The organism is Mucilaginibacter sp. SG564 (genome assembly GCF_013149275.1).
In the GTDB taxonomy this organism is placed as follows: Bacteria; Bacteroidota; Bacteroidia; order Sphingobacteriales; family Sphingobacteriaceae; genus Mucilaginibacter.
This window is the reverse complement of the sequence record NZ_JABGNA010000010.1, coordinates 173,015-224,837: the sequence shown is the minus strand read 5'-3', so window position 1 is coordinate 224,837 and position 51,823 is coordinate 173,015. Positions and strand designations below refer to the sequence as shown.

Annotated in this window: 52 protein-coding genes, 1 tRNA gene and 2 pseudogenes (1 of these 55 only partly in view); 27 read left to right on the top strand and 28 right to left on the bottom strand. The window is 43.1% G+C overall.

The window, feature by feature from the left end:
- The first annotated feature begins 338 nt into the window (after window positions 1-338).
- Complete coding sequence (locus FHW89_RS22455) at window positions 339-2,867, top strand: outer membrane beta-barrel family protein (RefSeq protein ID WP_172337290.1); 2,529 nt, start codon at window positions 339-341, stop codon at window positions 2,865-2,867.
- 228 nt (window positions 2,868-3,095) lie between these two features.
- Here FHW89_RS22455 and FHW89_RS29210 read toward each other — a convergent pair whose 3' ends face one another.
- Entirely contained in the window at window positions 3,096-3,656 is a 561-nt protein-coding gene (locus FHW89_RS29210; protein ID WP_371742479.1) for a hypothetical protein, read from the bottom strand.
- 1,320 nt (window positions 3,657-4,976) lie between these two features.
- On the opposite strand from FHW89_RS29210, the gene rlmH reads away from it, so the two are divergent.
- The 3 genes from rlmH (at window position 4,977) to FHW89_RS22435 (ending at window position 7,401) form a co-directional block, all read left to right on the top strand.
- Window positions 4,977-5,450: a 23S rRNA (pseudouridine(1915)-N(3))-methyltransferase RlmH gene (gene rlmH, locus FHW89_RS22445; protein ID WP_172337288.1), complete on the top strand. Its 474-nt coding sequence runs from the start codon at window positions 4,977-4,979 to the stop codon at window positions 5,448-5,450.
- A gap of 195 nt (window positions 5,451-5,645) precedes the next feature.
- Entirely contained in the window at window positions 5,646-6,575 is a 930-nt protein-coding gene (locus FHW89_RS22440; RefSeq protein WP_172337287.1) for a cation diffusion facilitator family transporter, read from the top strand.
- A gap of 412 nt (window positions 6,576-6,987) precedes the next feature.
- Window positions 6,988-7,401, top strand: a complete 414-nt coding sequence (locus tag FHW89_RS22435) for a Dabb family protein (RefSeq protein WP_172337286.1) — start codon at window positions 6,988-6,990, stop codon at window positions 7,399-7,401.
- Between the two features lie 163 nt (window positions 7,402-7,564).
- On the opposite strand, the gene FHW89_RS22430 is transcribed toward FHW89_RS22435, so the two are convergent.
- Window positions 7,565-8,080 (bottom strand): DUF5606 domain-containing protein, encoded by a 516-nt coding sequence (locus FHW89_RS22430; RefSeq protein ID WP_172337285.1) that lies wholly within the window; start codon window positions 8,078-8,080, stop codon window positions 7,565-7,567.
- Window positions 8,081-8,164: 84 nt separating this feature from the next.
- Window positions 8,165-8,602, bottom strand: a complete 438-nt coding sequence (locus FHW89_RS22425) for a peptidylprolyl isomerase (RefSeq protein WP_172337284.1) — start codon at window positions 8,600-8,602, stop codon at window positions 8,165-8,167.
- Between the two features lie 243 nt (window positions 8,603-8,845).
- Here FHW89_RS22425 and FHW89_RS22420 point away from each other — a divergent pair, with 243 nt between their 5' ends.
- Window positions 8,846-10,027, top strand: a complete 1,182-nt coding sequence (locus FHW89_RS22420; RefSeq protein ID WP_216650661.1) for an asparagine synthetase B — start codon at window positions 8,846-8,848, stop codon at window positions 10,025-10,027.
- 129 nt (window positions 10,028-10,156) lie between these two features.
- On the opposite strand, the gene FHW89_RS22415 is transcribed toward FHW89_RS22420, so the two are convergent.
- Genes FHW89_RS22415 through FHW89_RS22390 form a run of 6 tightly spaced genes read right to left on the bottom strand, consistent with a single transcriptional unit; the run spans window position 10,157 to window position 15,088 of the window.
- The gene (locus FHW89_RS22415) at window positions 10,157-12,349 is read right to left on the bottom strand and encodes a putative porin (protein ID WP_371742475.1); all 2,193 of its coding nucleotides are present in this window, start codon (window positions 12,347-12,349) and stop codon (window positions 10,157-10,159) included.
- Between the two features lie 57 nt (window positions 12,350-12,406).
- Window positions 12,407-13,222, bottom strand: a complete 816-nt coding sequence (locus FHW89_RS22410) for a purine-nucleoside phosphorylase (protein ID WP_172337282.1) — start codon at window positions 13,220-13,222, stop codon at window positions 12,407-12,409.
- Complete coding sequence (gene lpxK / locus FHW89_RS22405; protein ID WP_172337281.1) at window positions 13,185-14,249, bottom strand: tetraacyldisaccharide 4'-kinase; 1,065 nt, start codon at window positions 14,247-14,249, stop codon at window positions 13,185-13,187. The genes FHW89_RS22410 and lpxK overlap by 38 nt, the downstream gene beginning before the upstream one ends.
- Before the next feature lie 34 nt (window positions 14,250-14,283).
- A complete protein-coding gene (locus FHW89_RS22400) occupies window positions 14,284-14,604 on the bottom strand; it encodes a DUF5615 family PIN-like protein (RefSeq protein WP_172337280.1) in 321 nt (106 codons plus the stop codon).
- Entirely contained in the window at window positions 14,588-14,827 is a 240-nt protein-coding gene (locus FHW89_RS22395; RefSeq protein ID WP_172337279.1) for a DUF433 domain-containing protein, read from the bottom strand. The genes FHW89_RS22400 and FHW89_RS22395 overlap by 17 nt, the downstream gene beginning before the upstream one ends.
- A 33-nt stretch (window positions 14,828-14,860) precedes the next feature.
- On the bottom strand, window positions 14,861-15,088 hold the full coding sequence (locus tag FHW89_RS22390; RefSeq protein WP_172337278.1) for a hypothetical protein: 228 nt from the start codon (window positions 15,086-15,088) through the stop codon (window positions 14,861-14,863).
- A 50-nt stretch (window positions 15,089-15,138) separates the two neighbouring features.
- On the opposite strand from FHW89_RS22390, the gene FHW89_RS22385 reads away from it, so the two are divergent.
- Window positions 15,139-16,047: a serine hydrolase gene (locus FHW89_RS22385; protein ID WP_172337277.1), complete on the top strand. Its 909-nt coding sequence runs from the start codon at window positions 15,139-15,141 to the stop codon at window positions 16,045-16,047.
- Window positions 16,048-16,210: 163 nt separating this feature from the next.
- Here the strand turns inward: FHW89_RS22385 and FHW89_RS22380 are convergent, their stop codons facing one another.
- Window positions 16,211-16,711, bottom strand: a complete 501-nt coding sequence (locus FHW89_RS22380; RefSeq protein WP_172337276.1) for a hypothetical protein — start codon at window positions 16,709-16,711, stop codon at window positions 16,211-16,213.
- 74 nt (window positions 16,712-16,785) lie between these two features.
- On the opposite strand from FHW89_RS22380, the gene FHW89_RS22375 reads away from it, so the two are divergent.
- The gene (locus FHW89_RS22375) at window positions 16,786-17,073 is read left to right on the top strand and encodes a hypothetical protein (protein ID WP_172337275.1); all 288 of its coding nucleotides are present in this window, start codon (window positions 16,786-16,788) and stop codon (window positions 17,071-17,073) included.
- A 238-nt stretch (window positions 17,074-17,311) separates the two neighbouring features.
- Window positions 17,312-19,672: a TonB-dependent receptor gene (locus FHW89_RS22370; protein ID WP_172337274.1), complete on the top strand. Its 2,361-nt coding sequence runs from the start codon at window positions 17,312-17,314 to the stop codon at window positions 19,670-19,672.
- 134 nt (window positions 19,673-19,806) lie between these two features.
- On the opposite strand, the gene purN is transcribed toward FHW89_RS22370, so the two are convergent.
- Both purN and FHW89_RS22360 read right to left on the bottom strand, forming a co-directional pair.
- A complete protein-coding gene (gene purN / locus FHW89_RS22365) occupies window positions 19,807-20,385 on the bottom strand; it encodes a phosphoribosylglycinamide formyltransferase (protein ID WP_172337273.1) in 579 nt (192 codons plus the stop codon).
- A 128-nt stretch (window positions 20,386-20,513) separates the two neighbouring features.
- The gene (locus FHW89_RS22360; RefSeq protein ID WP_172337272.1) at window positions 20,514-21,035 is read right to left on the bottom strand and encodes a hypothetical protein; all 522 of its coding nucleotides are present in this window, start codon (window positions 21,033-21,035) and stop codon (window positions 20,514-20,516) included.
- A gap of 226 nt (window positions 21,036-21,261) precedes the next feature.
- Here FHW89_RS22360 and yiaK point away from each other — a divergent pair, with 226 nt between their 5' ends.
- Window positions 21,262-22,251, top strand: a complete 990-nt coding sequence (gene yiaK / locus FHW89_RS22355) for a 3-dehydro-L-gulonate 2-dehydrogenase (protein WP_172337271.1) — start codon at window positions 21,262-21,264, stop codon at window positions 22,249-22,251.
- A 377-nt stretch (window positions 22,252-22,628) separates the two neighbouring features.
- Here the strand turns inward: yiaK and FHW89_RS22350 are convergent, their stop codons facing one another.
- Complete coding sequence (locus FHW89_RS22350; protein WP_172337270.1) at window positions 22,629-23,354, bottom strand: RluA family pseudouridine synthase; 726 nt, start codon at window positions 23,352-23,354, stop codon at window positions 22,629-22,631.
- An 86-nt stretch (window positions 23,355-23,440) separates the two neighbouring features.
- Window positions 23,441-24,256: a 3-methyl-2-oxobutanoate hydroxymethyltransferase gene (gene panB, locus FHW89_RS22345; RefSeq protein WP_172337269.1), complete on the bottom strand. Its 816-nt coding sequence runs from the start codon at window positions 24,254-24,256 to the stop codon at window positions 23,441-23,443.
- Window positions 24,257-24,704: 448 nt separating this feature from the next.
- Here panB and carA point away from each other — a divergent pair, with 448 nt between their 5' ends.
- From carA to FHW89_RS22325, 4 genes are all read left to right on the top strand, one after another.
- On the top strand, window positions 24,705-25,805 hold the full coding sequence (carA, locus tag FHW89_RS22340) for a glutamine-hydrolyzing carbamoyl-phosphate synthase small subunit (protein WP_172337268.1): 1,101 nt from the start codon (window positions 24,705-24,707) through the stop codon (window positions 25,803-25,805).
- A 680-nt stretch (window positions 25,806-26,485) separates the two neighbouring features.
- Complete coding sequence (locus tag FHW89_RS22335; protein WP_172337267.1) at window positions 26,486-26,893, top strand: hypothetical protein; 408 nt, start codon at window positions 26,486-26,488, stop codon at window positions 26,891-26,893.
- Between the two features lie 25 nt (window positions 26,894-26,918).
- Entirely contained in the window at window positions 26,919-27,467 is a 549-nt protein-coding gene (locus FHW89_RS22330; RefSeq protein ID WP_172337266.1) for a hypothetical protein, read from the top strand.
- A gap of 181 nt (window positions 27,468-27,648) precedes the next feature.
- Complete coding sequence (locus FHW89_RS22325; RefSeq protein ID WP_172337265.1) at window positions 27,649-27,972, top strand: DUF6686 family protein; 324 nt, start codon at window positions 27,649-27,651, stop codon at window positions 27,970-27,972.
- Window positions 27,973-28,091: 119 nt separating this feature from the next.
- Here the strand turns inward: FHW89_RS22325 and FHW89_RS22320 are convergent, their stop codons facing one another.
- A complete protein-coding gene (locus FHW89_RS22320; protein ID WP_172337264.1) occupies window positions 28,092-29,573 on the bottom strand; it encodes an NAD(P)/FAD-dependent oxidoreductase in 1,482 nt (493 codons plus the stop codon).
- Between the two features lie 97 nt (window positions 29,574-29,670).
- Here FHW89_RS22320 and FHW89_RS22315 point away from each other — a divergent pair, with 97 nt between their 5' ends.
- The 4 genes from FHW89_RS22315 to FHW89_RS22300 are packed head-to-tail and all read left to right on the top strand — an operon-like array spanning window position 29,671 to window position 31,979.
- Window positions 29,671-30,507 carry a phytoene/squalene synthase family protein gene (locus FHW89_RS22315; RefSeq protein WP_216650660.1) on the top strand — a complete coding sequence of 279 codons (837 nt, stop codon included), beginning with the start codon at window positions 29,671-29,673 and terminating at the stop codon, window positions 30,505-30,507.
- A gap of 4 nt (window positions 30,508-30,511) precedes the next feature.
- Complete coding sequence (locus FHW89_RS22310) at window positions 30,512-31,057, top strand: hypothetical protein (RefSeq protein ID WP_172337263.1); 546 nt, start codon at window positions 30,512-30,514, stop codon at window positions 31,055-31,057.
- Window positions 31,054-31,734 carry a lycopene cyclase domain-containing protein gene (locus FHW89_RS22305; protein WP_172337262.1) on the top strand — a complete coding sequence of 227 codons (681 nt, stop codon included), beginning with the start codon at window positions 31,054-31,056 and terminating at the stop codon, window positions 31,732-31,734. Before FHW89_RS22310 ends, FHW89_RS22305 begins: the two co-directional genes overlap by 4 nt.
- A complete protein-coding gene (locus tag FHW89_RS22300) occupies window positions 31,731-31,979 on the top strand; it encodes a cytochrome b5 domain-containing protein (protein WP_172337261.1) in 249 nt (82 codons plus the stop codon). The genes FHW89_RS22305 and FHW89_RS22300 overlap by 4 nt, the downstream gene beginning before the upstream one ends.
- Before the next feature lie 115 nt (window positions 31,980-32,094).
- Here the strand turns inward: FHW89_RS22300 and FHW89_RS22295 are convergent, their stop codons facing one another.
- The gene (locus FHW89_RS22295) at window positions 32,095-33,009 is read right to left on the bottom strand and encodes a PfkB family carbohydrate kinase (protein WP_172337260.1); all 915 of its coding nucleotides are present in this window, start codon (window positions 33,007-33,009) and stop codon (window positions 32,095-32,097) included.
- Window positions 33,010-33,095: 86 nt separating this feature from the next.
- Between FHW89_RS22295 and FHW89_RS22290 the strand changes: the two genes are divergently transcribed.
- A tRNA-Asn gene (locus FHW89_RS22290) sits at window positions 33,096-33,169 on the top strand.
- Window positions 33,170-33,477: 308 nt separating this feature from the next.
- Window positions 33,478-33,858 carry a hypothetical protein gene (locus FHW89_RS22285; RefSeq protein ID WP_172337259.1) on the top strand — a complete coding sequence of 127 codons (381 nt, stop codon included), beginning with the start codon at window positions 33,478-33,480 and terminating at the stop codon, window positions 33,856-33,858.
- 660 nt (window positions 33,859-34,518) lie between these two features.
- On the opposite strand, the pseudogene FHW89_RS22280 reads toward FHW89_RS22285, so the two are convergent.
- From FHW89_RS22280 to FHW89_RS22265, 4 genes and pseudogenes are all read right to left on the bottom strand, one after another.
- Window positions 34,519-34,854 (bottom strand): annotated as a pseudogene (locus FHW89_RS22280) (Hsp20/alpha crystallin family protein).
- Between the two features lie 230 nt (window positions 34,855-35,084).
- Window positions 35,085-35,894 carry an AraC family transcriptional regulator gene (locus FHW89_RS22275; protein WP_253952295.1) on the bottom strand — a complete coding sequence of 270 codons (810 nt, stop codon included), beginning with the start codon at window positions 35,892-35,894 and terminating at the stop codon, window positions 35,085-35,087.
- A complete protein-coding gene (locus tag FHW89_RS22270; protein ID WP_172337258.1) occupies window positions 35,891-36,937 on the bottom strand; it encodes an aldehyde reductase in 1,047 nt (348 codons plus the stop codon). Before FHW89_RS22270 ends, FHW89_RS22275 begins: the two co-directional genes overlap by 4 nt.
- Before the next feature lie 80 nt (window positions 36,938-37,017).
- Entirely contained in the window at window positions 37,018-37,356 is a 339-nt protein-coding gene (locus FHW89_RS22265; RefSeq protein ID WP_172337257.1) for a zinc ribbon domain-containing protein YjdM, read from the bottom strand.
- Between the two features lie 99 nt (window positions 37,357-37,455).
- Here FHW89_RS22265 and FHW89_RS22260 point away from each other — a divergent pair, with 99 nt between their 5' ends.
- Both FHW89_RS22260 and FHW89_RS22255 read left to right on the top strand, forming a co-directional pair.
- Window positions 37,456-37,650: a hypothetical protein gene (locus tag FHW89_RS22260; protein WP_172337256.1), complete on the top strand. Its 195-nt coding sequence runs from the start codon at window positions 37,456-37,458 to the stop codon at window positions 37,648-37,650.
- Window positions 37,651-37,661: 11 nt separating this feature from the next.
- On the top strand, window positions 37,662-37,859 hold the full coding sequence (locus FHW89_RS22255; RefSeq protein WP_172337255.1) for a hypothetical protein: 198 nt from the start codon (window positions 37,662-37,664) through the stop codon (window positions 37,857-37,859).
- A gap of 547 nt (window positions 37,860-38,406) precedes the next feature.
- Here the strand turns inward: FHW89_RS22255 and FHW89_RS22250 are convergent.
- From FHW89_RS22250 to FHW89_RS22220, 7 genes are all read right to left on the bottom strand, one after another.
- Window positions 38,407-42,048, bottom strand: coding sequence for an ABC transporter permease (locus FHW89_RS22250; RefSeq protein ID WP_172337254.1), 3,642 nt, complete (start codon window positions 42,046-42,048; stop codon window positions 38,407-38,409).
- Between the two features lie 21 nt (window positions 42,049-42,069).
- Window positions 42,070-42,960: an ABC transporter ATP-binding protein gene (locus FHW89_RS22245; protein WP_172337253.1), complete on the bottom strand. Its 891-nt coding sequence runs from the start codon at window positions 42,958-42,960 to the stop codon at window positions 42,070-42,072.
- Window positions 42,957-43,700 (bottom strand): hypothetical protein, encoded by a 744-nt coding sequence (locus FHW89_RS22240; protein WP_172337252.1) that lies wholly within the window; start codon window positions 43,698-43,700, stop codon window positions 42,957-42,959. The genes FHW89_RS22245 and FHW89_RS22240 overlap by 4 nt, the downstream gene beginning before the upstream one ends.
- Window positions 43,697-44,092 (bottom strand): GntR family transcriptional regulator, encoded by a 396-nt coding sequence (locus FHW89_RS22235; protein ID WP_172337251.1) that lies wholly within the window; start codon window positions 44,090-44,092, stop codon window positions 43,697-43,699. Before FHW89_RS22235 ends, FHW89_RS22240 begins: the two co-directional genes overlap by 4 nt.
- 1 nt (window position 44,093) lies before the next feature.
- Window positions 44,094-44,867: a hypothetical protein gene (locus tag FHW89_RS22230; RefSeq protein ID WP_172337250.1), complete on the bottom strand. Its 774-nt coding sequence runs from the start codon at window positions 44,865-44,867 to the stop codon at window positions 44,094-44,096.
- Window positions 44,860-45,708 (bottom strand): ATP-binding cassette domain-containing protein, encoded by an 849-nt coding sequence (locus FHW89_RS22225; RefSeq protein ID WP_172337249.1) that lies wholly within the window; start codon window positions 45,706-45,708, stop codon window positions 44,860-44,862. The genes FHW89_RS22230 and FHW89_RS22225 overlap by 8 nt, the downstream gene beginning before the upstream one ends.
- Window positions 45,709-46,264: 556 nt before the next feature.
- Complete coding sequence (locus FHW89_RS22220) at window positions 46,265-46,645, bottom strand: hypothetical protein (protein ID WP_172337248.1); 381 nt, start codon at window positions 46,643-46,645, stop codon at window positions 46,265-46,267.
- Here FHW89_RS22220 and FHW89_RS29205 point away from each other — a divergent pair.
- Entirely contained in the window at window positions 46,586-46,807 is a 222-nt protein-coding gene (locus FHW89_RS29205) for a hypothetical protein (RefSeq protein ID WP_371742478.1), read from the top strand. The two genes, FHW89_RS22220 and FHW89_RS29205, sit on opposite strands and share 60 nt — an antisense overlap.
- On the opposite strand, the gene FHW89_RS22215 is transcribed toward FHW89_RS29205, so the two are convergent.
- Window positions 46,757-47,644: an AraC family transcriptional regulator gene (locus FHW89_RS22215; RefSeq protein WP_172337247.1), complete on the bottom strand. Its 888-nt coding sequence runs from the start codon at window positions 47,642-47,644 to the stop codon at window positions 46,757-46,759. The genes FHW89_RS29205 and FHW89_RS22215 overlap by 51 nt on opposite strands.
- A gap of 258 nt (window positions 47,645-47,902) precedes the next feature.
- On the opposite strand from FHW89_RS22215, the pseudogene FHW89_RS29200 reads away from it, so the two are divergent.
- The 5 genes and pseudogenes from FHW89_RS29200 to FHW89_RS22195 all read left to right on the top strand — a co-directional run.
- Window positions 47,903-49,113: pseudogene (locus FHW89_RS29200) on the top strand (alpha-L-fucosidase); the annotation flags it as partial.
- Window positions 49,114-49,155: 42 nt separating this feature from the next.
- Window positions 49,156-49,527: an alpha-L-fucosidase C-terminal domain-containing protein gene (locus FHW89_RS29195; protein ID WP_371742477.1), complete on the top strand. Its 372-nt coding sequence runs from the start codon at window positions 49,156-49,158 to the stop codon at window positions 49,525-49,527.
- Window positions 49,528-49,774: 247 nt separating this feature from the next.
- Window positions 49,775-50,377 carry an RNA polymerase sigma factor gene (locus FHW89_RS22205; RefSeq protein WP_172337246.1) on the top strand — a complete coding sequence of 201 codons (603 nt, stop codon included), beginning with the start codon at window positions 49,775-49,777 and terminating at the stop codon, window positions 50,375-50,377.
- Between the two features lie 75 nt (window positions 50,378-50,452).
- Window positions 50,453-51,637 carry a FecR family protein gene (locus FHW89_RS22200; RefSeq protein WP_172337245.1) on the top strand — a complete coding sequence of 395 codons (1,185 nt, stop codon included), beginning with the start codon at window positions 50,453-50,455 and terminating at the stop codon, window positions 51,635-51,637.
- A 174-nt stretch (window positions 51,638-51,811) separates the two neighbouring features.
- On the top strand, window positions 51,812-51,823 hold the start of the coding sequence (locus FHW89_RS22195; protein WP_216650659.1) for a TonB-dependent receptor. The gene runs 3,354 nt beyond the window's last position; the window shows 12 of its 3,366 coding nt (coding positions 1-12); its start codon is at window positions 51,812-51,814; its stop codon lies beyond the right edge, outside the window.

The following is a 51,823-nucleotide window of genomic DNA, read 5'->3' as shown; positions in this document are numbered from 1 at the left end:
AATGTGAGTCACTAACCCGGAGCGAAGCATAGTTTACCCTGCTTCTTTCTCAATCAAATAATTCAATATAATAATTATGCTAATCTAAAGGAGCGTAGCGTGGCAATCCCCAATTAGCAGGGCCGCTCTGTAAATAGGGGATTGCCACGTCGTTCCTCCTCGCAATGACGTTAGGAGGGGGAATACCAGTCCAACAAAGTTCCTTCACTAAAGTTTACACAGAATTAATATCTTCTTAGTGTAACATATACATGACAATTGCTATTTTCCTAAAAAAATAAAAGTTTGGGGTGTAACATTTAATCTATTTTCGCCTCCAATTACGAAAATCCTTATAAATGAAACGTTTTTACATACTTATAGCACTTTTTTGTTTTGCGCTTTCGGCAAAGGCTCAGTTTGGTGTGGGGGGAAGTGGTCCAACAACTACGGGCCGTATATCGGGTACCGTAATTGATTCGGTTACCAAAAAACCAATGGACTACACTACAGTAGGTTTATATCGCAGCGGTGGTAAATCGCCCATAACTGGTGTGGTTACCGATGAGAAAGGTAATTTTAAACTGGATAATGTTAAACCCGGCAGTTATAAACTGGTGATATCATTTATCGGTTACCCGGCAAAAACTATTGATCCGGTGGTTACTACTGCGTCAAAGCCGGATAATAAAGTGGGCAATGTGCTTTTGTCTCCGGGTGCTCACGCGTTAGCACAGGTTAACGTAGTTGGCCAGGCTCCGCTTATCGAAAATAAGATCGATAAAATTGTTTACAATGCCGAAAAAGACCTTACCGCCGCGGGTGGTAATGCTACAGATGTGTTGCAGAAAGTACCTATGGTTTCGGTAGATATCAATGGTAACGTAGCAGTACGTGGTGACCAGAACGTACGTGTATTGATCAACGGCAAACCATCTGGCGCTACATCGGCCAGTTTATCAGATGTGTTAAAAACCATCCCTGCCGATCAGATAAAAAGTATTGAGGTGGTAACCTCTCCGTCGGCCAAGTATGATGCCGAAGGTTCTGGTGGTATCATTAACATCATCACTAAACAAAAAAATGTTTCGGGTATAAGTGGCTCCATAAGTGGTGGTGTTGGTACACGCCAAAATAACGGTAACATGAATCTAAATTATAATAAGAACCGCTTTAGTTTAGGCATCAACGCGGGTGGTAACTTAACCTGGCCGCAAACTTCGCTCACTAACTTTGATCAGGTATTGAAAGATGATAATGGCAATGAGATAACACATAACTTTAATAAGTCAACCAGCCGCATTAAAAGGCATGGGGCTATTGGTTCTGTTACAGCAGGTTATGAGTTTAACGCGTTTAATAGCATTAACTCTACCTTCAGGCTTAATGATGGTGGTTTTAATATCGATGGTAGTGGTGTTAATAATGCCAATTTGCTACAATATACAAGCCAAAGCATGTCACATAACCATTTTGGTGGTTTCGACTGGAGTTTAGATTATACGCATAAGTTTAAAAAAGAAGGTGAAGAGCTGACCGTATCCGGGCAATGGAGCCACAGTAATATTACTACAGATTATACCAACTTATTCACCGCGCTGAACCCAAGCCAAATCGGTGATAATAATGGTAAAAATAACGAGTATACTTTCCAGGCCGATTATACCCTGCCGGTAAATAAGTTGTTGAAGATAGAAGCCGGCGGTAAAACTATTCAGCGCCGTATTAACAGTAACTATGATATATTCAATACGGATGATCTGGGAAATGGCGCAGTACGTGATTCACTGAACTCCAATTTGTATGATTATACCCAAAATGTATATGCTGGTTATACCGTGTTAACTTTTACACTGCCTAAAAGCTGGTCGATATTAGCTGGTGGCCGTGTTGAGAATACCCGCATTAAAGGCGATCCGCAAAATCCTTTCCAGGATGCCAATAGCAACCTGTTCCAGAATTTGCAACCGTTTAGCTCAAGCTATACTACCTATATCCCAAGCTTAACTGTTCAAAAACAAATTGGTAATCAGACCATTAAATTATCATACAGCAAACGTATACAAAGGCCAAGCCTGCAGTTCCTGAATCCGTTCATTAACCGTAGTAACATACAAAACCAAAGTGTAGGTAACCCTAACCTGGCGCCTGAGGTATCGCAAACTATCGAGTTAGGGTATAATACCTTTATCAAATCGTCGGTACTGAACTTTTCGGTTTATTACAAAAGAACCAATAACCTGATAGAGGGTATCGCCGAAGGCTTGCCAGCTACCGAAATAATCAGCGGTGATACCGTTAGAGGTACACGTACCACCTACCGTAACGTTGGTCGCAATAATTCATTCGGTGCTAGTTTCTTTGGATCTGTAAGCCCGGTAAAAGCGTTGACTATAAGGGCAAGCATCAATGGTTATACTTATAGCCCAACTATATTTGATCAGTTTGCTGGCAGCGCTTCAAAAGTGGGTACTTATTTTCAATACACCGCTTTCGCCAGCGCTTCTTACCAGTTTGAACATAACTTCTTGGTGGAGCTGTTCGGGTTTAATAACTCGTCACGCAGAACTATACAGGGTACAAACCCGGCCTTTGGCATCTACGCGTTTGGTGTTAAGAAGCAGTTTATGAATAAAAAACTCGCTGTTGGCTTCAATACTGTACAGCCATTTGCCCGCGATAAACATTTCGACCAAAACATCAGCAGCCCTACATTTACCCAAACAAGCTCTACAGCATTTCCATTCCGCTCATTTGGTTTAACGTTTAGCTACAGCTTTGGTAAAACTACCTTCAGCAATCCTAATCAACAGAAAAAAGGCGTTAATAACGACGACCAGAAACAAGGTGATCAAAGCGGTGGCCAGGGTGGCCCAGGTGGCAGATAAGATGCAAGACTATTAGAGTCGTCAGGAATCAAGATAAGACAAGTAGGATGCAAGACTGTTAGAGTCAAGAATCAAGATAAGACAAGTAGGATGCAAGACTGTTAGAGTCAAGAATCAAGATAAGACAATAAAAAAAGCTCCCGATCATACATGACCGGGAGCTTTTTTTATTATTGATATGCAATCTTGATTCTTGACTCTAATAGTCTTGCGTCTATTTCCCTGCATCTATTCCTCTGCTTCTACATTGATACCTATCTGCTTTAGCAGCAGCGAAGCATTAAAAGTTTTACACTCGCCATGTTTGATCTTGTAATCAAACAGCATTTCGCCGTCTTTAACCTGGATATCAAAATAAAAATTGCGTACATAATCGGGGTATTTGGTTTCCAGCTGGGCAATCTGCAGATCGTGTGTGGCTACCATACCTACCGCTTTTTTAGCTATTAACTGTTCAATGACCGCTTTTGAGCCCAGGTATTTATCAACTGAGTTGGTGCCCCTCAGCATTTCATCTATCAGGAAAAATATTTTTGGTTCATTTTGCACCGCGGCCAGTAGCATTTGCAGGCGGTCGAGCTCGGCCTTAAAAGTAGAGGTGCTTTCGTTCAGCGAATCTTTAATCCGCATATAGCTAATGATGGTAATAACCGATACCTGCATGCTTTTGGCACATACTGGTGCACCGCAAAGAGCCAGTATAGTATTAATACCAATGGTGCGCAAAAAAGTACTCTTACCAGCCATGTTTGATCCCGTAATGATATCTACCTTAAAGGCATCATTCAATTCATAGTCATTGGCGATGCGCTTGTTTACGTTAATAAGCGGATGGGCCAGGCCCTGTGCAGATAGCGTATACGCATCACGGTCATCAATTAGTGGGAAATTCCATTCCGGGTAGTTGATGGCCAGTCCGGCTAAACTCAATAGCGCCTCAAATTCGGCAATTACGTCAAAGGCAACTTCCAGGCTTTCATTATTCTGGCGTTTCCAGTTCTCAATGGCTATAACCTGGCGTATATCCCATAAAAAGAATAAATTAAGCACAAAGGCTATGATCATATTCAAATGGTAATTGAGCTTATTGATCAGTGTGGCTAATTCTTTTATTTTGTTGGATATTTGTCCGGTTTTAAGTTGCTCAGCCAGGTGAGTGTTATACGCAGCCTGCCATTTTTCATCTTCAATGCGTTCAAAAACATCGGCATAATTGGCCAGGGTATTGCCTATCTTACCTGCTATCAGATCGGCCTTGGTGATGTACATGGCTTTGGAAAAAACCAGGCCCATATTGATGATGCCTACCAAAACCGCCACCAACCTTACTATGGGGGAAAACCAGGCTAACACTAAAAGTCCGGTGAACAGGTACGGCGCTATCCTGGTATAACGACTGAGCCATTTTTCACCCGGCATATTCAGTGGCATGTGCAGGTATTTAAAAAGATTGGGTAGCTGGTTCGCATCCTGTTTCAGGGCAAATACCAACCGGGTTTGGATATCCAGTTTCCAGTTGTTTTTCACGGCGATTTCCTGAACCGCAGCCTGCCGTTGCAGGATAACTTCTTTGGATGATGGCTTATCAAACCATCCCGCCAGCTTATTATTGCCGGTTGATGTAGCCGTACGGTTTACCAGTTGATAAAGGGAGGCATTGCCAAAAATGTCCAGATCAGCCGTGTAATAGTGTTTCTCGTTGCCAAACCGGGTGCCATCGTTATAAATACTGGCATGGGTTAATATGTTATCGATCTCGTTAAGATTCACCTTTTGCAGGTCCTCAAAATATTGTTTCTGGCGCTCATACTTGCTTTGGCGCGACACCAGCCAGGCAAAAGCGAAAACAAGTACCACAAACGCAACGGCTACAATACTAAAATTATCAAACTGTACAGCAATACAGATAGCCACTACAATAAGCGCGAAGATACTGAGCCGCAACAGGGAGTAGGTATTGGCCAGTTTTTTATATTTACCGGCTTCCTGACCGGCCGCGGCAGCACGTTGCTCATAATCGTTAATAATATCCTGTTGCATAATTGGTGTTAAAAAAATTGTGGCTAAATAAACACATATATTTTAAATAAACGTTTATTTGTTCAATATATGAAGATCACTTTTTTAACAGTTGGTAAAACCGAAGATGCTTATTTAAAAGAAGGTATCGACAAGTATGTAAAGCGCCTGAAGCATTACACCAAACTGGAATTGGTTGAAATTAACGAACTGAAAAACACCAAAGCCCTCAGTGCCGAACAACAGAAGGCCAAAGAAGCCGAGCTGATACTCAAAAAGGTAACCCCGCTCGACTATCTCATTTTACTGGATGAAAAGGGCAGTGAATATTCATCAACCCAGTTTGCTGCATATATCAATAAAAAAGAGATCAGCTCATCGGCCAATATGATATTTGTTATCGGCGGCCCTTATGGTTTTGATCAATCCGTTTATCAGCGGGCCAATGATAAAATATCGCTGTCGCGCATGACTTTTTCTCATCAGATGGTACGTTTGTTTTTTGTAGAGCAGCTTTACCGCGCTTATACCATTATTAAAGGCGAACCTTATCATCACGAATGATTTTGTCTGAACCATGATTCATAGGATTTTAGGATTAAGGGATTATTAAAAAAATCGTGGTAATCCTTTAATCTGATAAATCACGGTTCAGACAAACCATGCACATTTTTTTCCAATTGTGAACTTCTGATTAAGACAAAAATCTGCATAGCTGATATTTGCATATCTGCACATCAAAAATCCTATCTTTGTTGTATGTCAGCAGGTCACGATCATTCACATGCAGGTCATCATCATCATGACCATGCTCCCAAACTGGATCATTTGAATACCGCGTTTATCGTGGGCATCCTTTTGAATTCCATTTTTATAGTAGTTGAGGTAATAGCTGGCTTAACAACGCATTCGTTATCGTTATTAACCGATGCCGGTCATAACCTGAGCGATGTGGCCTCATTAGCCCTGGCGCTTCTGGCCTTTAAGCTCACTAAAGTAAGTGCCAATAGTAAATACACATATGGCTATAAACGGTCTACCATCATCGTATCGTTTTTTAACGCGCTGATCCTGTTTGTGGCGGTTGGTTTTATTTTGTATGAAGCCGTGGTACGTTTCCTGAACCCCGAAGTAGTATCGGGCGGTACAATGGCCTGGGTGGCTTTTATTGGTATTGCCATTAATGGCTTTACTGCATGGCTTTTTGTAAAGGATAAGGATAAAGATCTGAACGTAAAAGGCGCCTACCTGCATATGGCGGTTGATGCCATAGTTTCATTTGGGGTAGTGATATCTGGTTTGATCATCTATTTCACCAAGATCTATTGGATTGATAGCGTAGTGAGCGTAATTATAGGCATTGTGATATTACGTGGCACCTGGAGCCTGCTTAAAGATAGCCTGCGCCTGGAAATGGATGGCGTGCCTGCCGAAATGGACCTGGAAAAAATCAAAGCCGAGCTGATGAAAGGTAAAGGCGTGGTTGATGTGCACCACATGCACGTATGGGCGCTGAGCACTACCGAAAACGCGCTGACCGCCCACCTGGTGATCAAACCGGAAGCCATGGCCGAGTTTGATAATATTAAACACGACCTGCGCCACCGCCTGGAACATCTTGATATAAACCACAGCACCTTTGAACCTGAGTTTGCCGACGAAAAGTGCAAACAACCGGAGTGCTTGTAAGAGATGAATTATCCATCTTCGTCGCGTCATTGCGAGAAGGAACGACGTGGCAATCCCCGATTTACAGAGCGCTCAAGTAACTAATATTATTCTTCAGAGATTATGCTGATAAGATATTGGTTCGAATTTCAATACAACCATTGTAGGGAGCTTCCTGGTGGATTAGGTTTGGGATGTGGTATAACCGCGTATAATTATGAAGATGCGCTCTTTTTGTTAAGTAAGGAGGTATTTAAAAACACCCCTTTAGCTCCTATAAAGAAAGTAATTGAAAATGTGGATATATCAACCTTAGAGGCGGGGCATGTTTTGCCTAATATGGTGCCACCTAACCTGAGGGGGATATGGTATCCTTTTGGTTACAATGTTTTTAAATAATTCTTACTAATTTAAGACCATTATTTAGCTTCCCATGAAAACAAACAGACGCAAATTTATAACCACTACGGCTGCTTTGGCGGCCGGTACCGTAGCAACATCAGCAATGACATTATCAGAGTATCAAAAAGACGAATTTCCCATAGTTCACCATGTATTTTTCTGGCTTAAGAATCCCGGTTCAATTGAGGACCGTGACAAGCTCGTAGCAGGAGTAAAAACCCTCGCCAAAATTGAAACCATCAAGAAACTCAAAGTAGGCGTTGTAGCCAGCACCGAAAAACGCGACGTGGTAGATAATAGTTGGGCAGTATCCGAGCTGATGTTCTTTAGCGACCTGGCCGGACAAGCCACCTACCAAACCCATCCCATACACCTGGAATTTATTAAAAATTGTGGTCACCTGTGGGAAAAGGTTATTGTGTATGATGCGGTGGATGCCGCTTAATCATTAACTATTCTGTCATCCTGAGCGTAGCGAAGGATCTATTGTTGAATTTGCTAAGAGCAGAATAGATGCTTCACATCGTTCAGCATGACAATGCTATTTACAACATAAAACAAAGCCCCGGTAGTAACTACCAGGGCTTTGTTGTTTTAAAGCGTATAGCTTATGCTTTTTTGGCCGGAGCTTTTTTAGCTTTCGCTTTTGGAGCCGCAGCTGGTGCTTCTTCAGCAACTTCTTCAACAGCAACAGGAGCTTCAGCGGCCGGTGCTGCAGCTTCTGCCGGTGCAACGGTTGGATCCGGCTCGTTAAAAAGCGGCAGATCTTTTAACAGTTGAAACCATGATATCACTTTTTTCATGTCGGAGGCATAAACTTTCTCTTCGTCATGATCAGGAGCTACTTCAAAAAAGAACTCCCTTAATTTTTTACCGTCAGCTTTAGCGTCGGGGATGTTAGCAGCGCCTTTCATCTGCTCAAAAACATCAGTCAGTTTAATATCATCATCAACCCCAAAAATGGTGATCTCGCTCAGCGCTGCCAATTTAGCGGTTGACAGATTGGCTACCAGTTTGGTTTTTTGCGCATCAAGGCTTTCCAGCACATAACCATTTTTGTTTTGCGCCAGGGCTTTCCATAAACCCGGTTTGCCCGATACGGCTACAATTCCTTGTAAATTCATTTGTTTTATCAGTTGTGAGTTTTGAGTATTGGGTTTTGAGTGAGGTGTTAAACTCATCACTCAAAACTCCCAACTCTTTATTAATTAGTCTTCTATTACTTCGATGGTTAAAATTTTATCGCCCTGACGGATAGCGTCAACCACTTCAACGTTTTCAACAACTTTACCAAAAACGGTATGGTTGCGGTCCAGGTGAGCGGTGTTATCGCGGCTGTGGCAAATGAAAAACTGTGAACCACCGGTGTTACGGCCAGCGTGAGCCATTGAAAGCACGCCACGGTCATGATATTGGTTGTCACCGGTTAATTCGCAATCAATTTTGTAACCCGGGCCACCAGCACCTGTACCGGTTGGGTCACCGCCTTGAATCACAAAGTTCGGGATAACGCGGTGAAAGGTCACGTTGTCATAAAATTTTGATTTCGCTAATTTTTGAAAGTTAGCAACAGTATTTGGGGCATCTTTGTCGAAAAACTCAACAGTCATATCGCCCTTTTCGGTTTTGATAATTGCTTTGCTCATTTTATTTGTTTTTTGGAAAACAGTTGGCAAAGGTAATAATTTTGAGCTGAAAGGGAAAAGGATTTTAGAGAGGTGAAAGGCGAAAAGTAAAAGGAGAAAGGTGTTCTCATTTCATTTTTTACCAACCGTAATACATTCTGTGTTTATTCGTTAAATTTGAAAATGAAGTATTTTAAATACCTTTTTGCTTTTGCCTTTTGCCTTTTGCCTTTTCTTACTCGGGCTGCTTCAATCCTGCTCCCGATGGATGATGAACAGAAGGATCACCTCAAATCATACGGCATTGCTTTCTGGACGCTGAAGAATGGCGAAGAGGTGGATTGGTTGCTGAACTATCGCGGCGGCAGCTTTATGATGAAGTACGATCAGAAGATTGAAGAGGAGTGTAAGGTACGTGGTGTAAGTTACCAGGTACTGGCTGATGCCAAAGTAAGCGAAATACTGACCGAAGTAAGCGATCCCTCGGTGAACATGGATGTGATCAAATTAGAAAAAGCACCCAAAATGGCGGTGTACTCGCCAAAGAGCAAAATGCCCTGGGATGATGCCGTTACCCTGGTGCTGAAATATGCAGAAATACCCTATGACGTGGTTTACGACGAAGAAGTAATTCGGGGTGATTTGCCTAAGTACGACTGGCTGCACCTGCACCATGAGGATTTTACAGGGCAGTACAGCAAATTTTATGGTGCTTACCGGTTTGCCCAATGGTATATTGATGATATGAAAGGGCAGGAAGAGCTGGCCCACAAACTGGGGTTTAAAAAGGTATCCAAAATGAAACTGGCTGTTGCCAAAAATATCCGTGATTTTTGTGCGGGCGGGGGCTTCTTGTTTGCGATGTGCTCGGGTACCGATACTTTTGATATTGCCCTGGCCGCGGCCAATACCGATATCTGCGAAAGTATGTTTGATGGCGATCCGGCAGACCCGGACGCGCAGTCGAAACTTGATTTTACGCAAACCTTCGCTTTTCAGAACTTTGCACTGGATATGAACCCTATATCGCACCAGTTTAGCAATATTGATGTAACCAGTACCCGCCAGATTGATCGGACGCGTGATTTTTTTACGCTGTTTGATTTTTCGGCCAAGTGGGATGTGGTACCCAGTATGCTTACGCAGGATCATGATAAGGTGATCAAGGGTTTTATGGGATTAACCACCGCTTTTAACAAAAGCATGCTGAAGCCCGGTGTAACCATTATGGGCGAAATGAAAACCGCTAACGAAGCCCGCTACATCCACGGCGAATACGGTAAAGGGCAATGGACATTCTACGGCGGTCATGACCCTGAGGATTACCAGCACGCGGTAGGTGACCCACCAACCGACTTGAAACTGCACCCCAATTCGCCAGGTTATCGACTGATCTTAAACAACGTATTGTTCCCGGCAGCCAAAAAGAAGAAACAGAAAACTTGATTATTGGAGTGCGTGTGGGCTATGAGAGCGGGGCATGGGTGTGAAGAAGATCTCGTTGTTCAATTGAAAAACAAGGATCTCTTCTGTTTTTAAAAACAACGCTCCCGCACTAACACTGGCATCTCACACTTAATTATAAAACGTCCAGCTTACACCGAATTTGAGGAGGCGGTCCTGTTGTGGGTATCTGTTCACGGTGTAATATCCCTTGCTTGACAGGCCCTGGTTGGCATAATCATACATCAGGAATAAATTGGTACGTTGCAAGGTGGCCTTGAAATATACGGATGCTACCGGATACGATGAGAAGGTAACATTTGGTCCGTTATAAAACTGGCCTAAACCAACCGCGTACGATGGCGCCACATATTCTGAATTATAACGCACGCTTACCCCAAACGCCGATTGCAGTACGTTGAAAAATGTTTTGGTGAGATACAGGTTACTGTATGTATATATCTCCGGTGTGCGCAGGGTTGATTGATAGTCGGTTTTTTGATAAACCACAAAATTATCAAAATGCAGATTGCGCCATTGTAAACTTTTGCCAACGCTTATCTTCAATAAGTTAATATCGCTGCTGAGTTGTGTCGGGTGCGCGTCGTTACCACCATCCTGCGCGGTAAAGTACAGGTAATTAGATAGTAAAAAATACTCCACCTTTACATCAAACTGTAAGGGGGCATTAATGTAATTGAAGGATAAACTGGTTGTTTTTTGATTGCTGAAATCATTGTGGAAAATATAATGATTGGATATCCAGTTGGTATACACCAGTGGTGGCGAACTATTTTGGGTATAGGCTTCTAAAATAACTTTACCTACCCTGCCTCCTCCGGCCAGGTTAAGTTTGGCATCGTACAAATAATTACCAAAATCGCGGCCCTGCACTATCTGCCTGAAATCGGCATCCAAACCTATACGATCGCTAAAACGGTAACCCAATTTGGCCTTAAGGGTAATATCCTGAAAAGTAGTGTTTTGTACCTTATCCTGGTGAAGGTATTTGGCTCCATACTGGTTCAGGGCGGTATCGCTCACAAATTGGGCGTAATGCCAAAAATCGTGTACCAGTCCCAGGTCAAGTTTTAATTCGTTCTTAACAAACTTAACCGATTTGCTGCGCAGGTAAAAGCTATACGAAAACTCATTCTGAATGTGTGTATATACCGTCGAATCGCGCGAGCGATTATTGCTGTAGTAATAATCTGGAAATACGTTATAAGTATCAACGCCGCTTTCGATATAGTTATACCTGCCACTTTTAATGTTGAGCGTATGTGCCACACGCTGTGTAGGTAAAACCTTGGAATTCTCTTTACCCTTATTCAAACTGTCAATACGGCCCAGGTAGTAAAACTGTTTAATATATAAGCCTTTGTCGTTCCAGTTCTCGTAGCTGTTGGGTAAACGGACGGGGGCGTTCGCTTTAAAGAATACGGAGCCCGGAGCGCTTGTAAAAACTGAATCATTTAATATGGATCCGGTTTCGGGGGCTTTCAGGTTGTTAAACGTGGCGTTTGCCAACAAATTATAACGCTTGCTTTTCGACTCGTACCAGGTAAATATAGCCGCGTTTAAACCGCTTACGTTTTGCCCCAATACACTACTGCTGCTATAATAACCTTTGGATCCGTTAAAATTTAAATTAAAGCCCACATTCCAGTTGGGTTTAATATTTTGGGTATGGATTACCTTAAATATCTGTTCGGCCGAACTGCCAAATCCGTTAAAAAGCGATAGGTTGGAGTAGGCTACCCTGGTATTGTAATAATTGATATCCTGCGGTTGAATGGTATAAATATCAAGAGCGTGCAGGCCTACATCAAACCCAATGGTTTTAGAGGGTTCAAACAAGAGGCTCCTTTGCGCAAGCCCGGTATAACCCAGGTGTATGCGTGGGTTCCGGGGATCAAGCAGCGGGCTGTAATACTCAAAACGACTGATACCTGTATCGATAGCAAATGTCTGGGTACTATCGTTAAGCATCTTTTCGTTGGTTACACGAATAAATTTTGAAGTGTAAATAACAGAGTCGTGCTTATTCTCTTCCTTTTTACGCAGACTATCCAATAACTCGTCATCGCTCACCGCCCTGGTTTGTTTGATGGTGTCCCGGGTAGGTAAGGGGCGTTGCCGGCCGGTTTGGTTGTATTGTGCAAAAGCGCTATGTACCGATAGGCACAGCAGGAACAATAAAATATATTTGAGCGGCCTACGTGGTGTTAGAGTCAAGATATTAGCATCAGGAATCAAGACAAAAGCCTCCTCATGTAAACGATGATGCTGTAATGCCCTGTTGAAATATTTTCTTTTATTCACTTTAAAAACTCTTTTCTTGACTCTTATCTCTTGATTCTAATATTCTCGTTCTTATCTTCAACTACCGGCTATAAGTTCCTTAAGTATCATTGTTAGTTTGGGCTCGGCCTCTTCGGCAATTTTTATAATATCTTCAACAACTACCGGTTCAAGCACATCAGTAAAACCTTCATCGGTTAATACCGATATTGCGAATACGGGCAAACCCATATGGTTGGCCACTATAACTTCGGGCACGGTGCTCATGCCAACGGCGTCGCCGCCAATAATGCGTAAATAGTTGTATTCTGCTTTGGTTTCCAGGTTTGGCCCGGTAACAGCTACATAAACTCCTTTATGGCAAATAATATTGTTGGCTTTGGCTATTGTTAATGCTTTATCTATCAACGTACGCTGATAGGGCTGGCTCATATCCGGAAAACGGGGACCCAGCTCATTGTCATTACGCCCAACCAAAGGGTTATGTGGCTGCAGATTAATATGATCGGCTATGATCATCAGTTCGCCTTTTTTAAACTCCGGATTAAGCGAGCCACTGGCATTTGAAACATACAGCGATTTAATACCCAGGTATTTCATCACCCTTACCGGGAAAGTGATCTGTTGCATGCTGTAACCTTCGTAATAATGTAAACGACCCTGCATGGCCACTACCTTTTTACCGGCCAGCGTCCCAAAAATCAATTTACCCGAGTGAAACTCCAGAGTCGAGATCGGAAAATCGGGAATGTTGGAGTACATCAGTTGTTTTTCAACCTCTATTTCTTTTACCAGGCCGCCAAGACCGGTACCTAAAATAATGCCTATTTCGGGTTCAAAATCGCCAATGCGGTTTTTAATGTATTGGGCTGTGCTTTGAATATTTTCTAACATAATCTGTTACTAATTTATCAAACTGTTTTTGTTGGTTATTTAAAAACTCAATGCCTATGGGCAATACCAAAATATTAAGTTTTTTCACCACCTGCTGCAGATCCTGTTCCCCTAAACGCTGCGCGTCCTTTTCTGTTGTGATGATCAGTTTTTTTTGTGCAGTGCAGGCCAAAAAATCATCGGCAAGTTTACTGATATTTTTTAAGCTAAACTGGTGATGATCGGGATATTTATGATGGATAATGTGCTGAGTTTGTTTTTTTAAATGTTCCAGTAAAGGATAGGCATTGGCTATCCCCGTAAGCAGGAATATGGTTGTGTTAGCATCTATCACCGTATCGGTAGCTTTGCCGTCCATATCCTGAAGAGGCAAATAGCTTATCGATGTGAAAAAAACGTTTTGGTGTGTCAATGGATTTACTCTCTTTATAGCGGCTGCTTGTTTCTCCTCGCTCAAAACGGCCGGGCATTTACTGATCACGATAATATCGGCACGTTTGCGCCCGGCGAAAGGTTCACGCAGGTTACCCGCGGGCAATAGTAAACGAGGCTCGCGGATGCGATTATAATCAAACAGCAAAATGCTGAACCCGGGTTTCACGGCCCGGTGCTGGTAGGCATCATCCAGAATAATGAGATCGTGCGATGCCTGTAGCTGCTCAATCCCTTCCACCCGTTTTTCGGCCACGGCTATGGTAACGTTGGGGAATTTGTTTTTGAATTGTGCCGGTTCATCGCCTATATCCGAAGCTTGCGCCTGGGTGTTAGCTACCAGGAAACCTGTTGTTTTACGGCCATAGCCCCTGCTCAAAGTAGCCAGTTTGTGGTTGCCTTTCAGCAAACGGATCAGGTATTCTGTCATCGGGCTTTTGCCTGCGCCGCCTACATCCAGGTTACCCACCGCTATCACCGGCAGATCAAATTCCCTACTTTTCAATATACCCACATTGTAGCACCAGTTGCGGATAAGCACCACCAGGCCATACAATAACGAGAAAGGGAATAAAAGCCAGCGGAGGTATATCATAGGTAATACAAAGATATAAACGTTTGTATCTTTTTTAAGATACAACTATGACCGGTCCTGGGTTGCTGCTTTTGATATGTTTTTTTACGAGGGGAGTAAGTTTTGTTAACTCCTGGTAAGTATTAATTGGTGCAGAAAGCACAAATACTCTGATCGTGTAATGTTTGAAATTTTGTTGATGCTGTAAATTTTTATCAAAGGTTAACAACGCATCAAAATTTTCCTGCACCAAAAGTTTCAACAAGGCGCCATTTTTTACCCCGTTCCATCCTTTGTCTGTTACGGTATAAATTTCATGTTCAGTAAAATCAAGTTTGAGTTTCTTTTGCAGATTTTCATCAAGCAACAGCTTCATAGAGTTTGACAATGTCTTTTGAAGTGATGATCTTATTAGCAAGATCCAATAAAGCAACAGCTTGTTCTTTGGTTACAGAAGGAAAATCACCTAAAAAGTCATCTAAAGAAACGCCTGCCTCCAGGTGGTCAAAAAGAGATTCAACAGGAACGCGCGTTCCTGTAAAAACCGGCTGTCCACCTAAAATATCCTTATCGATATTGATAACTTTTTGAATATCCATAGATAAAGATACGAATATTTGAGTTGGTGAACATTACTTTGTCCGCCATTTATCAATCTCTTTGCGGGTTTGTTCAATAGTTGCAACTTGCTCGTCGGTAAAAACCGGGGCATCCAATAGAAATGACCTTAGATCTTTTTGTGGAGTATCTTCTGCAGACTCTTTTTCCAGCTCCTTTTTAAATCTTAGTAACTGATCTTTAGGGAGCTGCTTTACGATCTTAATCAAATTCTCAAAGCCTATATCAACCTGAATTTGCATGATCAAATTTACAAAATTTATTTAAATTAGTTTTTATTACACCATCCCTCATGAAGCTTAAACTACTTATACTTTTACTTGCTGTCACTTCAACCGTCTTTGCGCAAACCGATCGTAAGCTTACACAACCACTTAACGATGCGGTGAAGGGCTTTCACGGTCAGGTAGGCATTTATGTGCAAAACCTTAAAACAGGAAAAACGGCAGCTATTAATGCCGATACCTTGTTCCCAACGGCCAGCATGATCAAGGTGAGTATTCAATGTGGTTTGATGGATAAAATTGAAAAAGGCGAACTGCAATACAACCAGAAACTGGTTTACCGCGATTCATTGTTATACAGAGGCGAAGATATCCTGGGCTCCTTTAAAGATAAAGACACCATACAATTGAGCAAAGTAGCCCTGCTCATGATCACCATGAGCGATAATACGGCCAGCACCTGGCTGCAAAAGCTGGTGGGCGGCGAGTATATCAATAACTGGCTACAGCAAAACGGGTTTAAGGTTATGCGGGTGAATTCGCGCGTACCAGGCCGCGAAGCTATCCGCAGCATTTACGGCTGGGGGGTAAGCACGCCGTTTGAAATGTGCCGCCTGTTCACCATGATCAGACAGGGTAAAGCGGTGAGCGCTGCCGCCAGCGAGCGCATGAGCCGAAACATGGCACGTATTTATTGGGACGAGAAAGCACTGTCGCAGATACCTCCCTATATACAAACCATATCCAAACAAGGCGCCGTTGATGCCGCCAAATCAGAAACTGTACTGGTGAACGCCCCGCATGGCGATTATGTATTTTCGATCATGACCAATCATAATACCGACCAGCGCTGGGTACCCGACAATGAAGCCAGCGTGCTTATTAAAAAAATATCGGCCCTGCTATGGCACTACTTTGAACCAAGGAGTAATTGGAAGCCTGCCGAGGGGATAGATAAGTATATGAAGAATGAGTAATTGTTAAGCCAGAAGTACTGAGCCGGGAGTTTTAAGTCCAGGTCAAATAAAGCAAACTTGGCCGTCGCAGAGCGACAGCCATAGGGGTTGGGAAGAGAATGTTGTCGATTAAAATTCTCTTGAGCGTGTGCATGTAGTTTGGAAAGAGAGGTTCTATTTCTTTTTAATTAACACGCTTGACAAGATACTTTGTTAAATCCCTAATAGTAAACATCATTTCGATATATGTTTCTTCACTAAAGGGAATTGTTTTTGCTTCATTCTTAAAGCTAAGGAAACTTATTTTTTCATTATCTAATCTGCCATCTTCAGTGGTATCCACTATTCTGTGTGCCAAAATGTTTCTTTGTTGCGTTAGATAATCTAAATCATTATTCATGCTATAAAATTTCTTTGGCTCGGGGTGTACTCTGAATGATTTGTATTCATTATACCAAAGCAAATCATATTTCATTGCTAAATGAATGAATATTTGCCTTTTAGCATCGAAGCTTATTCTATTATCACCTAAAAATAATAGGTGCATATCTACAACTTTAGTTTCATCGCTTGTAAAATAATTAGTGATATATGAATCAACAAATTTTTCCATCCACGTCATTTCATTAATGATATTTCCCCTATATTTTGCCGCTAACGCATACATTTCTTCTGTAGTTCTCATAGTGATTATTGTTTGGGTTTAAATTGCCAAACTATGAATATATTTTCGATTAAATTGGTAATTTAAGAGGACATATGCTGATTAAAACAAATCCTGCCTTCGCCTGGCTGTTGCCGATAGGCATTGGAAAAAAAGCGGATGGCAGTGCGATTCCCCTCTTGAGAGGGGTGGAGGGGTGGGTTCTTCCGCTTTATGAACACCCCCCTGCTACAACACCATTCTACGGGCCCCTCTCAAGAGGGGAAGTTAACATCCTCTATAATCCCGGCCTGGTTTCTCGCAGAGAGTCCTGGCTGGGTTTACATGTAAACCCGGTTTTTGATGATGGAATTTGTATAACTAATTTATTATCAACTATATAAATCAATGTTAACCTTGAAAAGTGTAAACCATGTAAACCCACTTTTTAGCCGTTGCCCGGCTCCAGCCGGGTGACCACTATTCCCAGGCCTCTGGCCTACGAAAAGCAAGATCATTCCTCATCTTTAAACACATTTTAGTAATATTTCTCTTCCTCGCCTCCAACATGCAAAGCGTTTTATTATAATTGGAAAATATATCAATGTGTGTTTCTGACACCTGCCAATTGCTGCCTTTACGATGAAAACAATATTTACTTTATTAGTACTGTTCCTGTTTGCTGTTACTGTAAAAAGTCAAACCCGCGCTAATTTATCGGGTACTGTGACTGGTGATAAAAGGCAGGCTATCGCCGGTGCTTCGGTTTACCTGCTCAATACCAATTATCATACTAATGCCGATAAAAACGGAAAGTTTGTATTCAGTAACCTGGATGCCGGTACCTATACCCTGCACATCAGCGCAGTAGGTTATGCTGCTAAAAACCAGGAAGTTAAAATTGGCGGCGGCAAGCAAACTGTTGATATCTCCTTAAAAGATGCAGCCAACCAACTGGATGAGGTTACCGTAACCGCCCAAAAATATGAGGAAGACGCACAGCGGGTGCCTATCAGTATTTCTACCTTAACGGCAAAACAGATACGCGATTACCGCCTGTGGGATCTTAAAGATCTGACAGCCATTGCCCCCAACCTTAACTCGGCCGGGCCCGGTGATAACCGCACCGTGAGCGGCATCAGGGGCATTGTGACTACTTCATATGACCCTGCGGTAGCTACCTATGTAGATGGCGTAAACCAGTACGGCCTCGATACTTATATCCCCCAATTGCTGGATGTGGAAAGGATAGAAGTTTTACGCGGCCCCCAGGGAACACTTTATGGTCGTAATGCTACAGGTGGGGTTATCAATATCATCACCAAACAACCCTCCAACACCCTAAGCGGTTTTGCCGGGCTCGATTTTGGCAATTACGGGCAGCAACGCTATACCCTGGGCTTGCGTGCACCGCTTATTAAAGACCGGTTATTTTTAGGCGTTGCGGGTGTTTACTCTGGTTTCAACGGTTTTTATACCAATACGTTTAACAACACCCATTTTGATAAGCAGCATTTCTTTTTAGGGAATTATTACCTCAAATTCCTGGCTACCTCCAAACTGGCCCTCACCTTAAATGTTAAAAATTATAACAACCGCAATAACGGCGCTTTCCCGCTGGCGGGTTCACCGGCCGATGCCCTGGCCAATCCGTTTAAGGTTGATCAGGATGCTACTACCAGAATGATCGATAATACTTTTCAATCCTCACTGGCTGTTAGCTATGCGGGGCGAGATTTTAACTTTACTTCCCAGTCGTCATATCAGGTTAATAACCGGTATTATACCACGCCTATCGACGGGGATTTTTCGCCTATTGACGGCATCTCGATCATTAATAATTATGGTGGCGACTGGAACAAGGTGAAAACCGGGATACAGGAATTCAGGTTTACTTCACCCGCTTCCTTAACTTCGGCATTGAAATGGACAGCCGGCGCCTATGGTTTTTATCATTATGCACCTAACCGCCAGGGTACCCATTTTGGTGCCGACGCAGCAGCCGTAGGTTCACCCATGACCGATTTTACCAGCATCAACACCAATACCGATCGTAACCTGGGCGTAGCCGTTTACGGCCAGGCCACGTATACTATAAGTCCGGAGTTTGATATCACTGCCGGGCTGCGTTATGATCATGAGCATAAAAAAGAAAGCATACTGGGCGAATTCCAACCCGACGGACAAGCGGCTGTAGTGACCCGGTCGGATACCTCATCAAAAGCCAACTTCAACGCTTTTTCGCCAAAGCTAAGTGTGGCTTATCATCTTTCGGCTAATAACAACCTATATGCCAGTTACAGTCGTGGTTTTAGGGCTGGTGGTATCACCGAGCTGGGATCCGACCCGTCGCAACCGCCGCTGTATACCTTTAAGCCCGAGTACAGCAATAACTATGAAATAGGATCAAAGAATAATTTTTTAGATAATAAACTGCGCGTGAATATTACCGCGTTTTATACCCGGGTAACAAACGCTCAGGTACCTACACTGGTATTGCCCGATGCTATTACCATTACCAAAAATGCAGGCAAGCTAAGCAGCAAAGGCGCCGAGCTGGAGCTGAGCGCCACGCCGGTAAAAGGCCTGGCCTTGGATTATAATTTTGGATATACCCATGCCCGCTATACCAGCCTGTCCATAGGTAGTAACGGGCAGATTGTGGATTTGAAAGGCAACCACCAGATCTACACGCCTGATATTACATCCATGCTGGCTGCACAATATAGCTATGACCTGGGCGGCCCTCAAAAAGTAAAGCTGGTGGCCCGCGGCGAATGGCGCTACCTTGGCGATCAGTATTTTGACCTCGCTAACCAGATTAAACAAAAAGCCTATAGTAAGTTTAATGCCAGGCTGGGTGTCGATACCAAAAACTTCAGCCTGTTTTTCTGGGAAAGTAATATCGCCAATAAAAAATATATGGACTATGCCTATGACTTTGGTGCATCGCACTTAGGCAACCCGCGTACCTATGGCGTATCATTAAGCACGAGTTTTTAGAGATGAAAAATAATATCGAACACTGAATGTCGAATTTTAAATAATGATTTAACAAAGAATCAGGAAATCCTGAAATCAGGAAGATCATGGTTCAGAAAATCAACGAAATCAACGACATCAAAAAAAATCAGCGGTTAACTTTTCATCTTCTTCAGCAAAGCCTCTACCACTTTTGGAAAATGGTGGTGCTCCAGCTGCTGACCTTTAAATTTGATCATCTCGAGGTTATCGCCCGGTTCAATCCTGAATTTAGATTGGTGAATGATCTCGCCTTCATCAAATTGTTCATTTACAAAATGTATAGTGATGCCGCCTTCCTCTTCACCGGCCTCCAGAATAGCTTTATGCACGTTATCCCCATACATGCCTTTACCGCCATACTTGGGTAGCAGGGATGGGTGAAGGTTTATGATCTTGTTAGGGAAAGCTTTTAGTAATGACGCGGGTACCAGCCATAAAAAGCCTGCCAGTACAATAAGGTCAACCTGCAGGTTTTTAAGCAGCCTGATCACATCGTCGGTGTCAAAAAATTCATGCCTGGTAAATATGTGCGATGGCACTTCAAAATTGTCGGCCCGCTGTAATACATAAGCCTGAGGGTTATTGGTGAGTATCAGCACTACTTCGGCATCGGCATTGCGTTTAAAATGCTCCATTAACTTTTGGGCATTTGACCCGGAACCTGAAGCAAAAATGGCAATTCGTTTCTTCATTAAAATTTGGGGCTTTTCAAAGGTGATGATGTTACCTGTAAATGTTTATTTATAGGGATTTGTTTTATGTTGCTGGTAATTTTATTATAACAAATTACATGTATCATAATCCAAATATAAAAGTTTACTTATTGTGATACTCTTTTTTGCTTGATAAATCCGTACCGCATAATTCTCCGTTTTGAGGTTGGTGAATAATTTGGCTGTACATCGCCGGTTTGTAGTACCAGCGAATAAACCCCAAGCGTTGCTATCTGCGCATTGGTAAAAGGCTGTCTTGATTTTACTTCCTTGTTAACATTGCCTGTGGTATCCTTACAAGTCATATCTGAATTGATGAAAAGCCGGTTTGCAGTAAGCGACCAGTTGCCGGTTGTTTTTTGCGCCAGGCATGAAAAATTCACAAAGGTACAGGTATTGTTGGTATTGAAAGTGAATGTCTGGGTCGAGTCGCAACCAACATTCAGATTGATTGCAGAACCTATTTGCGTATCGCCCACATAGTTGCTAACCTGTATGGTAGCCAGCAGCCAGGTGCCGGTTGTAAGCAGGTGCGGTATGTTACTGTCTGAATCCTTTTTACAGGAGTTACAGAGCAGGTTAATGATAACTAAACCTAAAACAAAAACTAAAGGGATTTTATTTCTCATAGAAAATACACAGGCAAAAATAAATATTCCCGGTTATTAGTTGGCAACCAGTATGTAATAATAACTCTTTTAAACCAAAATTATTTTAATAAGATGGTTTAGCCATTTGCCCCTTAAATAAAATAGGAGCCGGATATTTTATTTTTACTTTTGAGTTTTTCACGAAGTATTTTTAGATTAAGGAGTTCAAGAATGCTTCGCCGTTTTGACTTTTTACTTATCCACCATGCGTATACCCTTTGAAAAACTGAAAGCCGAATTTAAACGAATATTGCTCAATCTTGATTTTAAAGAAGATAAAGCCGAAAAATGCGCTACCATTTTTGCCGAAAACAGCAGGGATGGGGTGTATACACACGGACTTAACCGTTTTCCGGTTTTTGTGCAATTTGTAAAAGGGGGCTGGGTTAAGCCCGATGCCGAACCTGTAAAAGAAGCCAGCTTGGGTGCTATTGAACAATGGAGCGGTAATTATGGTCCGGGAATGTTGAGTGCCGGTATATGTATGAACCGTGCCATGCAACTGGCTAACGAAAATGGCATTGGCTGTGTGGCCATCAAAAATACCAACCATTGGATGCGTGGTGGTACCTATGGCTGGCAAGCTGCCGAAGCCGGCTATATCGGCATTTGCTTTACCAATACCATTGCCAACTTACCGCCCTGGGGTGGTCTCGATCCGCGTTTGGGTAACAATCCCCTGGTGATAGCTGTACCCCGCAAAAACGGGCATGTGGTGCTGGATATGGCCATCTCGCAATATGCAGTGGGTAAATTAAAACAGTACGAAGCAAGCGGTGAGGAACTGCCGCTGCCCGGTGGCTATGATAGTGAAGGACACTTAAGTACCGATGCCGCGGCTATCCTGCAATCGGAGCGGGTGCTGCCCATGGGCTTTTGGAAAGGTTCCGGACTTTCACTGGTGCTCGATCTGCTGGCTACAGTTTTAAGTGGCGGTAACTCCACCGCCAGGATCAGCAAAGAGAAAACAGAGGCTGGTATTTCGCAGGTTTTTATCTGCATAAAACCCAAAGATGATGCGCAAACCGATACCCTTATTGAGGAGATTATCAGTTATACCAAAACCAGCCGGCCCGAACATGCCGGAACAACCATCTCTTATCCCGGCGAAAACACACTGAAAACCCGCGCCAAAAATCTGAGCGAAGGTGTTTTGGTTGACGAAAAAATATGGAACACCGTGCTGGGCCTTTAGGAGAGAGCCAAGAGATAAGAGTCAGGAATCAAGAGACAGAAGGTAGCCGATTAAAAGTCAAAAGTTTGGAGAGTGTTCCATTCTTTTTTGGGAAGAGAGAATATCATTGATTTATGGTACTCTGTAGGAGTAAGAACTTTGTAGGAAACAAAGGCATAAGTATTTAGCATGCCGTAGGTATGCAACCTGTTCTTAATAGGTCACGCCGAATTTATTTCGGCATCTCACCTGCAAAGTTGCAGACAGGGATGGTTTTAAACCTGCTGATGGGGTGCTGAAACAAGTTCAGCATGACCTGTATTTTGTTCAGCCCTTGGTCGGTGTTATCACAACACCATTTTTATATTGATTCCTGACTCTAATCTCTTGCTTGTCTCTTACTCCCCAATCATCATCCCCTCAAACTTTTCCCAGAAACCATCGTGCGGAACGGGAGCTATGATGGTTACCGGTTCGTTTTTAACTGGATGAACGAAGGTGAGCTTGCGGGCATGCAGGCAAATGCTTTTGCGCAGACTGCCGCGTGGGTAGCCATATTTATTATCGCCAACAATGGGAGTGCCCAGGGTTGATAGCTGTACCCTGATCTGGTGCGGTCTACCGGTTATCGGATCAACCTCAATAAGGTAGTAGCCATTAAGTTCACCAACCAGTTTGTAGTGTAATTCGGAGCGTAAACTGCCCTGAACTTCTTTGTCATGCGCTTTGGTTACGTTTTTTTGCGAGTTTTTTACCAGCCAGTGTACCAGGGTGCCCGCCTCGGGTTGGGGGCGCTTACGCACCACAGCGTAGTAGGTTTTGTGCATATCGCGGGCTTTGAACATTTTGTTAATGCGGTCCAATGCCTTGCTGGTTTTGGCAAACAGGATAACGCCGCTTACAGGGCGATCCAGCCGGTGCACCACGCCTAAAAACGCGCCGTTGGGTTTGTTGTATTTTTTGGCGATATATTTTTTAACCTTTTCATCCAGCGGTTCATCACCGGTTTCATCAACCTGTACAATATCACCGGCGCGTTTGTTTACGGCAATAAGGTGATTGTCCTCATAAAGGATATCCTTATCGGTAATATCATAACTGGTATAATTAAATTCGGGACGCATGTTGTGTTTAGTTCATGGTTCATAGTTGATGGTTCATGGGAGCTTCAAAATTGGCTATGAACAATGAACCATCAACTATGAACTAATTAATATTGTTCCTGTTCGTTCGGGAAACTTTTTGATTTAATGTCGCCAACATAGTTTTTGATGGCGCCGTTCATCTGCTCGTATAAATTGGCGTACTGGCGTAAAAAACGGGGTTTAAAACCTTTGTTAATACCCAGCATATCATGTATCACCAGTACTTGTCCGTCGCAATGCTGCCCGGCACCTATGCCAATGATAGGTATCTGAACGCTCTCGGTAACTTCTTTAGCCAGTTGTGCCGGTATTTTTTCAACTACGATGGCAAAGCAACCCAGTTCCTGTAATACCAGAGCATCTTCTCTCAGCTTCTGCGCTTCGGCCTCTTGTTTGGCACGTACGGTGTAGGTGCCAAATTTATAAATAGATTGTGGCGTTAACCCTAAGTGCCCCATAACCGGTATACCGGCGGTCAATATACGGGTTACCGATTCGGCTATTTCAATACCACCTTCCATTTTTACGCCGTGTGCGCCCGATTCTTTCATGATCCGGATGGCCGAGTTGAGAGCTTCTTTAGAGTTACCCTGGTACGAACCAAATGGCAGATCGACTATCACCAGCGCGCGTTTGGCCGCGCGTACCACCGATGATGCATGATAGATCATCTGATCGAGCGTTATAGGTAGTGTAGTTTCATGACCAGCCATAACGTTCGAGGCCGAATCGCCTACCAGGATGATGTCCATACCGGCATCATCAACAATGGTTGCCATGGAGTAATCATAAGCAGTAAGCATGGCTATTTTTTCGCCACGGGTCTTCATTTCCTGCACAGTATGTGTAGTGATCCTTTTAACTTCTTTATGTATTGACATGTTTTATTTCGGATTTCGGATGTTCGATATCGGATTTATGTTTCCGGTATGCAAAGGTTACTATTAATTTCGGAATTCGGAATTTCGATTTCGGATTTTGTCTGAGCCTTGATCTAAACAGATTAAAGGATTAATATGGTTTTTCGTCCCTTCAGGGTCTCTCGCAGAGAATCCTGAGGGGACTTAAATTCGCATTTCGGATTTAAGTTTTGAATAAATATTGAGGTATGAAATCTCAAATCCGGGATTAGGACTTAGAAAAATCCAAAATCCCACCTCCGAAATCCGAAATCAAAAAAAAATCCAAAATCCCACATTCGAAATCCGAAATAAAACTGTATTTTTGCGCCGTGAATCAAGAAGTTCCTTACTTCAATATTTCTATCAGTTTTCACGGGGCTTTGAACCAGGCGATCCGATTTATTAATCCTTTCAATTTTTTTGATAAATGACATACTTCACCAAATTACCGGCTGTACTATTATTGGATGATGGAACCGTTTTTTACGGTAAAGCCGCAGGGAAGATAGGTACTACTACCGGCGAAATATGCTTTAATACCGGGATGACCGGTTACCAGGAAGTTTTTACAGATCCATCCTACTTTGGCCAGATCATGGTGGCTACCAATGCGCATATTGGTAACTATGGTATCAGAGATGAAGAGGTAGAATCCGGAAATATCCAGATAGCGGGTTTGGTTTGTAAAAACTATAACATCGCTTACAGCCGTAAACAGGCCGATGAATCGATACAGGATTACTTCCAGTCGCAAAACCTGGTAGGTATATCTGATGTGGATACCCGCCAACTGGTACGCCATATCCGCGATAAAGGCGCCATGAATGCCATTATCTCTTCGGAGATCCTGGATATTGATGAGTTGAAGGCAAAACTGGCCGAAGTACCATCAATGGATGGACTGGAACTTTCATCAAAAGTATCAACCACAGAAGCCTATACTTTTGGCGATGAAGAAGGAAGATACCGTGTTGCCGTGCTCGACCTGGGTGTGAAGAAAAACATCCTGCGCAATTTTGACGATCGTGATGTTTACGCCAAGGTTTTCCCGGCAAAAACCACCTTTGAAGAAATGGAAAAGGATTTTGCCCCAACAGGTTATTTCATCTCCAATGGCCCTGGCGACCCGGCTGCTATGCCTTACGCTATTGAAACGGTAAAAAAAGTTTTGGCCTCTGAAAAACCGATGTTTGGCATTTGTCTTGGTCACCAGCTACTGGCTTTGGCTAATGATATCCCAACCAAAAAAATGTTTAACGGTCACCGCGGTTTAAACCACCCTGTAAAAAATATTATTATCAACCATTGCGAGGTAACCTCACAAAACCATGGTTTTGGCGTAGTGCCTGAGGCTGTACGCGCCTCTGACAAGGTTGAGATCACCCACGTGAACCTGAACGACCAATCGATAGAAGGTATCCGTGTAAAAGATAAAAAAGCATTCTCGGTACAATATCACCCGGAATCATCACCTGGTCCGCACGATTCAAGATACCTTTTTGATGATTTTATCAAATTGATGTCTTAAAGATATGCGGATGTGCATATTTCAGATGTGCAGATGATAAAAAGCCTTTCAAGTTTAGCTTGAAAGGCTTTTTTGTATGGGGAGCGTACACATAAAAAAAAACGCGTCATTGCGAGGAGGAACGACGTGGACAACCGACCAGAGGGAGCTCATTAATACCGATAAAAAAACAATCAAAAAATTAATAATCCCCTACTTACAGAGTCGCCCTGTATAGTGTAGAGATTGCTTCGTGCCTCGCAATGACGCGCAGGGGAAATGTCCTGTGAATAGGTGAGTCTTTGCTCAAAAGTGCAAAAATCCCATAGTCTAAAACCCCTTGCTCTTTACTCCAAAAAATCGTATATTTATAATACCCAAACGGCCCGGCTTTCATACAGATAGTCGGGCCGTTTGGGTAAAGGAAAACAGGTCAAAAATTGACTGTTTTATTCGTAGTTATTTGAAAGCCAATTATTTACTACTTTTTAAAGTTTTAAAACCGCATCAAAACCGCATTGAAATTTGTTAAAAAGTGTTAAAATCAATTTTTTTGAGTGGTTTTTGGCAAGAAATGGCCCGTTTTTGAATAAAAAAATGTTAAAATAAAAGGTTTAAAAAGTTTTTAGAGAGGGACTGACAGAAAAATTTTACCATATCAGTCTACGCTAAATAGTCAAAATTCAAAAAGTAAAATCGTTATGGCCGAGAAATTCTTATTGCAGGGCACCGTTAAGTGGAGCTATGATCATGAACTGGCCGAGGTATCCCAAACCAGGAAAATTATGACGGGAATGGCCTCATTTACACCGCCGCTGCACCACCATGAGGGTTACATCGCCCTAAGCGATACCGAAATTATTATTGAGAGCGATACGGATGAAGACCTGACCATTCCGCTGGGTGCCATCAGCCAGGTTTACCTGGGCTTTGATGATCTGTTCCCCATGGTATCAGTCAGGGGAGCCGGTTTGTTTTGGCAACCCTTAAGAATTGGTTACAGCGTATCGTCGTTTGAAACACAGTATATCTATGTTATTATCAATTTCAACGGTATATACACCCATGATAAAGAATGGTTTAATACCTTAACAACAATATTGCAATAAATTATTCACCACATTTTATTCTGCTATGCTACCGCTTAAAACATTGCTCTTACTAAGTTTAGTTTTTGTAACCCCCGTATTTGCACAGCAAAAAACAAATAATATACCCAAGGATGCCCTAAAAGGCGACTTTAACGGCGATGGCAAACCTGAATACGTTTGGGTGGTGAGGCCCAAAATAGCCGATAGCGGGGAGGATTGTGTTGGTAAATGCACTATTAAGATAGTGTCATCCAATCCCCAAATAACCCCTTTAGTAATACCCAATGCCATTGGCGGAACCATCACCAACCTGGGTGATCTGAACGATAATGGTACTGATGAAATAGGCATCCTGCCCGAGTGGTTCACCAGTTGCTGGAGCCCTTATTATGTGTACACACTCGCCAACAAACATTGGCAGGCAGTTGTGCCTTCTTTCTCTACACACTGCAACCAGTGGGAAGCCGATGTTAAACCCATTGAAAAAGTGCCGGAAAAGAAGGGTTACGTTGTGATCAGGTACAGTGCATTTGAAAAAGAAGAGATCGTAACCAAAACTAAAATTGTCGCCATAAAATACCATCAGTTTTAAGTTGCTGTAAATAAGCTTTTTTTATTTTTATTTGGATTTATTCTAAATAAGGCATTACTTTGTTCCTATTGACTAAGGACATGCCTGTAAAAACAGTTTAAAATATAAAGTCCTGCTCTTGAGCAAATGCTGCGGTGCGATAGCTTTGCGGGCCGGGCAGGCACAACTTAATTAATATCATATGTGCGATTCAAAGATCATAAGCCAGGTTGGGGCAACAATAGTGAGCCGATGCTCGGAGTGCCGTTGCGTATTTATATGGAATAACAACCTGATCCTGAGCTTTTCGCCGGAGCAGTTTATACAATTCAGGGATTTTACGGTTGATCTTGATTTTGCCGAACACAGCCACTCCTTTCCCGATGGGCAGGAAAGGCTGGTGATGCGTACTCCTGTTAACGATGTACAATTAACTTTTACTACCGATGAGTGGGAAGATTTCCACGCTGCCATGGCCGAAGCAATTTATATGCAGGAGATCTATTCGTTGATGTATGATAATTGATTAAGAGTCAAGAGATAAGAGCCAAGAATTAAGATTCAGGAAAGTTGTAATAGTGTTGGATGACATGGCAATTATTATATACTGTTTGGCATTTTTGAAATTGTCTTGATTCCTGATTCTTATTTCTTGATTCTCTTCACAGCTTCCTGAGCCGCCATTTGTCCGGAAATAATAGCTGGCGGAACACCGGGCCCCGGCACCGTTAACTGCCCTGTATACAACATATTTTTAATGTGTTTGGCCCGCATGGCTGGCTTAAAAAAAGCGGTTTGCGCTAGTGTATTGGCCAGGCCGTAGGCATTGCCTTTAAAAGAATGGTAGTCGGCTTTAAAATCATTTAACGCGTAACTGCGTTTTACTACGATAGCATCACGGATATCCTGCCCGGTAATATGTTTGAAGCGGTTGAGCATCAGGTTGAAATATTTTTCCCGGATACTTTCGTCATCATGTAAACCCGGTGCAATGGGCATCAGAAAAAATAGGTTTTCGCCACTTTCGGGGGCTACGCCAGGGTCGGTTTTGGAGGTGCAGGAAACATAAAACAGCGGGCTGGTAGGCCATTGCGGCGAAGTGTATATTTCTTTGGCATGCAGCTCAAAATCCTCGTCAAAAAATAGATTGTGGTGCTGTATACCTGCTACTTTTTTGTTGGTACCGATGTAAAACAATAAACTCGAGGGAGACATGGTTCGGCTGTTCCAATATTTTTCGGTATAGTTATGATGCGATTTGGGTAACAGGTGCTGATCAACATGTTCATAATCAGCCCCGGCTATCACAAAATCGGCCTGAAACGTGCCCTGATTGGTCTTGATGTTATTGACCCTGTTGTCTTTTATTTCGATGTTGGTGACTTCGGTATTCAATTTTATGTCAACACCTAATTCTTCGGCCAGGCAAACCATAGCTTTCACAATCTGGTTCATGCCGCCCTGCGGGTACCAGGTGCCCAGGGCCAGATCGGCATAGTTCATCATGCTGTACATGGCAGGGGTGTTTTGTGGGGTGGCACCTAAAAACAAAACGGGGAACTCCAGGAGCTTTATCAGCTTGGGGTTTTTAAAATATTGGCGCACATGCTTGCTCATGCTGCTTAACAATTGCATGCTCATGCTTTTTTTGATGAGATTAAAGTCAATAAACTCGGTAATGGAATGGGAAGGGCGAAATACATACTCGCCCATACCAACTTTGTATTTGTAGGCGGCCTGTTTTAAAAACTCCCGCAGGCCTGTGGTACTGCCCTGTTCTGTTTGCTCAAAAAGAGCTTCCAGTTCGGCCATGCCGGCTGGCACATCCATTACATCATTGGGGCCGTAATAGATGCGGTATCCTGGATCTAAACGTTCCAATTGATAATAGTCGGCCGGTTTTTTACCAAACAAAGCGAAAAAGTTCTCAAACACATCGGGCATCCAATACCAGCTGGGCCCCATATCAAATTTAAAACCGTCTTTTTCCCAAATCCGTGCCCGGCCGCCGGGCTGGCCGTTCTTTTCCAGTATGGTAACTTTAAAGCCTTCTTTGGCCAGTACACAGGCCGCGGATAAGCCCGCAAAACCTGATCCAATAATAATAATGTGCCTACCGCTGTTCATATAGCTATGGAAGCCCAAGTTAAACAAAATGTTTTGTGGTCATAAAAAAACAATAACGGTTTGAATTTGTACTTTTGGGAATCAGCCCCAAGTGTAAATGATGAATCTGTACGACGAGACCAGTTTTGAATGCAGTAAATTGATAACCAATAAGTATAGCACATCATTCAGCTTGGGGATAAAAGCATTTGATCAAAAATTTCGGTACCCCATTTATGCTATCTATGGTTTTGTAAGGTATGCTGATGAAATAGTGGATACCTTTCATGAGCATGATAAACTAACGCTGCTCAGCAATTTCAAGAAGGAAACGTTTAAAGCTATAGATGAAAAGATCAGTTTAAATCCGGTTATACATTCATTTCAGCAGGTGGTTAACAGGTACGGCATCGAAACCGAACTTATTGACGCTTTTTTACACTCCATGGAAATGGATCTGGATAAAAAAGCCTATGATCCGGCCTGCTATGAAACTTATATTTATGGTTCGGCCGAAACGGTAGGGCTCATGTGCCTGCGTGTTTTTACGGATAACAACAAGGCACAATATCAATCGCTGTTATCCCAAGCCCGCAGCCTGGGCGCTGCTTTTCAAAAGGTAAATTTTTTGCGCGATATACAGGCCGATTACAAGGAGCGTGGCCGTACCTATTTCCCCGGCATCGATTTTAACAATTTTACCGAGCAGGATAAGGGCCGCATCGAAGCCGAGATTAAAATCGACTTTGAAAATGCCCTTGAGGGGGTAAAACAATTGCCCGCAGGTACTCGTTTAGGGGTTTATATAGCTTATACCTATTATCTGAAACTGTTTAAAAAAATAAGTTATACGCCGGCAAATGTTATCCTGCAAAAAAGAATACGTATTTCTGATATCCGGAAGATGGGTTTGTACGTTAAAGCTGTTTTACAACAAAAATTGAATGTGATTTAAGAGAATGAGGAGAAGTATTTTTTTTATAGCCGGAATGTTTTCGTTTTTGTTGATGATACAAAGCGTAAAGGCCGATGAGCCTAATCTGAAAAATATACGCAGGCAATTAAGGGAGGCCATTAATGATAGTAAAACCACCGATTCCCTTTATAAAAGCCTGAGCAGTATAAAAAACCGTACAGGTATTATTGATGGGTTTATTGCCGGTGTGCAGGCGCTGAAGGCCAAACATGCCTGGAACCCGTATTCCAAAATAAAGTACATCAAAAATTGCGAAAAAACATTTGAAAAAGCTATAGAGTCCGATCCGCATAACATCGAGATCAGGTTTATGCGTTTTTCTGTGGAAGATAGCGTGCCCGGTTTTTTGGGCTATAATAAAAATATAGCTATTGATAGTAAAGAGATCATAACCCAGCTGGATAAAAAAAACTATGGTACAGCTGATAGGGAACTTACTGTAGAGATCATTAAGTTTCTGGTAAATTCCCGGCGATGTACCCCTGCTCAAATTGACGAGTTAAACAAGCTCTTAGCCGCCTTAAAGTGAAATATACCTACTTATTGATCAATGTATTGACCGTGTTTTTTCCGGTTGTATTATCGTTTGATAAGAAGGTGCATTTTTACAAAAGCTGGAAATTCATCTGGCCTGGAATGGCTATAACCGCGCTTTTCTTTTTGTTTTGGGACGTGCTTTTTACGGTAAAAGGGGTATGGTCTTTTAACTCACATTATATTATAGGGCTAACCCTCTGGGGATTGCCGTTGGAGGAAATGCTGTTTTTTATAACCGTACCATTTGCCTGTATTTTTATATATGCCTGTTTAAATTATTATGTCAAATGGGAAATGGATAACAAGCTCATCCATATAGTAAATGGTTTGATCGTCATATTGAGTGTATTAGGGCTCATTTTCTATCATGGACGTTTGTATACTATCGTAACTTTTGGCGTACTGTTGGTGTTGATGCCTCTGCTGCAATATATATTTAAAGTAAGATGGATTAACCGGTTTTATTTGGCTTACCTGGTGGCGCTTGTTCCTTTTTATATTGTAAATGGTATATTGACATCCATACCGGTAGTGCTATATAACAACAGCGAGAATATGGGTAAACGAATAGGTACCATCCCGGTCGAAGATCATTTTTATTTACTCATCCTGCTTTTGATGAACATCGGTTTTTTTGAATATTTTAAGACTAAAAATCAATTATCTTGAACCCGCTTCCGGAGTATACCAAATCGCAACTGGCCTTGCGTAACGGGCAGGATAAGCCCCAGATATGGATAGCCTATAAAGGACTGATTTATGACGTTAGTGAAAGCCGGCTATGGAAAAATGGCAAACACTATGAACACTGGGCCGGGCAGGATCTGACCGATGAACTACCCGATGCCCCGCATACCGAAAGTGTATTTGAAAAATTTGAAAAGGTAGGGAGGTTAAGCCCTCCGATCACCTAAAGGGTGAGGTTTCCTGATGTGCAAATGTGCGGATATGCAGATTTCAGATGAGCAAATGCTTAGCGTTAAGTACACTATTTAACATTTGCACATCTGCATATCTGAAAAAGGCTTTTTATATTTCAAATTTGGCTAAGCCAACAAATTCCTGTACACGGGCAGTAATTTCTTCGGGAGAAAGGTTGCGTAACCGCTCTGAACCGAATTTTTCAACACAGAAAGATGCCAGCGCCGATCCATATATGATAGCGTTTTTCATATAATCGAAATTTACTGTACCTACTTTAGCCAGGTAGCCAATAAAGCCGCCAGCGAAGGTGTCGCCAGCTCCGGTAGGGTCAAATACTTCTGCCAATGGCAATGCAGGGGCACTGAATATTTTATCCTCATGGAAAAGCAGGGCGCCGTGCTCGCCTTTTTTAATGATCACATATTTGGGGCCCATGGTTAATATTTTGCGGGCTGCTTTCACCAGGGAAAACTCACCTGATAGTTGACGGGCTTCGGCATCATTGATAGTAATAACATCTACCAGCTTAATGGTAGCCAATAATTCATCAAGAGCGATATCCATCCAAAAGTTCATGGTGTCCATCACAATCAATTTTGGACGTTTGGTAAGCCTTTTTATAACGGTTTGCTGCACCTGTGGTGATAAATTGCCCAGCATCAGGTATTCGCAATCCTGGTATGAATCGGGGATAATGGGATCAAAAGCTTCTAAAACATTGAGCTCAGTAGCCAAAGTGTCCCGGCTGTTCATATCGTTATGATATCTTCCGCTCCAGAAAAAGGATTTTTCGCCTTGTTTTATCTGCAGGCCTTCGGTGTTTACATTATGTTTTTGAAGGTCCTCGATCTCGGTCTGTGGGAAATCGTCGCCAACAACGGCAACAATTTTTATACGGTCGTAAAAGTAAGATGCGCCTAAACTGGCAAAGGTTGCCGACCCACCGACGATTTTATCTGTCTTTCCGAAGGGGGTTTCAATAGCGTCAAATGCCACAGTACCAATAACTAACAAGCTCATGTAAAATATTTTTAAATTTTTTTTGCGCAAATATTGTGAAATTACCTCAGAAATCATACTTTTGCACCACTCCAATCGGAAAATACTCCTGAGTAGCTCAGCCGGTTAGAGCATCTGACTGTTAATCAGAGGGTCGCTGGTTCGAGCCCAGCCTCAGGAGCCTTAAAATCAATGATTTAACCCAACTCTGGCGAGTTGGGTTTTTTTATTCTCACACATTTCTCACACAATTTTGAAGTTTTTGCATTGAACAAAATTAATGGCGCTTGATTTATTGGCGATTGAAGTACACTGATAAACGGATATTTGGTATCAATAATAGTGAGCCCATTGCGGAATGATCAGACATAGCGCTTTTGGTGAGGTTGCGTACATCAAGTTGGTATGAATGAAAATTTACTGATTATTAGGATAGTATTTAATATTATACTAATTTTCCAAATACTAAATATAAACCTCTTCACTATAATGTATAAAACCATTTACGGCACTTTTAATGGCGACAGCTGGGAAGATTTCTGCCAACTATGCTTTAAGCACAAATATGAAAGCGACGACTATCAGGAAATGCCTGCCTGGCAAGGTGATTTAGGAATAGAAGGCTTTACCAGATCTGGCGTTGTTTTCCAGTGTTATTGCCCTGATATGGATTACAATCCTGACAAACTTTACGAAGTACAGCGAGATAAGATTACCGCTGATTTGGGAAAACTAATTACCTATAAAAGCCAACTACAGGGGTACTTTAACGGTGTTAAGATATCGAAATGGATATTTGTAACAATCCTTATCATCTACCAGAGCAGCACTTCTATAAACAAGCAGTTGAAACATTCAAATCCAACGTAGATCTGTTTCCGAACAGTTGGAATGCTTATGACAGTTATGCTGAAGCGCTTTTAGCCGACGGAAAAAAAGGAAGAAGCAATAAAAATGTATCAAAAATTACTGGAAATTAATCCCAAAAGTGAAAGTGGTAAAAAGGCATTGCAAAAAATTCTGGATAAAGCTGGATATTGAGACATGCCCGACCATGTTGTTCCGTGTCCATTAGACCAATGATGAATCGTGTTAATGAATATCAAATTTCAAATATCTGATTCAGAAATATAGTATGGGCAAAGTGAAACAAAACGCTCTGAACTCTAATCCGGAGCCGTTGATCAACGGCTCCGGATTATATATCGCTATGAAAGTCATAATGTTTGCCACTCAATCCTATCGATATCGGATAGAAAAGAATTACCCTATATCAGCCGACATTCTTTTTCATTATCGTTTAGATATCACTTTTCAAGTTGGGTCAGCCGTTTCGAGCAAATCCTCAAAACGCCATTCTACGTAAATCCTCCAAGAAAATGTCGAGTCTTGTGGCCTGTAGGCTCAAGTATGAGCTGCTTCACTTGATTGGTTATAAAGATCAGTTGCACACTTTGCAAATCAGATGGAAGTGTTGATCGACACTTATGATCTTAAAGATTCGCAAAGCCCTAAAAACTATCGTTCCACTTATTTGATCTCGATCTGCCTGCGTACGGTTTTCGCTTCCTCGCGTTTGGCGATGTCGATGCGCAATACCCCATCGGTATAGGTCGCGTCGATGCGGCTGTCATCCGCGCTTTCAGGCAGCGTGAAACAACGCACGAATGAACTGTAGCTGTATTCACGTTTGCTTTAGTTCTTCTGGTTATCCTGGTGATCAGCTGATTGTTCCACCGAAATGGTCAGGATATTGCGTTCCAGGTTCAGTTTGAAGTCGCCCTTCTTCAGGCCCGGTGCAGCCAGCTCGATATGGTAATTGTCCGGAGTTTCGCTGATGTTCGCCGCAGGGACACGTGGCACCATCCGGTCGTTAAAAAAAGTGTCGCTAAAAATTGATTCGAAAACGTCGTTAAAGCCTGGCAATAACGCGTTATCGGTTTTGTTGTTCCATTTAACAAGTGTCATGGCCTAATTCTCCTTTAAAATTTTTTAAGAATTGATTTAACAGACATTTTACAAGCATTATGCCAGCGCTGAATGCGGTAAAAATTGCAGAATTGCGCTGAAAAAATTACAGTTTCAATGCCAGATTTTCAGCAGGAGGTTTGATCCATATTGCCCTGCAATTGCTTTGCGGTCTGCCCGAACGCCTTTTTGAAAGCATAGGAAAAATGGGAAAGATCCTCAAAGCCGAGGTCAAGGTATATAGCGGATGGCTTTTGTTGCTTTTTAGTGATGAGAAAATAGGCTTCTTTCAGCCTTTTATGGATCAGCCAGCGGCTGGGGGTATCGTTAAAGAGCTGTTTGAAGTCGCGCTTAAAGGCCGAACGGCTGCGTCCGGTCAGATAGGCGAAGCGTTCAATGCTGGCATTGAATTTATAATTGCGGTTCATAAAAGCTTCCAGGTCTATCTTTTCGGGTTTGCCGAAGTCAAACAATACGCCTGCCAGCTCAGGGTGGGCCTGCAGCAATAGTTGTAGCAGTTCCTCCCGTTTGACGTCGGCGACCTGCTCGTCGATCTTCCCCGAACGGTCATAATAAGGCAGCAGCGAATCGATATAGTCCGGTATCCTCTCATCATATTGTAAAGCGATAAATGCGGCCTCCGGTTTGGCTGCAGGCAGGTTAACCGGGTGTTTTTCCTGGAACTTTTTCAGAAAGCCTTCATCCAGGATGATTACCACCTTTTCAAACTCGCCGTTCACCCGTTCCTTGTTATAACGGGCCAGATGGTTTTTGCGAACCAGGCAGTACTCCCCCGCAAGCAGCCTGGAATACCGGTGCCCGTCATAGCCATTAATGATTCCCTTAGCGATATACAAAAAGAAATGCTCGGCAATGAACTGTTCGGGCGAAATCTCCGGCCCGATGTAGCATGATTTGATCTCGCTGGCCCTCATCATCTGATATTGCCGAATTTAAGCATACTTTCCACCGATAACAAGATGGCCTCTTCATTGGTAGCGATGGGTTCCCAGCCCAATACGTTGCGGGCTTTCCCGTTGCTCACATTACGGCTAGCCTTCAGCATTGAAGCGATGGCCTTAGCTTTCGGGCTGAACAAAGCGACGATACGGACCACCCAGTCAGGCAAGGTTTTCGTGGATACCTTTGCGGATATCACCGGCATTTTCTCCCGAAGCAATCCGGCGATCTCCGGCATGGAGATCTTTCCGCCCGCCAAAGCCAGGAAACGCTCTCCCTTCGCTGCCGGGCTCGTCATGGCGCGGACATGCAGGTCGGCCACATCGCGGACGTCAATGATATTCAACGTGAGATTAGGGATCGCCATCATAGTGCCGTCCAGCAGGTTTTTGACCAGCTCGAAGCCGCTGGAAATATCCGGCCCTAAAGACGGCCCGAAGATCCCAACGGGGTTGATCGCGCTCAGTTCCAGGCTGCCGCCTTCCCGCTGTATAAAATCCCAGGCCGCACGTTCCGCCATGACTTTCGACTTATTATAGGACGACAGGCCTTTTTCGTTCGGGTCGGTCCACTCTTTTTCGGTAATGGCGGTGTAAGGGTCTTTATGACTGTAGCCTACTGCGCCGAAATTGGAGGTCATCACCACCCGCTTTACGCCTGCATCCCTGGCTGCTTTCAGTACGCGCAATGTACCGTCTACCGCCGGGCGGATCATTTCATTCTCATCTTTAGGCAGGGCCAGAAAGATCGGTGACGCGATATGCAGCACATAAGTACAATTCCTGACCGCTTCTTTCCAATTGTCATCTTTCATCAGGTCTGCTTCAATAAATCGCAGGTTTTTAAAATCAGCAATGCCGCCATGACGGAGCATATCCAGCACTTCCTCTTTCCGTTTCAAGGATCGGAGTGTTGTTTTGACCTTATATCCTTTTTGCATGAGCTGTAGGATCACATGTACGCCTACAAAGCCGGTGCCACCGGTTACCAGTACCCAGGTATCTTTTGCTGAATTTTCCATTGTGTTTAGCATAATAACACAAAGATCGGCCGGAAATTAAAAAGCAGTTTTGTTGAGCGGTCCAATTTCAGGAATCAGCATCATGCTTTTTTAACAAACTCCGATTTCAGTACCATTGCGCCGAAGCCATCGATCTTACAGTCGATGTTATGATCGCTATCCACCAAACGGATGTTCTTTACCTTGGTACCGGCTTTGATGGATTGGGAGGTTCCTTTTACCGGCAGGTTTTTGATGGTCACCACCGTGTCGCCATCAACCAGGATATTGCCATTGGTGTCCTTTACGACAAAACCTTTCTCAATTGTCATCTCTTTAGCAGCTTGCCACTCATGCCCGCATTCCGGACAAACCAGTAAGCTTTCGAATTCATAAGTGTAAGGGGATCCGCAGATCGGGCAGGGTGCAAGTTCAGTCATGGCCATTATCTGTTAAAGCGCAAAGATAAGAAATCTCAATTCCTGAAAACATTGAACCAGCAAGGTGGGTTATTTGATTAGCATAAATATCGTATGACCATGGAAACGACCGATCCCAAAGACCCCAAAATGGCCAGTAATGAAAAGGCTATCCCGCGCATTTTTAAGCCCGAAAGGGACGCCGCAGACCAGGAGGACTATCCCGAAACCGGCGCAGAAACGCTGAGCGGTTCTGAGACTGACAGCAGCGACTTGGAAACCGAACCGCTGTACGATGAAGATGATGACCTGTAAACAATTTGATCATGATAAAAAATGAGAACGTGAGCGGTTCGGACCGCAAAGGCAAGTCCTTGGGCGACGGACGCGAGAGCGAGACATTGCAGGAACCAACCAGCGAAAGTTATGAGATCGAAAACCTGGACACCGGTGAGTTGGAGGTGCAGCACCCGAACCGAAGCCTGCACAAGGGTGAAGTCAAAACTTTTAAAGACAAGGAGTAATAAGTGGATAAACCTATTACGCTGACCCTTCTTCGCCAATTTTCTTTCTTTTCCTAAAATCCTGAACTTAAGCACTAAAGATGGTTATTTTGGAATTGGCCAAACGGGATCAATCAGGTGTGGTTTATCCACATCATCGATAATTTTTCCAACGTCGAAAGTTTCATGTTAGGTCTGAAAGACCTTGGATGCATTTCAAGCCCGAACAGGACTAATATCGAATCGATTGATAGATTCAATGCGCATTCTACCAGGCATTTAGTAAAACCTAATCGGTTCGAGAATTAGAAAAATTCCTGTTCGGGTTGATCTAGTGGGAGCAAGACTAATGTCGAACCGTTGATAAATTCAATGCGCAATTTATCAGGCCTTTAAAAAAACCTAATTTGTTCGAGTATTTAAAGAAGTCCGCTTCGGGATGTTCGAGTCCGCAAGAGAAACTCTTCGAACCGCTTTTTAACAGCCTTACTTTTATTAAAATAAAACAGACTTAAGATTGATCCTCCTCCAAATACCACCCCCGGCCTAATTTCGGAAGCGTTAGTTTTTATTGCTTCGTCGAGTGCCAGTTATCAGCCGGATTCCTATCGATAAGGTAGCCCACCGGATCAATAGCTACCGCTCTTGGCCTCCCTTTCGCAATAAAGTTAAGTTCATGCATTCCGCGCGTTAGTTTAAAGCGTTTCCGGTAGATGAAATGTGAAACCGTCCTGCCATCCTTACCTTTGGTATCATCACCGAATACAGCGATATCGATATAATCGTTCATGTTGGTAGCCGGAATTTCTTTGCCATTGCTGTCTATCCAAACTTTATCAATATTTACCTTTAGCGTAAACTTGTATTCATCTTTTTTATTTGTCGACTTTAGCTCGGTCGATATGATCTTGTTGTCGTACAGCGTTACTTTTTGCCAGGTGTCCGTTAAGTAATATTGGAGCGAATCGGGTGTGTGTTTTTGGAGATAACGATACAGATCGTTTGCGCCGGCGAATGGTCCGCTTGTTTTAAATGCGTAGGCATTTTTAAATTCACGAAGCGCATTGTTCAGGCTATCCTCTGCTATCAGTTCTTTCAATCCATAAAGCGCGGTACCGGTCTTGGCACTCCATTCGATAGACTGATCAGCTTTGATAATGGGGTGTTCCGGCTCGTCCTGGTGCCTGCGAATAAATAAGTAATACCATAAGGGGCTCAAAACGATATCGCGCATATTGGCCTTGCCATATTTCCTCTCGCTCATTACCAGTGAGGCATAATTGGATATCCCTTCTGTTATCACCAGGGAACCGATGGTGTTGTTAGGTGCCACCTGAAAACGCCACCATTGCTGGGCGGTTTGAAAGGTTGCACCCGAATACAGATAGTCGTTTTGATCGGGGCCGGTAAAATTGGCGTTCCAGCCGTTAAGCTCGTTCCGCACATCGAGCGTTGCCGTTGAACCTTCGCCCGGACCGTATGGAGAAGCCTCAACCAAACGGATGTTGTTGAACGGATAGCTGCCGTACACCGAGCTAAAATACTTCAATCCATTCTTATACGCCTGCATATACCTGCTGACGTTGGCACCGTGCTGCGCATCATAATAAATATCAATATATACCTTGTGATCCAGCATCACACTGTCGCGACTACGCACGTACCTGGCCGACAAAATACCGAAGGGCATGTACATTCCCGGCTTGTTTTGTATATAATGAAAATAGTTACGGCCATTTTGCGTCCACTGCTTTACTAAATCGCCATTGGCTACGGCGGTTTGGTCGCCCTCCGTACTTACGGTAATGTCCAGTGTGAGCATATCTGCTGACCGGCCAGCCTTTAAATTATTAATACCAGCTGGATCATTCTGCGCAATCTCTTCTTCGTTTTTAGGCGGCAAACCGGCCTTTTTTCGTTCGTAAGGGCTACTTAGCTCATCGTCATCATCATAACCCAATCCCGGTAATCCGCCTTTAAAGAAGGTGCCGTTATCCAGCATATTTAGCGCGAAAGGGCCATTCTCAAAACCCCGATGGGCAATCAGTGACCTAACCTGCAACACAGCAGTGTCACCGGGCGCGAGCGGCTTATCGAACTTGTATAACCTGAAATCGGCGGTATCTTTTTTAGGCCCAAATAGACTGAACATGCCGCGGGAATAAAGCAACGGCGTTGTGAACGACAACCGTTTACCGTTTATATCGATAGAATACGCAGTCAGATCGTCACCATCCAGCAGCATTTCGCTGATAGGTTTATTGTTCTTGTTAACGATGGTCATCACCGCCTGGGTTATGGCTTTCTTTTCAGCGGGGAAAAGGTCGGCGTTGATCTTGATGCTAATCACCTTGGGCAGTGGCATATCCTGGTAATGCTTCAGGGTTTTCTCGTAGATAACGGCGCGGTCGAGGTTTTCGCCCTTCGTCAAAAACTCATTGAGGTAGCTGATGTTGTAATAAATATAACCGCCTACCATCAAAAATAAGGACAGGACAATTGCGAAGGCCGTTTTAGTTTTCGTATCAAACCGCTCCGGAATCACGCTTAAGCGTTCCTTAAATGAAGTGCTTACTCCACGGTTATAAAACAATGCCGCTATTACAATAAGCACCCCGGCAGCCAGCAGCCAATACACATCGAACCAAAGTACCGGTTTAACCATGTGCCCCATGCCGTCCATATCGTTCATGCCCGACTTTGGAGTGTAGGAATACATCAGCAGGTGATAATCGAATATGCCGGTGGTATCCAGGAAAAACATAGCAACCCATAACGTCACTGTGACGGCGTAGGCCGCAAATTTATTATTGAAAACCACCTGGATCACATAACAAAACACCGCTCCGGTAAGCAATTTAGGCAGCAGCATCACTAGGATGTAGGTTGTATATAGATGAAGCTGAATATGTGTAAAGCCTTTGATCAACTGTACAAAAACTCCTAAAACCAACGGCACGAATGCAAGCCCGGCCGAGATAAGCAGCATCGATACCAACTTTGATCCGTTCATTACCCAATTTGGCGGCGGCAGCGAGTCGTTAATAAAGGAATACCTGGTTAACCGGTCGCGCTGGATGGTTTCGCCGGTGTAGAACATGATAATAAAGAACATGAAGAACGGAAAGGCATCGGCAAAAATGCCCAATTCAACCACCGTTCGCGGCAGATCTGGTACGCCGTTATGCATATCGCCCAGCCACAGTACAAATCCAAGGAACACGCTTCCGGCCCCGACGATGATCCAGAAATAATTATCGCGGATAATGTTCATCAACTCCAGCCGCACTAAACTTTTAAACGTAACCCGATTGTAGGTGCCCGAAAAACTTACCGACGGCGTACGGAGGATCTTACCGGTTTTAACCCCTATTTTGTCAATGGTCGCTTTATCACGCTTACCGGCAAAAAAGGTCTCAAAATTGAACCGCAGGTAGGTGATCAGCAAGACAATGAAGCATAAACCTGGCCACAGGATACGATTGATGGCCAGCGGCCCGCTTACAGTGATCAGCATATTGTTATGCTCGGCTGCGCTGGCGTTATTCATCTGGAAACGCACCCCGTTAAGTCCGAAGGGATCGGAGATGGCAATAACCGTCAGATTATTGGTATGGTTCAGAAAGAAAAGGGCAATGGCGTAAAACAGGAACAACAGTATGCCACCAAAATAGATAATCTTAACGTTGCGCAGCACCGCCACCAACCCAAAAAACAGCGATGAGGTAAATAAAATATTCGGCAGTGCGATGAATAGGAAAGGATAGGCATAATAAACCAATTTATTAGGGCCGTATTGCGCGAGGATCGTTTTTCCAGTGAGCGGGCCGATCAGTGTGCCCAGGTAAATACCCAGCGGCACAGCCAGCGCAATCAATATCATAAAAGTGAATGAGCCGAAATACCGGCCCCAGAAATAGCCATTCCGGGTGATGGGGTACGTCAGGTAATAATCCTTGGTTTGATATTCGATGTCACGGAATATTGCCGTGCCCATTACTGATGAGCTGATGAGGGTCATCATCATCGTGATGCCGCAGCACCAAAACGTAATCAGGTAGGGCGAATTGATATGCTCCTTCTCGCCCACCGGCAGCGAGCCGGTAGCAAAAGAGAAGGTGGTAAACACCAGTATGGCCAAAAAATACAGGTAAACGGCAGGCCTGCGGATCCGGTTTTGGATCTCGAACAGAAAGATTTTCAAAAACATAATGATTTGTTTTGTAGTGATTTACATGGTATTTACATCTACACGCGTAGCAATGTTGCTGAAGTAAACATCTTCGAGATTCGGCGCAGCGGATACAAAACCGTCGGCCGGCTCACCGCTCTCCTGGAGGATGCGGATATGAAGCTTTCCGGATTTTAACTGTGTGGATATTACGCTGTAAACATCCCGGTAATATTGTATTTCGGCCTGCTTGATGGCTTTGGAGTAGATCTTGCCTTCAAGTTCTTTAACGGCCGTCTCGGGGGCGCCGGCGTAAAGTACCTCGCCCAGGCAGATGATGGCAAAATTGGAGCAAAGCGTGCTTACGTCCTCCACAATGTGGGTCGATAGGATCACGATGGTGTTTTGCCCTAACTGGCTCAGCAGATTATAAAAGCGGTTCCGCTCGGCGGGGTCCAGGCCTGCGGTTGGTTCATCTACGATAATCAGTTTCGGATCGCCGATGAGCGCCTGGGCAATACCAAAGCGTTGTTTCATCCCGCCGGAATACGTGCCGAGATGCTTTTTCCGGTCTTTAAACAGATTTACTTTTTCCAGCAGGCCAAGCACCAGGTCCTTGCGTTCGCCAGCGTTGCCGACGCCTTTGAGCTGGGCAATATGGTCGAGCATGCGCTCGGCGGATATTTTGGGATAAACCCCAAACTCCTGTGGCAGATAGCCGAGCAATTGACGCACCTGGGTTTTGTTTTTCAGTACGTCGAGCCCGTCCAGAAAAACAGTGCCGCTATCGGCTTCCTGCAAGGTGGCTATGGTACGCATCAGCGACGATTTACCAGCGCCGTTTGGCCCAAGCAAACCGAACATGCCGTTATCCAGCGTCAGCGATACATCTTTAAGGGCATGCACACCGTTGGCATAAGTTTTTGAGAGTGAATTGATGGTTAATTTCATGGCTGGGGGGATTTAAAGAGTTGTTTACTGATACTGCCGGTTACGAGCAGCCTGGCGCTGTCGGCAATTTGATAGGTGATATGATTCCCTGCAGGGGATAGAATGCGTAAAGTGCTTTTATGCTGAATATCCAAAAAGGCCGATTTAAACCGGTTGCCCTCGCCAAATGTGATCATCGCGCCCGCGCCCGGCTGCGCGCCCGCTGTAAGCAATACTGAATTAATGCGATTATTCTCAAGCATCACGTTTGCAGCATGTAAGGCGATTAAACGGAGACTATCGGCATCAAATCCGGTTATCCGGCTGTATTTCCAGTTAAAGTCGTTCGAAACAGAATCGGTTACTTTCAGGTCGCCCGCTGTGTAGCGGGTATCGGTAGTAAATGCTTTCAAATCCGGGCAGGATACAAATACCACGTATTCGCTGTTAATATTGCGATAATGATCTTTATAACTGGCATCAAAAACCAGCGTCCGGCCCCGTTTGGTTATTTTAACAAAATCCATGGCGGTAGGCTCAATCGTCACTTTATAAGGCCCCCTCACCACCATCAGGTTAATGGCCGACGCCGAATGCAGGTCGATCGAATCAAAATCGCTGAAATCGGTGGCGATATAATCCCGGAACGGGTTTTTGAAATCGCCTCGCAGGTATTCGGCCTTCAGTTGAAAATCGTAGATGCCCAGGGTTACAATTACCAGCACCGTTGCTGCAATTAATATTTTGACACTTGTTCTCATTGTTCGTCGGTATTGCTTTTTGGAGTTGACTGATGGGCCAGGAATTCCTGGTATTGCTGCCTGATCTCGTCAATAGAGATATCCAGCAGGTAGATATTCTTAAAAAAATCGGGCAGGTGCTGCTGCACAAAGTTTTGCCTGCGGTAGGCTTTCACCTTTTCAAAACCGTCGTCGGCCACAAACAGCCCTAGGCCGCGTTTATTGTAAACGATCTCCAGCCCCTGTAAAAACTCGTATGACCGCATCACCGTGTTGGGGTTAACTTCGAGTTCCACGGCCAGATCGCGCACAGATAAGATCTTTTGTCCGGCAGGCCATTTACCGGTTAAAATATTATCGCACACAAATGATGCTATTTGCAGGTATATCGCTTCGTTATCTTTAAACTCCATATCACACCTGCTTTTCTTTTAACCTGAAATAGGCCGCAGCCCATATCAATGCCGCCGCCAGGAATATCGTGATAAGTATACCGGTTGAAACAGGCCCGGTAGTAACCACCGAATAAAATTTGCTGCCGATGCTGAAATTGAGAAAGCCAAACGGCAGTGCCATTTTAATTACTGTTACGCCGGTAATGAGCTTAAGAAACATGGTATTACACATCGTTATTACAATGTATCCGATAAAAAACGCAAAGCCGGTTTTGATGAAATGCAGCTTCTCAAAAAAGATGGCCCCGAAAATGCAACAGGAATGAAGTGAGGAATAGATCACCAATACCAGCAACATTTCGGGCTGAGACAATGACATTATCTGCAAACGTATACCCGGAAAGTGCACCAGTTGGCCCAATGTAAAAAGCACCAAAAAGAAGATGCCGGTATAAATAGCCATAAAAATAGGATACGAATACAACCATCCCACCAGGTATTTTTCAAACGACGAGGCCGGTAAGGTGATAGCCGGTATGGCTTTGCTTTTATTGCCATAATCACCGAATACCGTACTGGTGAAAATACTGCCCGACACCAGCATTAATAAAACAAAACATGCGGTTTGCATGCCCGTATCCGGTGGCGCAGGGAAAACAAAAAAGATAAAAGTACCGCCGAAAACAAATACCCCGAAGATCACTGCTGTCGACATCAGGTAGGTCCGGTAATGTTCTATCGTGTGCTTAATGAACAGGCGGCTAAACCGGCGGAGACTGAAAAAATTATTCATTCCCGGTTCCTCCATTAATAACTTCAACAATTTGTTGATTTCCTGTGGTAATGGCGTTGAACAACAATTCCAGATCAGGGCGGCTGTACTTACGATTATTGTTTTTCAGAATGGCGTATTTACCGCGCATTGTCTCCTCCTCATATAATACCGGCATCCCGGTAGTGTCTTCAAAAAGACCGAAAGTTAATTGTTCGCTTATTTCGTCAACAGCCTTTTTTACCACAATCCGCTGATTGTCGAGGATCAACACGGTATCTATCAGGCTGTCCAGATCGCGCACCTGGTGAGTGGAGATCAGGATACAACGTTCATCATTTAGCACCGACGCGATTAGTTTGCGGAACTGCACCTTGGAGGGAATATCAAGGCCGTTGGTGGGCTCATCCATGATCAGGACGCTGGTATTGGTGGCCAGCCCGAAAGCAATCATCGCCTTTTTTTGCTGACCGTAGGACATTCTATCCATGACTGCATCAGCATCCACGTCCAGCGTTTTCAGGTAAACATAATAATCCGTCAAACTGAATTTAGGATAAAAGGTAGCCGTGCTTCTCAGAAATTGTGCTGAGGTTAATGCCGGCACATAGATCTCCTCGGGCAGAAAAAAGAGGTCTTCCAGTAAAGACACCGGGCGCTTTGATGCGTCGATCCCATTGATCATACATTTTCCGGCCTGCGGAAACGCCAGGCCGGCCATGCTTTTGAGCAGCGTTGACTTTCCTGCCCCATTTTTGCCGAGCAAACCATAGATATGCCCGGGCAGCAAATCGAGGTTGAGCCTGGTGAACACCGGGCGCCCCTTTTTATATGCAAAGTCCAAATTCTGAATTTGAATCATTTTAGTGTATTAGTATAGTAGTACACTACAAATGTAATGATGAAAATGGTAAAACAAAATTTAATTATATATTTAAATATGTTGACGACTACCTTTTAGCTGGAACAAGATTGAACTCGAATCTCTTGATACAATATAAATCTGCCTGTTAGCATTTTTAAATTAAGCGGTTCGGTAATTTCGAAAAGTCCGATTAGGCTTCACAACGTGGTCGATTTCTAATGAGTAAAACTGATCCGATGTTGAGACAATATTCATGGCCAAAGAGAATGATTGGGCAAAATATCCCGAAGTTAGAGATACATTAATGTGTTACCCATGATGATTATTATCAAGATTTCCCAAGGGACTTGAAAATCGATTTGGTTACAGATTTTTTAGAATGCAATGGCAACTACCTAAATGGAACAAACGCATTTAATGGCCATTGTTCCTAATAGACTAGGGAAACTTTCAGAACTACTTTTTTAAGACTTTGAGCTTGTTAAACGTATGTAATTTTGAATAATTGATTGATTTTCAATGATCTGTTTAAACAAAATCACCCTAAATAATTTTAAACTATGTCTGATATTATCCGCCTGTCCACAAGTTCCGGAAATACAAATTTATTTTCTGTTTTATATTGTTGCTCACTTGCTTTTAGTTCTCCTAATTTAAATAATTGACGTTTCTTTTTATTTGATAGCCTTCGTATAAATCCCCATCCGTTAAGAACACGTGGCTTATTAAAGATATATGATCTTCCAAAAACTTCAGTTGCAGTTATAAGAATCAATACTATAAGTATTATTAGTTGTGCACTATCAGGTAGTTGCTCAAATTTGTTAGTTAAGGCAATTATGAAGGCATATTTGATGTCAGGCGGTTGGTGGCGATGGGAGGCTTCAGCTTTCGCAGTGAAATTTTCGTTGAGGTGAGCGCCGTTGGTACCCATCCCGATTATCAGGGCAGAGGCTATGCGAGACAGTTGATCTTAAGCCAAATCAGTAAAATAGAATTCCGCTTTGAAATACTTAGCTGGTTACAATGCTGTTATGTGTTATCCTCAATTTTCAAACCCAACCCGGAATATTTGCTTTTTATAGGCGCTGGGTGACATGCCTGTTAGCTTTTTGAAGGTTCTTGAAAAATAGGAGAGGTTGTCAAAGCCCGTTTGTACGCAAATCTCTGAATAAGGCATCCTTGTTGTGGCCATCAGGTATTGTGCACGCTCTACGCGTTTTTCGTTTACAAAATTTAACGGCCTTATACCGGTATGAAGCTTAAATTGTCGTGAAAAATAATCAATGTTTTGATTGGCCCGCGTGGCCAGTTGATGAATAGAAAGGTCTTGGTGTAAATTAACAAGTAAATAGTTCAGGGTTTCAGCTATTTTTAAGGGAATGGGATCGCGGCTGGGGTGCTTGTAAAGCTGGGGGTTAAGAAACTTGGCTATTAATTGCATGAGTATCCCTTGTGTTTCCAAGTAGGCTGAAATATTTTGCTGATTGTTTAGTCCCTGGTATTCTTTATAAAAAATATCCTTTTCATATTTGCTGGGATTGTCTGACCTGTTGAGTCCCCTTCCGGGATTGATTTCCAATAAAGGGTTAATAAGCCTGACATCTGTTTCCGATGCTTCAGTTTTTAGTATATTCCTATTGCTGGAAAAAAGGGAGTTCCCATCTATTGAGTCTTCAAAAAACTGTATGAAGTACTGACTCAGGAAATTGTTGCAGCTTAAATTACACAAAGTGAAACTTGGAATAATATATATGCACCCGGCCTCTAACTTTAGCGAATGGGTAGCATCTGATAAACTTCCTTCGCCATCATCGATATAGTAAATGCGATAGTACGGACTGATCACATTTCTGTAATTCCATTTCGAATTAAGTTTGACGTAATCAATATTAAGGAGCGAAAAACTATGCCCTAAATTCCTTTTGACCATCTGAGACGAAAATATACAAATATAAACTAAATATGCCAATGTTTATGAATGTTTTACCAGTTTCAAGGTCGGTTTTTTACAAAAAATAGTCCATTTTATGCAAATTTTTGAACAATGGATGCTGTAGGTTTGAAAAATCAATATCACAGAACCTTAACCAATAACTGAATATTGCGAAGACTATTTACACCTCATGAAATGCAACGCGCTGCTTGTTACTGAATTAGTGGTTCAAAAATATATTGCGTTCTAAATGCTATGAAAAGAAGAACTTTGATAAAAGGAGGATTGACGGTCATACCCTCTCTGTACCTATCTAAACTTTTTGGCCGGAATGCGATAGCTGCCGGAAAGACTGGATTATCGGCACATTTTCAGCCTACCTGGAACTCACTTGCCCAATACCAGGTGCCGGATTGGTTTCGGGACGCTAAATTTGGAATCTGGGCGCACTGGGGCCCGCAATGTGAGCCCGAATATGGCGACTGGTACGCCCACGGCATGTACGAGGAAGGTAGTGAACAGTATAAGTACCATTGCAAAAAGGATGGGCACCCCTCAAAATTTGGCTTTAAAGATGTGATTAACGAATGGAAGGCAGATCAATGGAACCCTGATAAGCTGGTTTCACTTTATAAAAAAGCCGGCGCCAAATATTTTGTGGCGCTTGCGAACCACCATGATAATTTTGATCTTTTTCCAAACCCATACCAGCGTTGGAATTCAACGCAGATAGGGCCAAAAAAGATTTGATCAAAGGCTGGGCTAATGCTGCTAAGTCAAATCAGCTTCCTTTTGGGATAAGTGTACATGCTTCCCACGCATGGAGTTGGTATGAGGATGCCCAAAAAACTGATAAAACCGGCCCATTGACTGGTATTCCTTATGATGGAAACATGACGGCCACTGATGGCAAAGGAAAATGGTGGGATGGGTTTGATCCGCAAGATCTTTATGCCCAGCACCATCCTTTGAGTGCCGCAGGAAGGGATAATAATAAACAATGGGCCTGGGCTGATGGCGCTTATCCTCCATCAAATGAATATTGTGACCGGTTTTATAAACGGATAAAAATGTTGATGGATAACTATCAACCCGACCTGATGTATTTTGATGATACCGTACTCCCTCTTTGGCCCGTAAGCAATGTTGGCCTCCAAATAACGGCTGATCTGTACAATAATAGTATACGGAAATATGGGAAGTTAAATGCCGTGGTAAACGGAAAGATATTAGATGAACAGCAACGTAAATGTATGGTTTGGGATATTGAGCGCGGTCAAAGCAATGAGATAGAACCTTTACCATGGCAAACTGATACCTGTATTGGTAATTGGCATTACGACCGTCGTGTTTACGACGAAAATAAATACAAGTCTGCTAAAACAGTTATACAAACGCTTGTTGATGTTGTGAGCAAAAACGGAAACCTATTGCTAAACGTTCCGATAAGGGGTAATGGTTCTATCGACGAAAAAGAACGCGCCATTGTTGAAGGTGTCGCAACCTGGATGCAGATAAACAGGGAAGCGATCTATGGTACCAGACCATGGGTGAAATTTGGAGAAGGGCCGGCATCAGAAAACGCGGCCCCTTTGGCGACCCAAGGATTTAACGAGGGCAAAGGAAAGCCATTTTCTTCGGCCGATATCCGTTTTACAACTAAAAAAGGCGTACTATATGCAATGGTAATGGGCAGGCCGGAGAGTCAGGTGTTAATAAAAAGCCTGGCTAATAAAAAGGATATCTCCGCTATAAGTTTATTGGGCTATGAGCCGAAAATAGATTTTAAAGCGAACAAGGACGGTCTCACTATTGCCTTTCCCGAAAGATTACCTGAGCAACCTACTTATGTATTCAGGATAACAGGTGCCATTTCTTAATATTTAAGTATGTGGCTTAAATAGCGCCGCCCTTCTAGCAATTGTCTTGTGGTCAGCGTCAAACAGGGCGGCTTTTTTGCTCCCCGCTCCGGCAAAAACATCTAATCTATGTAAGCATAAATCTGTCAAGGGTAATTACTGGCGATAGTTTGATTTGCGCTCTTTGTAACAGGTTTGTTGTAATAGTTGTAGATAAATTTAACGGTATGATAAAAATTATATAATTTTAAGATCCATTAATTAAACATTGTCCATCAAGCCAATTCATAATGAAACCGAGATCCTCAGCAAAATTTCGGCTGGAGATGCAAGGGCATTCACTTGCCTGTTCGATTTTTATTATAAAAACCTCGGTCAATATGTTTATAGATTGACAGAATCACTTGAGGCCACGGAAGAGATTGTACAGGATGTTTTTGTAAAGATATGGTCGGGGAGGGAGAGCCTTTCGCAGATAGAAAGTTTTACAAACTATCTTTTTATTATAACCCGCAATAAAACCTATCGTTTTTTAAAAGATAAGGCAGCAGCTCGTACCAAGCAACAGCGGTTTGAACAACAATACCAGGAAGAATGCTCTTTTCAGCACGAAACCAATACGAAGAGAGATTTCTCTTATATGATAGACGAGCTCATTGGGAAGTTGCCACCGCAACAACGAAAGGTTTATGAGCTCAGCAAAATAAACCATTTAAAGTACAGCGAGATCGCAACGTTACTTTCGATCTCTCCCGAGACTGTGAAAAAGCATGTTGTAGCAGCTAATAAATTCATTAAAAACAGTATTTCTGAGAAGAACGACCAGTTGTTTCTGCTGTTTTTTATGGTTTGCGTTCATTTTTTAAAATAAAATATTTTTTTCTTGTTTTCGACTACCCCTTTTTTATTCTTTTTGACTCTTTAGTTGTATAAGAGAAAAAATAAGATGTCTGAAAGATTAAGCTACTTATTCCAACAGTATTTTAACAAGACTGAAACCCCGGCCGAGCGAGATGAATTAATGCAGTTCATCAATAAGCCAGGGTCAGAGATGCTGGTGCAGCGGTTGATGGAAGAAGTATTCAAATCAAATCAGTTTGAGGATGATCTTTTCCCTGCTGGTGCCCGTGATAGAATGCTGCACGCCGCATTGGGTGACCCAGTTTCCGATGATTTGGACGAGAAGATCATGCCGCTAAGAAAACGAACAAATAAATTCATCTATGTAGCTGCTGCCATATTGGTTTTGGCTTTATCATTTGGTATATATCAATACCGTTTGCGAAAAAGCAATGACACCCTCGCGGCAGGAAAAATACATCATGATGTTAGCCCCGGTGGTGATAAAGCAATTTTAATACTTGCCAACGGCGCTAAAATTCAATTGAACGATGCGCAGAATGGCAAGCTTGTGCAGCAGGGTAATACTGCGGTTGTAAAACTGACCAACGGAAGTCTTGCTTATGTGCCTGGAAGCCAGGCAGGTATTACTTCGTTGATGAACACCATGGCCACGCCGAGAGGCGGGCAATACAGATTGCAGTTGCCGGATGGTACAGTGGTTATGCTTAATGCTGAATCGTCTATTTCATACCCCACAGCATTTACCGGCAAATCAAGAAATGTCAACATTAGCGGCGAGGCCTACTTCGAAGTTGCTAAAAATAAAAAAATGCCTTTTGTAGTAAGCTTCGGAAACCAGAAGGTAGAAGTGCTGGGTACTCATTTTGATATCCGTGCTTATAGTGAGCAACCGGGCAAAACAACTCTTTTAGAAGGCTCGGTTAAAATATCAAATGGCAATCAAAAGCATTTGCTGGTGCCTGGGCAACAGGCGGTTTATGACACTGGCGCCAGGAAATTTGATGTAAAAACAGTTGATACCGAAGATGTTGTCGCCTGGAAAAATGGCTTGTTCCTTTTTGATAATACAGAACTTGAGCAGGTAGTGCTTGAACTGGCCCGGTGGTATAATATCGATGTGGAGTATAGGGGGCCTAAACCGCAGCTCAATTTTACAGGCCTGGTTAAAAGAAATATTCCATTATCAAAAGCGCTGAAGTTGCTTGAAACAACCGGTGGCATTAAGTTTACTATTGCCGCCAATAAAGTGATCATAGAAAAAAAATAGCTTTAACCCAATTGTTAATTTAATTGCAAAATATGGATAAATAAAAACTTACCTCTTCAGCGGTGACCCCATAAAAAAAGCCCTCCCGGATTCCGGCCGGAAAGGCGATATGCCTGGATTAACCCAAATTTCAAATTCGACTCTGATTTAAACTTAACCCAAACATTCAAATGTATGAAACTACTC

Excerpts from the sequence above, each read along its gene's own strand:
- FHW89_RS22455 (WP_172337290.1), top strand. The coding sequence starts at position 339 with ATGAAACGTTTTTACATACTTATAGCACTTTTTTGTTTTGCGCTTTCG.
- rlmH (WP_172337288.1), top strand. The coding sequence starts at position 4,977 with ATGAAGATCACTTTTTTAACAGTTGGTAAAACCGAAGATGCTTATTTA.
- FHW89_RS22440 (WP_172337287.1), top strand. The coding sequence starts at position 5,646 with ATGTCAGCAGGTCACGATCATTCACATGCAGGTCATCATCATCATGAC.
- FHW89_RS22435 (WP_172337286.1), top strand. The coding sequence starts at position 6,988 with ATGAAAACAAACAGACGCAAATTTATAACCACTACGGCTGCTTTGGCG.
- FHW89_RS22430 (WP_172337285.1), bottom strand. The coding sequence starts at position 8,080 with ATGAATTTACAAGGAATTGTAGCCGTATCGGGCAAACCGGGTTTATGG.
- FHW89_RS22425 (WP_172337284.1), bottom strand. The coding sequence starts at position 8,602 with ATGAGCAAAGCAATTATCAAAACCGAAAAGGGCGATATGACTGTTGAG.
- FHW89_RS22420 (WP_216650661.1), top strand. The coding sequence starts at position 8,846 with ATGGATGATGAACAGAAGGATCACCTCAAATCATACGGCATTGCTTTC.
- FHW89_RS22410 (WP_172337282.1), bottom strand. The coding sequence starts at position 13,222 with ATGTTAGAAAATATTCAAAGCACAGCCCAATACATTAAAAACCGCATT.
- lpxK (WP_172337281.1), bottom strand. The coding sequence starts at position 14,249 with ATGATATACCTCCGCTGGCTTTTATTCCCTTTCTCGTTATTGTATGGC.
- FHW89_RS22400 (WP_172337280.1), bottom strand. The coding sequence starts at position 14,604 with ATGAAGCTGTTGCTTGATGAAAATCTGCAAAAGAAACTCAAACTTGAT.
- FHW89_RS22395 (WP_172337279.1), bottom strand. The coding sequence starts at position 14,827 with ATGGATATTCAAAAAGTTATCAATATCGATAAGGATATTTTAGGTGGA.
- FHW89_RS22390 (WP_172337278.1), bottom strand. The coding sequence starts at position 15,088 with ATGCAAATTCAGGTTGATATAGGCTTTGAGAATTTGATTAAGATCGTA.
- FHW89_RS22385 (WP_172337277.1), top strand. The coding sequence starts at position 15,139 with ATGAAGCTTAAACTACTTATACTTTTACTTGCTGTCACTTCAACCGTC.
- FHW89_RS22380 (WP_172337276.1), bottom strand. The coding sequence starts at position 16,711 with ATGAGAACTACAGAAGAAATGTATGCGTTAGCGGCAAAATATAGGGGA.
- FHW89_RS22375 (WP_172337275.1), top strand. The coding sequence starts at position 16,786 with ATGCTGATTAAAACAAATCCTGCCTTCGCCTGGCTGTTGCCGATAGGC.
- FHW89_RS22370 (WP_172337274.1), top strand. The coding sequence starts at position 17,312 with ATGAAAACAATATTTACTTTATTAGTACTGTTCCTGTTTGCTGTTACT.
- purN (WP_172337273.1), bottom strand. The coding sequence starts at position 20,385 with ATGAAGAAACGAATTGCCATTTTTGCTTCAGGTTCCGGGTCAAATGCC.
- FHW89_RS22360 (WP_172337272.1), bottom strand. The coding sequence starts at position 21,035 with ATGAGAAATAAAATCCCTTTAGTTTTTGTTTTAGGTTTAGTTATCATT.
- yiaK (WP_172337271.1), top strand. The coding sequence starts at position 21,262 with ATGCGTATACCCTTTGAAAAACTGAAAGCCGAATTTAAACGAATATTG.
- FHW89_RS22350 (WP_172337270.1), bottom strand. The coding sequence starts at position 23,354 with ATGCGTCCCGAATTTAATTATACCAGTTATGATATTACCGATAAGGAT.
- panB (WP_172337269.1), bottom strand. The coding sequence starts at position 24,256 with ATGTCAATACATAAAGAAGTTAAAAGGATCACTACACATACTGTGCAG.
- carA (WP_172337268.1), top strand. The coding sequence starts at position 24,705 with ATGACATACTTCACCAAATTACCGGCTGTACTATTATTGGATGATGGA.
- FHW89_RS22335 (WP_172337267.1), top strand. The coding sequence starts at position 26,486 with ATGGCCGAGAAATTCTTATTGCAGGGCACCGTTAAGTGGAGCTATGAT.
- FHW89_RS22330 (WP_172337266.1), top strand. The coding sequence starts at position 26,919 with ATGCTACCGCTTAAAACATTGCTCTTACTAAGTTTAGTTTTTGTAACC.
- FHW89_RS22325 (WP_172337265.1), top strand. The coding sequence starts at position 27,649 with ATGTGCGATTCAAAGATCATAAGCCAGGTTGGGGCAACAATAGTGAGC.
- FHW89_RS22320 (WP_172337264.1), bottom strand. The coding sequence starts at position 29,573 with ATGAACAGCGGTAGGCACATTATTATTATTGGATCAGGTTTTGCGGGC.
- FHW89_RS22315 (WP_216650660.1), top strand. The coding sequence starts at position 29,671 with ATGATGAATCTGTACGACGAGACCAGTTTTGAATGCAGTAAATTGATA.
- FHW89_RS22310 (WP_172337263.1), top strand. The coding sequence starts at position 30,512 with ATGAGGAGAAGTATTTTTTTTATAGCCGGAATGTTTTCGTTTTTGTTG.
- FHW89_RS22295 (WP_172337260.1), bottom strand. The coding sequence starts at position 33,009 with ATGAGCTTGTTAGTTATTGGTACTGTGGCATTTGACGCTATTGAAACC.
- FHW89_RS22285 (WP_172337259.1), top strand. The coding sequence starts at position 33,478 with ATGTATAAAACCATTTACGGCACTTTTAATGGCGACAGCTGGGAAGAT.
- FHW89_RS22275 (WP_253952295.1), bottom strand. The coding sequence starts at position 35,894 with ATGATGAGGGCCAGCGAGATCAAATCATGCTACATCGGGCCGGAGATT.
- FHW89_RS22270 (WP_172337258.1), bottom strand. The coding sequence starts at position 36,937 with ATGGAAAATTCAGCAAAAGATACCTGGGTACTGGTAACCGGTGGCACC.
- FHW89_RS22265 (WP_172337257.1), bottom strand. The coding sequence starts at position 37,356 with ATGACTGAACTTGCACCCTGCCCGATCTGCGGATCCCCTTACACTTAT.
- FHW89_RS22260 (WP_172337256.1), top strand. The coding sequence starts at position 37,456 with ATGGAAACGACCGATCCCAAAGACCCCAAAATGGCCAGTAATGAAAAG.
- FHW89_RS22255 (WP_172337255.1), top strand. The coding sequence starts at position 37,662 with ATGATAAAAAATGAGAACGTGAGCGGTTCGGACCGCAAAGGCAAGTCC.
- FHW89_RS22250 (WP_172337254.1), bottom strand. The coding sequence starts at position 42,048 with ATGTTTTTGAAAATCTTTCTGTTCGAGATCCAAAACCGGATCCGCAGG.
- FHW89_RS22245 (WP_172337253.1), bottom strand. The coding sequence starts at position 42,960 with ATGAAATTAACCATCAATTCACTCTCAAAAACTTATGCCAACGGTGTG.
- FHW89_RS22240 (WP_172337252.1), bottom strand. The coding sequence starts at position 43,700 with ATGAGAACAAGTGTCAAAATATTAATTGCAGCAACGGTGCTGGTAATT.
- FHW89_RS22235 (WP_172337251.1), bottom strand. The coding sequence starts at position 44,092 with ATGGAGTTTAAAGATAACGAAGCGATATACCTGCAAATAGCATCATTT.
- FHW89_RS22230 (WP_172337250.1), bottom strand. The coding sequence starts at position 44,867 with ATGAATAATTTTTTCAGTCTCCGCCGGTTTAGCCGCCTGTTCATTAAG.
- FHW89_RS22225 (WP_172337249.1), bottom strand. The coding sequence starts at position 45,708 with ATGATTCAAATTCAGAATTTGGACTTTGCATATAAAAAGGGGCGCCCG.
- FHW89_RS29205 (WP_371742478.1), top strand. The coding sequence starts at position 46,586 with ATGGGAGGCTTCAGCTTTCGCAGTGAAATTTTCGTTGAGGTGAGCGCC.
- FHW89_RS22220 (WP_172337248.1), bottom strand. The coding sequence starts at position 46,645 with ATGGGTACCAACGGCGCTCACCTCAACGAAAATTTCACTGCGAAAGCT.
- FHW89_RS22215 (WP_172337247.1), bottom strand. The coding sequence starts at position 47,644 with ATGGTCAAAAGGAATTTAGGGCATAGTTTTTCGCTCCTTAATATTGAT.
- FHW89_RS29195 (WP_371742477.1), top strand. The coding sequence starts at position 49,156 with ATGCAGATAAACAGGGAAGCGATCTATGGTACCAGACCATGGGTGAAA.
- FHW89_RS22200 (WP_172337245.1), top strand. The coding sequence starts at position 50,453 with ATGTCTGAAAGATTAAGCTACTTATTCCAACAGTATTTTAACAAGACT.